Raw genomic sequence first — 52,359 nt, 5'->3', positions numbered from 1 at the left:
CAGGAAGGCCACGGCACAACTTTTTCGCTGTTCATGCCGAGAGACGTTCTTCCAGAGGTCGACGCGGTCATCTGAGACAGAGCAGGTTTGCCCGCAATCAATCAGGCTAGCTGGCTAGGCTGGCCTTTACTTGCCAGTGTAAGAAATACGTTATCACCAATAATTGGCCTACCAAGGCATGAGACAGGTTTTGCAGATCTCGGAAGGAGATGCATAAACAAGGTTCATTATTTACCCGTAGAAAATGAGCACTGTTTGGCTGCGGTTTTGATCCAGAGCCTCGGGGGGTGAACCGTTCCTCCGTGCGGAACGGCAGCTATCGGCCATTAGGTGCCAGTCGCAAATCCTGCGCGTAGGATATCGTCTGAGCACCTCAACCGAGAATGGAGCGAGCGTCCGATGAGTGAGGCAATTCAAACAACAGTGGTTTGCCAGGATCTAGGGGATGGCAGCGGTGACGTCATCATCGATCTCCATCCGGACGTCCTCAAAGCACTGAACATCGGTCTCGGTGACTCGTTGAGGATTGAGTTGGCCGATGGATCGCTGGTCCTAAAGCCAATCCGAGAAGTTCATGCGAAGTCATGAGGCTGGTTTCGGCCAGAAGCGGACGCTCCCGGGGAGAAGTTTTGTTGCTACCACGACAGCAACGTTTGAAAGCTGTTCAGAGGCAAGTATTCCGCTTTTACACCCACGTTGGGCATAGTGTCAGAGCGGGATGAGAGCAAAATGCAGTTAATCGCTTGCCCAGACTGGATTTCCGACCATCTGTCGCTATTGTTTAAAGGAAGAGTAGGACCATTCCGAGCCCGCACGATGGCCATTCTTAGTAAGCGCGCATAAATATCGTTAACTGCAAGGATGATCAGAATGGCGGCGGAGAAGAGAGTACGATCGGTTGGCTCTGTAGCTGACGAGCTTATCAAGAAATCCAGGGAGGCGGCCCTCGCCTCTGTGCAGATATTCAATAACCCTGCGCTCACCTTCAAGTCGGAAATATTTATTGTTTTGATGATGATATCTTGGACTTATCTCCTGCACGCATTTTATCGAAAAAATGGAGTTGAATATCGATACTTCAAGATAGAAGGTGCGCGAAAGCGATTTCACAAAACTGCTAAAGGTGCTGTAAAGCATTGGGAACTCGAGAAATGTTTGAATCAACCTGAATCGCCGGTAGCCTTGAGCGCCGCTAACAATCTTCGATTTCTGATCGGTTTGAGGCATGAAATCGAACACCAAATGACAACGAAGATTGATCAGTTCTTAAGCGCTAGATTTCAGGCCTGCTGCCTAAATTATAACGAACTCATAAAATCTTTATTTGGCGCCAGCCTTGGCATAGATAAACATTTATCTTTTAGCCTTCAGTTCTCTTCTTTGAACAAGGATCAAGTTGACAGGTTATCCCAAGCAGACGGCCTCCCTGAAAATATTCGAGCCTATATAACTTCATTTGACCTGGCTTTAACCGATGAAGAATTCAATGATCCAAAATTTTCTTACCGTGTTTTCTTTGTTCCTAAAACCGCAAATCATAAAGGCCAGGCGGATCAGGTGATTGAATTTATCAAGCCAGGATCTGAAATGGCTCAAGGAATGAATACCAAGTATATTCAAATAAAAGAGACCGAGCGCCCTAAATATCTGCCTTCAAAAATTGTCGAAAAAGTTAAGAGCGCTGGCTATCCAAAATTCAATATGATGCATCATACTCAGATGTGGCAAACCAACGAGGCAAAAAAACAAGGCAAAGGTTTTGGTGTTACCGTCATGAATACATGGTACTGGTATGAGACATGGCTGGAAAAAGTGCTAGCCGAGTGTGAAATCCGAAAAGTTGAATTCCTATAAGTATACGCTGCTGTCTTCGATTAGTAGCAGTTGTTCGAATATCGTCTAGGGCTCATCTTCCGTGAAATTATCTAGATATTGGAGTAAAAATTGTTAAAGCTTCATACTCAGTTGATTTGCGTTCATCACATGAACAATGCAGACGATCTTTCTGAAATTGTGCCAGCACCTGACAGACGTGCAAATAAACCAATTGGCATTCACGAGACATCCACGAACAAAACAGCTTTTTTTCAAAAAATAATCAAACCAAAAATTGGTTCAAATACAATAACATTGGCGCTCCCCAATGAGATTACTTTAGCCATAAGCGTCGCAACCAAGGCTTTGCAGCAAGCCCAAAAAATCAAAGTGGATCTCGATCGGCTATCGGAATTCACCGATTCTATATATGACCGCAATGTAAGCCTCGCCTATGATTATCTTGAGAGTATTCAAGTGGCGACGATATTTGCATACAAGGCAGTGGAGTCGTTTTGCAATGCGGTAATTCCTGATACATACACATACAAAAAAACCACGAGCAGATCTACTGAGCATTATAGTAAAGAGCAGATAGAACGATGGATATCAACTTCTGAAAAGGTGGCGTCCATATTGCCACCAATACTGAAGTGTTCGCCACCTCAATCAGAAAATTTCTGGTCTGACTTCAAGAGTCTTGAGCGCTTAAGAAACGAAATTATACACAGCAAGTCAAGTAATACGGATGCAATACAGGAAGAGCTATTCGCGGAGCACGTATACCGATATATACAGTCCGCCATGGCTTTACTCGAACACTTCATCTCTATAGACCCATCTAATCCAATTTTTCCATTAGGTTTTGGGATGTCCATGGTGCGAGTTTTGAACGTAGAAAAGGCGGAAGATATATTGGGTAAAATCGAGGGATGAACCACCCATGGTTTCGTGGCCATTCCCGACTGACTGCTTATGGCCGTTAGCGGCATTGTAGGGCGTCCGCTTATGGCCGGTTTCTGCCTCTCACCACGAGCAGAAATCGGCCAAAAGGAGACGATCAGCCATGACCTGTAGCGGCTAATTCCAATCTGTTATGGCTTTAAAAATTAAGTAATTTCAAGCATGACTCCGTTGTAGGAATTCTTCGAATGTATATGGCCCATGCTCTGGCTCAAACGAATCTGCAAATTCCAGATGGGTGCAATAGGATTCAGCTAGGCTTTCATTTCCTTCTGATGGCATGAAGTCAACGTCCATTTCTCTCATGATTTCGAAAACGGGCGATTTGTAGGGGTTGGGTATGTACCCCTTAATAAAAGCTTGATAGAGGAATACCCACTGCCGATCTCTTTGATACACATCAAGTTCACTTAGGGTTTCGAATGCTAGTTGTAGGTTCTCTGTCCAGCCTGTTATATGCATCAATATACACATTGACAGGCAGTCTTGAGAGTTGATAACCGCCGCCTCAGCTAACGTGTTAAGAGTCAGCCCATGTTTGCTGATGAAGTATAGAGGCCAGCACATTCCATCCGAGCGCCCATTTTTTGAGTTTTCGATTATGATTTGGTTCAGCCTTTCTTCGTAGTCAGAGTGTTGAACCTCATGTTTTTCGAAGATCATACCCAAATAGGGCAGTAGTAGCGGATAATGCCAACACAAGTTTGTCACATAGTCAGTGGTGACTCTGATCCAATCACCATCAAGCAAGTGGATTAGTTGCTGCATGGCGTATTTTAATACACTGCCATCCGGTGTTTGATTGTTTAATGAAATCGCATACTCTAAAAAGTGTATCGTATCATCCGTGTCGTACTTCTTGCCTTCGCCAACTTTTTGAGGGAGTGCGGCATGAAGTTTTGCTACCCAGTCGGTTTGTATTGCAGCGGGCAATGGTTCGACTTTGGTTTTCGATAGATTTAATGAGAATTTGAACTTTTTCAACTCACTGGCAAGCTTTTGCAAAAAGCGTTCGGCCTCCGATGAATCTTTGCAATAGCACACATAGTCATCAACATATCGGACAAATTCATATTCTTCTTCACGTAGTCTCTCGTCTACTACACCTAGTATGAGTTCGACGATGACTGTCGATGTCGCCGGCCCGATTGTAATGCCCTGAGTTTCAAGGCGTCGTGTATTCCTTTGCCACTTATCCAAATCTTTAGACCAATGCTTGTTGCCGTTGTCCTTAACCCTAAGCTGTCTTTTAGCTTCTTCCTCACCCATTCCCGCCCATTCAATAGCATGCGTATAAACAGAGTTAAAGCAGCTTGCAACATCCGTATTCACCAAGTAACGCTTGCCGAATGATGTCTGGCTTTTCTCCAGAACTTTCTCTCGAAAGCTGTCGTAGTTCATCACTACCAACCGTTTGTCAACATGAAAGTATGGTTTGATTTTGCTACTTTCGTTATCGCAGATTCCCCGCATGTGCTCCCAGTTTTCAGAGATACATTTTGCAAGCCGCCCGTACGCCTGCGGATGGGGAATTCCTAGAAGTCTGGGCACGTTGTTGTACCTAGTGGACGCATATTCAACAAAATCAAAGCCCTTTGAAGGCCTTCCTGTCTTATTGCTCTCTGGGTCCTTTGCACGTTCATCGCATGCGTCTGGCTCCTGAATGATTCGAAGTACCACTTCGGGTGTGAATCGTCTAGAATTGAAGATCGGTGGAATCTCGCCAACGCCCTGCTTTTGATTCGGGAAGTAGTTGAATCGGGTTAGCGCTTCAAACACAAATCGTTCTTCGTCCATTATGTAACCTGTCCTATTAAATGAATTAACTTGTATGGATCCATGCTCGTTTGTGTGCTGAAGGTACCGTGCCCAGGTGGATATCTGGGTTTACCTTTCAGGTGAGTAGGGTAGTCGAAGAAGCTGTTACTCGCAGCGTTGTCGACATTGCACGCCCAGGGTTTGGATCTGCTTGGAAGTAAGCAAGCAGGTGATGTTCTCATCGTGACGAAACTCGGCCGGTTGAAGGTCTGCTTCTGGCCGAAAGCAGTCTGCCCTGTACGGCAGTTTTCGGCCAAAAGCAGTCGTTTAGGACGTGCAGACAGCTGACGTTTTACTCTGGCGAAGAAGAGTGAATGGGATATCTTGTCTAGCTGTCGATCCGTACAACACCAAGGATGCCAATGCTCTGTTCACTCGTATCAAATGGTCAGCCACAAACGCCTGACCGATTAGAACTGACGGCTCCCTGGTGGAGTGTTACGAAAACAGTCTTGGCTTCGACAGCCCTATCGTTAGTGCGTGATGGGCTCATCGGACTGGATGACCCAATTCTTGATCAGCCTTACACGTTACGTCAGTTACTGCGGCATGAGGCAGGTCTGGCCGACTACGGTGAGCTTGCGCAGTATCACGCTGCTGTTACGAACAATGAGCCAGCCTGGTCGGCAGAGGAAATGATCCAACGCCTTGACGGTGCTCGACTTCGATACAACCCCGGAACCGGTTGGCGTTACTCAAATGTTGGCTACCTGCTTATTGGCAGGCTGATTGAACAGCTAACTGATCTGACACTCGATGATGCGGTGACCCAAAGGGTACTTTCTCCTTTGGGCTTGTTGAACGTTCGCTTTGCTAAAACTCGAGCTGATTTAAAAACGACCTACCTTGGAAGCACCTTAAATTATGACCCCGCGTGGGTTTATCACGGACTGTTGATCGGCCCAATTTCGCAAGCAGCGCTATTTCTGGATCGACTCCTCCGTGGAGACCTGCTCTCCACAAGCTTGCTCCAAGAAATGCAGACAGCACGAGCATTAGGCGGCCCGATTCCAGGGCGTCCATGGATTACTCCGGGCTATGGCCTTGGCGTCATGCAGGGTTCAATTGAAGGGGGATATTCCCTATGTGGGCACACAGGCTGTGGGCCAGGCAGCGTCATCGCTGTCTACCATACCTGTGCCGGCGACACATCGGCTTGCTGCGCTGCTTTTGAGGTGGATACTAGTGAAGGTGCCGTCGAAACCATTGTTGTTGGACAGCTGATGCAGTTGCTGGAGCCGTGAGCTGCAACCGGTTAAGTTCTTTTGGTGTCGATCTCATCATTCACCGGATAATTGCTTTGGGTCGATAGCTGCCCGTCGGGGCCGGCCGCTTCCGACCCAATGCTGCCGGTCAGCATCGGCAGAGTTAGGCTACAAGCTGACAGTCGCGGCCGCAATGTGACAACCAAACCTAGTCGAAGCAATGGCCATTCGATGCTTGAGCGCTCTACGACATATCCTATCGGGAGCTACAAAGCCAACAAGATGATCGACAAGCGCGTCTGCATTACAACTGCAGACCTTGCCTAGGGTTTTATGTCCGCAGTGAACATAGGGTGATAGCCGCTGATAGCTAATTCCCGCCTAGGATCTCCGGGTCCTGCGCTTTGAATAATGTCATCCATCTTGCCAGCGAATAGGACAAACGACGATTCAGGGTAATGCCGCAGGAGGCGCTTCGCTTCATTACGAAACTCATCAGGGATGAGGGCGCTCTTTGACAACTCTCGCAAAAACGATTCTGTTTGGATCACACTTCGCGTGCGTTCACTCGGCATAGTCATCTCAGCCTGCACCTCTTTGAGTTTTTGTCCTACCTCGGTGGAATGCAGCCGAAAGAGGTGTTAAAAAATGGCCTGAGCAGTACCTTGAATGCCGCAAGCGATGAAGTATGTGGCATTTTGCATGGATAACCAGATCCGTATAAGCACCGGCAGTCTCCGACCCCCGCATCCCTGCGTATTCACTCGAAGATACCGCTCAACGTGTTTGTGCCTGAGGAGGTATTAGGGCACAAAGCTTCGTGAGGACTTCGGTCGCTTTCCCGATCAGCATCACTTCATTCTGCATGCCGGTGCTGACATCGGCCGTATTGATCTGAATTACTGTTGCACCAGACGACAGCGCAAGCCTAGGGATGTCCGCCGCAGGGGTTACGATCCCAGATGTACCCACAGATATCAGCACGTCACAGCTTTTCACTCGTGCAATCGCCGATTTCCAAACGTTCAACGGCAAGTCTTCGCCATACCAAACAACCCCAGGGCGAAGCTTTCCTTTGCATCTCTCACAGCGCGGTGGTTCGACTAGTGCTCCATCGGCTGGAAAAGTCGATGGTGGCGGAGGTATCTCTGCTGGTCGGTGGCACGCAAAGCATTTTGGCGTACCGAGGTTGCCGTGCAGGTGCAGTACACCCACCGATCCGGCTCGTTCATGTAGGTCGTCAATGTTCTGAGTGATCACGGAGACTTTACGCCCAGAGCCGGCCAGTTGACTCAACGCTAGATGCGCAGCATTGGGACTCGCTTTCGCGGCTTGGTGGCGTCGCCATAAGTACCAACCCCATATAAGAGGAGAGTTTTCGCGAAACGCCCTTGCCGTTTCCAATGTTTGCGGGTCCTGCCGAGCCCAGATCCCCGTCAATGGATCACTGTAAGTGGGAATACCACTTTCAGCTGAGATACCTGCCCCCGTAAATACTACGGCCTCGCGAGCATTCGATAGGGCTTCGACGGCGCGTTCGAAATCGGACATCTAAAAGGTCTCGCGGAATGAGCTATGCGAATGGGAACCTGATTGACGACCTGCGCCTCAGGTAGAGGGGGGCGTACATCTGGGCACTGCCAGACTGGGGAACCGCCTCTGAGATTCTCGGCCGATGGTTTTCTAGACGTTTTTTCGAGAACCAAACCTGAGATGTCTTCTTCTTTCGAAGGTCCAGCTCTCCCATTTTGTAAACCCCTCCCGAGGTACGATACACAACAGCGCTTTCTTGAGTTGCTACGCCTTGGAAGCAAATGATCTGGTCCAGGTCTTCTAAGCTCCATTTGCCAGAGCGGGTTAGATTCGGGGGACACAGCATCTGCACACGGTTGATCTCCACACCAGAAGCGGTAGTCATGTAGAGCTGAAGCTCATACGCGCAGCCAACCATTGCGGCGCGATCGCACATTCCAGTTAGGACAGAGGTAATGGTGATTAGAAAGCTCATACCTTCTAACTCAAATGAGTCTGGGTGAATACTGTCCGTTCTGCAGGGTCAAGTACGTAAATCAATTGTTAAACCATTCCCGATTCAGTCGGTGCCACTCTATATCAGCAGTAGAAAAACATTGGGTATCGGCAGGACGCTTCTAGATTGCGCAAGGACGAACCCGCCAAGGGCGCTCGCCACGACTGAATGGTATACCCCCACGATGTGAGGCGTCAAAGCGTGGCTTTATGCTTTCTTTTGTGAGTACACGGAAGAGAGATGGGTTATCTGGAGGCTTTAGGGCAGGTGATAAGGGAGGTCCGAGTTGCGGCCGGGCTCAGTCGAGAGGGCTGTGCCCATGTCCTTAATCGAGATCATCTTGCCAAGGTCGAGCAAGGGCGCCAGGCCATTTCTGTTCTCAGGTTCAATTGTTTATGCGAGTGCCTCGGTGTCTCTCAAAGCTTGCTGCTTATGGCTGTGGAGGCACGGCTGCTGGGCATCGACTTGAAAGCATATCGGCACCAGCAAGAAAGTGATTTAACCCGATTGGTTGAAGCTGGGCTGCTTAGCAATGTGCCCAATCATCGGGCGATTCGCGGGGTACGCGGAAAAAGGGCGGACGATAATCGTTCGGCAATTCAAGCGCTTCAGGTCGCAGGGTTCGCGAAGATGGAGGTGGTTCGTAAACTAGGCGTCAGTCGCGCCACCGTCGACCGTTATTGGCTAAACCAATGAGCTATTAAACACAGCCCCTCGCCGTTCTCACTGTGAAATTTTTTTCAAAGTACTCGACCTCCAAGCCTGATCTGGCTTTGCGTACTCCATGAACAAACGCTTTCTAAGCATGTGACCTATTCAGTCATTAATTCCAGGGGCTTCAAAAAGCTCACTCAAAGCGCCCGCATTGTTTTTTTAGAATCTGAGCAAACACTGAGCGGTTTGACATAGCAGTGCTCAGCTTCGCGTCGTGTTTTCAGGGGGTTCGGTACGTGTTTCTTCAGCGTGACCGTTTGGAGCTCCTTAACGAGGTGCAACCCTCCCCCTATGGACATATTTCCAAATTCCCCGCGACTTTTTCACGGACGCCTATGGACATCGATGGAGACCCCGCAACCGCCTTAAACATTTGGTCTCCAGGGGTATGTCCATACGTCTTTACTAATCTGTATACGAGCGCTTCGATCTTGCCATCGCCCTCGGCTTGCTCGCCGCCAGCGCGCAGGTGCCGACCCTTGCGCTGGAGGGCATTGAGTGTCTGGGGGAGCTGGCGTTGTCGGGGGCGATTCGGCCCGTCCAAGGCGTGCTCCCGGCGGCGCTTGCTGCGCGGGAAGCGGGCCATACGCTGATCGTGCCTGCGGTGAATGCCGAGGAGGCTTGTCTGGCGTCAGGCCTGAAGGTAATCGCGGTCAGTCATCTGCTGGAGCTGGTGTCGCACCTGAATGGACACACGGTTATCTCGCCCTATAAATCCAATGGCCTGATCCTGCAGACGCAGCCTTATCCCGACTTGAGTGAGGTGCAAGGCCAGATCGCTGCCAAACGCGCGTTGCTGGTGGCCGCGGCTGGCGCGCATAACCTGCTTTTCAGCGGCCCTCCCGGCACCGGTAAAACGCTGCTCGCGAGCCGTTTGCCCGGGCTATTGCCGCCGCTGGATGAGCTCGAAGCGTTGGAAGTGGCGGCGATTCAATCGGTCGCCAGTCACGCGCCGCTGACCAGTTGGCCCCAGCGCCCCTTCCGCCAGCCTCATCACTCGGCGTCGGGTCCTGCGCTGGTCGGCGGTGGCAGTCGCCCGCAACCTGGCGAAATCACCCTCGCGCACCACGGCGTGCTGTTTCTGGACGAGCTTCCGGAATTTGATCGGCGGGTACTGGAGGTCCTGCGCGAACCCCTTGAATCCGGCCACATCGTCATTTCCCGCGCTCGGGACCGGGTGCGCTTTCCGGCGCGCTTTCAGCTGGTGGCGGCGATGAACCCCTGCCCGTGCGGTTATCACGGCGAGCCAACCGGGCGCTGCCGTTGCTCAACCGATCAGATTCAGCGTTACCGCAACAAGCTGTCCGGGCCGCTGCTTGACCGGATTGACCTGCATCTGACGGTCGCCCGTGAAACCACGTCTTTAGCGGCAACGCACGATTGCAAGGGTGAAAGCGCCAGCGCAGCGGAGGTGGTATCCGAAGCCCGACAGCGCCAACAACGACGCCAGGGCTGCGCCAATGCATTCCTTGATCTGCCCGCACTGCGTCAGCACTGCGCGCTGTTGCCGGAAGACGAAGCCTGGCTCGAGAACGCTTGTGAACGTCTGAACCTCTCTCTGCGCGCTGCACACCGATTGCTGAAAGTGGCGCGTACGCTGGCCGATCTGGAGAAGGTGGACGCAATCGCCCGATGCCACATTGCTGAGGCTTTGCAGTATCGGCCTTCGTCGAACTAAAGATCTTCGTTATGCGTATCTCAAATGAGATACATAGTGATCTTTTTCAGGAGTAGCCCTCATGACAACCCAGACTTCAATGCTGCATGTGAGGATTGATTAGGCACTTAAAAACCACGCATCGGAGACCTTGGCCAACTTTGGCCTCACTATTTCCGATGCAGTGCGTATTTTGCTCACTCGGGTAGTCCGCGAAGGCGGCCTACCCGCTGGCCTCGGTGCACACCCGGACGCTTACGATCAGTGGTTCAGGGCCAAGGTGCGTGAAGCCATGGACGACTCGGGGCCGACGCACTCGCACGAGGATGTCATGGCTGCCGCTACCGAATTACTCCAAAGGAAGCGCGGTGCTGACAATTGAATGGAGCAAGTATGCCAAGGCGGGTTTGCTCAAGCGCCTAGGCAGCTCTCCCGCCTCACCGAAACCGATCCACTTCTTTCTGCAAGTCAGACGCGACCGCGTTCAGCTCTTGAGCGGTGATCGCGAGGTTCGACACGACTTCGCGTTGCTCGCTGTTCGCCAGGGCGATGCTTTGCAGGTTGGCGCTGAGCAGCGTTGCGGTGTTGCTCTGCTCTTGGGTAGCCGTGGTGATGGACGTGAATTGTTCACCGGCCGAGCGGCTTTGTTCGTCGATCTGGGCCAGCGCTGCTGCGACTTTGGCGTTGCGCGCGAGACCTTCCTGCATCAGCGCGTTGCCTTGCTGCATAGTGCTGATAGCATTGCTGGTCTCTTGCTGGATGCTGCTGATCATCCCGGAGATTTCATCGGTGGCCTGGCGCGTGCGTGATGCAAGGCTGCGGACCTCATCCGCTACCACTGCAAAACCACGGCCTTGCTCGCCTGCGCGTGCGGCTTCAATCGCGGCGTTGAGGGCCAGAAGGTTGGTCTGCTCGGCGATCGAGGTGATGACGCTGACAATCCCGCCGATCTCCTGGGAGCGCTGGCCCAAGGTATCGATCACCGTCGCGGTGCTGCTCAGCGAGCCTGCAATTTGCTCCAGCGAGGCCGATGCCTCCTCCATGGACGTACGACCGATGCGCGTCTGCTGGGCATTGCCCTGGGCCATGCGTTCGGTGGTGCCCATGTTGTCGGCGATGGTCAGGGCCGTGGCGCTGAACTCCTCCACTGCACCGGCCATGCTGGTGATTTCGCCGGATTGCTGCTCCATTCCGTCATAAGCGCCGCCCGACAAGCCGGACAGTGCGTTGGCACGGGTGCTGACTTCCTGCGCGGCCGTGCGAATGTGGGACACCATGGTTTCCAGCGCCTGGCCCATCGTGTTGAAGCTGCCTGCCAACTGACCAATTTCGTCATGGCTGGAAATGTTCAGACGTGCACTCAGATCACCTGCGCCGAGGGCTTCTGCCTGACTGACCAGCGCCGACAGCGGCCGTAGCTTGCTGCGCAACAGCCAGATCGCGGCGCCGACAGCGATCAACATCGCCAGCAGGCTGCCAATGGCCAATTGCGTGCCGACGCTCCAGGTCACTGCGCTGATTTCATCCTTGGGCATCGTCGCCAGAACCGTCCACGGGCCGCCGGCAAATTTCTCGCCGACGGTGTAGAAATCTTCACCGGCGTCCTGCCAGAAACGCCCAACGCTCGGCGTCTTGGCGAACTCGGCCAGCGTGGTGCTTGCCTGATCCAGGTCCTTCACGCCCGCAGGCGGCACCAGCCATTTGTTCTGCTCATCAAGCAACGCCAGCGAACCGGTGGAACCGATGCGGAAGTTTTTCAGGTTGTCGAACTGCGCCTTCTGCGCGTCGGTGTAATCGAAGCCGACGAACAACACGGCGATGACCTTGCCGCTGGTGTCACGCACCGGGCTGTACTGCGTCATGTACAGACGGTCGAACAACAGCGCGCGACCGACGTATCCCTGCCCGGCCAGCAGCTTTTCGTAGGCCGGATGCTTGTGATCCAGCGAGGTGCCGAGGGCGCGCGAGCCGTCCTGCTTGCTCAGGGACGTGCTGACGCGCACGAAGTCGTCGCCGCTGCGAACGAAGACCGTCGCCACGCCGGCCGTCATGTTTTTAAAGTCGTCGACTTCAGTGAAGTCGTTGTTCAGCGCGTTGCCGTTGAGCAGTAATGCAGGGGTCTGCACGCCCGCGACCGCAATCTGCTGATCACCCTGCAGGCTCAGGCCGGCCGAAAAACGCTTCTCGAACAGACCGCTCAGACGCAGGGTGCTGTCGCGCAACGTGCTGTGGAAGGTGTTCAACTGGTCGGCGAGCAACCGGGCTTCGCTGCTCATGTGCTCCTCACGGATGACCAGGTTTGCCGAGTCCAGTGAGCGCAGGGCAAACAGCGTGCTGCCGCTGATGACGACGGCCAGAATAACGGCCAGGGCAATGCCGAGTTGCGAGGCAATTCGGGCGCGAGGCTGAGGCATGGGTGCTCCTTGCCGAACGACTGGGCCGTCCTGGATCTCAGGAACACCATTCGGACGAATTCTAATAGAGGGAATCGATGAGCCGATTGAGGTGAACCGGCTCTGCAATACACCTTCGGCGGACAAACGAAATACTTGAGTCCTACATCGTTTCAGGACGGAATTAATCCCCTCTTTGGCTGTCCTGCGTCCGCTTTCGATGGCCGAGCGCTTTACGGCTCACTCCAGAATCGTCACGTCCGGCAATTCCATCGCCTGCACCTCGCCCTGCAAAAAGTCACTCAACCGCCGCATACGCTCGCCGCCCGGCCGAGTCTTTGGCCAGACAAGGTAGTAGTTTTCCCCGCTGACCACCGCTGTGCGCCAAGGCAGGCTCAGTCGGTCCTGGGCGACATCCTCCGCCACCATCAGCAGATCGCCCATGGAAACGCCGTAACCCCGGGCCGCCGCAATCATGCCCAGCTCCAGCGTGTCGAAGACCTGCCCTCCCTTGAGCGAGACCCGGTCAGACAAATCCATGCGCTCCAGCCATCGGCGCCAGTCGCGACGGTCGGGCGTGGGATGCAACAGTTCGGCGCCAGCCAGTCGCTCGGCATCCCAAGGCTCATCATCCAGCAGCGTCGGCGCGCCCACGGGAATCAGCAGCTCAGGGAACAGGTAGGTCGCCTCCCACTCCGGCGGGAAGTGCCCATGGCTGAGCAACACCGCGCAATCGAATGGCTCCTGGGTGAAGTCGACGCTGTCGATGTCCATCCAGGCGCTGGTCAGCTGGACTTCGTTGCCCACCTGCAGATGGCGGAAACGACTCAGCCGCGCCAGCAACCAGCGCATGGTCAGGGTCGATGGAGCCTTCATGCGCAAGATGCCCTCCTCCGCCATCAACGCGCTGCAGGCTCGCTCCAAGGCCAAAAAACCTTCCCGTACGCCCGGCAGCAACTCACGCGCGGCCTCGGTAAGCTGCAGATTGCGACCGTTGCGGCGAAACAGACGGCAGGCGAAATGCTCTTCGAGCGTGCGGATATGCCGACTGACCGCGCTTTGGGTGATCGACAGCTCTTCAGCGGCACGCGTGAACGAACTGTGTCGCGCAGCGGCTTCAAACGCGCGCAGGGCATACAGTGGCGGAAGGGTGCGTGACATCGACGGGTATCCCTCAGGCAGTCGGGCAGGTGAGATCACTCTACTAAAGAAATATCAGGATGAGTTTTACTCATGCGAGAGATCGCATTTATCCCTTTGTGCATCCCCGCCTGAATCCCCACAATGACCGGCCTGCCAACACCCGTAACCCGAGCGCAAAGACCATGCACCAGCACGCCTTCAAAGAACTGTGGATCATCCTGCGTCTGGCCGGGCCGCTGATTGCTTCGCAGATGGCGCACATGCTGATGGTGTTCACCGACACCGTAATGATGGGCAAACTGGGCCCGGAATCCCTGGCCGGTGGCGGGCTGGGTGCGGCGAGCTATAACTTCGTGTCGTTCTTCTGCGTGGGTGTCATGGCCGCAGTCGGCACGTTGGTTGCCATCCGCAAGGGCGCGAACGATCACGCAGGCGTCACACGCTTGACCCAGGCCGGTTTGTGGCTGGCATGGGGCATGGCGCTGATTGCCGCGCTGATCCTGTGGAACCTCGAGCCGATTTTGCTGCAGTTTGGTCAAGATGAAGCCAACGTGCACATGGCCAGTGAATTCCTGATCACGCTGCCATTGGCGCTGCCCGGCCTTCTGAGCTTCATGGCCCTGCGCGGATTCACCAGTGCGCTGGGGCGCGCCACACCCGTGATGGTGATCAGCCTGGTGGGCGTGGCGCTCAACTTCGGGCTCAATTACGCCTTTATCCACGGACTGTTCGGCCTGCCGCACTGGGGCCTGATGGGCATTGGCCTGGTCACGGCCATTGTCACCAACGCCATGGCCCTGGCCCTCGCACTTCACATTCGTTATCACAGCGCCTACGCGGCGTACCCCCTTCACAAAGAACTGATGAAACTCTCGCGCAGCTGCCTGAAAGAGCTGTGGCGCCTGGGCCTGCCCATTGGCGGCACGTACGCGGTGGAAGTCGGGCTGTTCACCTTTGCGGCGTTCTGCATGGGGGCCATGGGCAGCACACAGATGGCCGCGCACCAGATCGCCCTTCAATCGGTGTCGATGGCGTTCATGGTTCCAGTCGGGATTTCCTACGCGGTAACCATGCGCATCGGCTTGCACTACGGGGCGGGAAACCTGCTGCTGGCGCGCACTGCCGGACGCATGGGGATTGGTTTTGGCGGGCTGCTGATGCTGTCGTTCGGCATTCTGTTCTGGGTCGCGCCCCACGCCGTCATCGGGTTGTTCGTGGACGTCAACGATCCGAAATACCAGGGAGTGGTCGAGCTGGCGGTGAAGCTGCTGGCCATCGCCGCCTGGTTCGAGATTCTCGACGGCACGCAGACCATTGCCATGGGTGCCATTCGAGGTTTCAAGGACGCAAAAACCACGTTCCTGATCGGGCTGGCGAGCTACTGGGTGGTCGGCGCGCCGTTGGCGTGGGGCCTTGGGTTTTTGGCGAACCAGGGCGCGGTGGGCGTGTGGTGGGGACTGGCGATCGGCCTGCTCTGCTCAGCGGTCGCACTGACCTGGGCATTCGAGCGCAAGACGGCGCGGCTGCTGCGCAAAGAGGCGACGGGCGTTGTGGTGATGGGGTAGGCGAACTCAGACCTGTAGGGCCGTGCGTGGCTCCTCAAGTCCCCTGCAGTCCCTTTCTCTGCACCTGATGCATCGCCAGATACTCCGTCAGCTCTGGCAACGCAAGCGGGTGGCTGATGAGAAACCCTTGGACCTGATCGCAGTTGAAGCTGCGCAGCAAGGCCAGTTGCTCAGGGGTTTCAACACCTTCGGCCACCACTTCGAGGCTGAGGTTGTGGGCCAGGTTGATCATGGCGTGGACCAGCTTGCGGTTTTCCTCGCGCTGCTCCATTTCACCGACAAAGCTCTTGTCGATCTTCAGCAGCGTGATCGGCAGGCTATTGAGGTGCACGAAGGATGAAAACCCGGTGCCGAAATCGTCCAGCGAGAAGCGCACCCCCAGGCGACCCAGCGCGTCCATGGTCTGCCTGACCAGGTCACTGCGGCGCATGACCGCCGTTTCGGTCAGTTCAAATTCCAGCCATTGCGCGTCAATGCCGCGATCGGCAATCAATCGGCTGAGCGTTGCGAGCAACTGGTTGTCCTGGAATTGACGGAATGAAAGGTTGATCGCCATGTGCAGCGGCGGTACGCCTTTCTCGCGCAACGCCTGCATGTCTCGGAGCGCACGGGCGATGACCCAGTATCCTAGCGGCACGATCAGCCCGCTCTGCTCGGCCAATGGCACGAATTCACTCGGCGGCAACAGCCCACGTTCAGCGTGGCGCCAGCGCACCAGTGCCTCAAGCCCCAGAATGTGCCCGGTGTTCAGGCACAGGCGCGGTTGGTAATGCAGCTCCAGCTCGTCGCGACGCAAGGCGCGGCGCAGCTCGCTTTCCAGGTCGGCGAGGCTTCGGGCATTGCGGTTGATGCGTTCGTTGAAGACGTGAAACGTGCAGCCCTGCGTGCCTTTGGCCTGCTGCATGGCGATATGCGCATGCCACATCAAGGGATCGGCGCCGCCATTGATGCGCGCATAGGCGATGCCCAGGCTGCAGCCGATCAACAGGCTTTCGCCATCGACCCAATACGGTTCGGACAAGGCTTCGGTGATGCGCTCGGCAATGGACTCCGCCCGCTCAGGGGCACGTCGAGTGTCGATCAGAAGGGCGAATTCATCGCTGCCCAGTCGTGCCAGTTGATCGCACGCTTCCAGTTGGCCTTTCAGCCGCGCCACCACTTGCAGGATCAGTCGATCGCCTGCCTGGTGACCCAGCGCGTCATTGGCGCGGCGGAAGTTGTCCAGGTCCAGATGCCCAAGGGCCAGACCTCGACCGTCGAACTCGGCCAGCCGGGCGGCCAACAGGGTCTGAAAGCCCTGGCGGTTGGCGATTCCGGTGAGAGGGTCTTGCTCGGCGAGGCGATTGAGCGTGGTTTCCAGCACGCCCCGTTCGCGCACATGACGCAGACAACGGCGCAAAGCCTGCGGAGTGAGCGCATCGCGCACCAGCCAGTCACTGACGCCGACGGGCTCTTCGTCCGGCTCCGTGTCAAAAAGCAATACGGTGGGCCAGTTGCATTGGCCGGCGGCGGGCTGAAGGGCTTCAGTAGTGAAAAGGATTCCAGGGGCTGCGAGGTCTGTTTGATCGCCAACGGCGTCCCAGCTCGACGCGCAATCCAGGACGGCGGCGTCTACGAGCGGCGCCAGGCACTCGCGCAACGATGCCGGCCATTCGGGCGTGTCCGCCAGAAGCAGCAAGCGCAAGGGTTCGACAGGCGTAGACAAGCTAACTCCCCACACAAACGTAAAGACCTTGGCGCACCCCCGAATGAGGGTCGTCAAACGCGATAATCATCCGCAGTAGGCAAATGTAACAAAACGGCGAAATATAGATAGCGCGGCGCATCACAGTGTCGGACGGTGGCTGCGAAATCCGCTGACCCTGTTAAAATGCCCGCCCTTTTCAAAGCGACCCCACTTTTCCCCATGTCCCGACTCAATCCCCGGCAACAGGAAGCCGTGAACTACGTCGGCGGCCCTCTTTTGGTGCTCGCCGGCGCTGGCTCCGGCAAGACCAGCGTGATCACACGCAAGATTGCCCACCTCATCCAGAACTGCGGCATCCGTGCCCAGTACATCGTCGCCATGACCTTTACCAACAAGGCGGCGCGGGAGATGAAGGAGCGCGTCGGGACCCTTCTGCGCAGCGGCGAAGGGCGCGGCCTGACCGTTTCGACGTTTCACAACCTGGGCCTGAACATCATCCGCAAGGAACACGCCCGTCTGGGGTACAAGCCCGGGTTCTCGATCTTCGACGAGACCGACGTCAAGGCGCTGATGACGGACATCATGCAGAAGGAATACTCGGGCGACGACGGCGTCGACGAGATCAAGAACATGATCGGCGCCTGGAAAAACGAACTGATTCTGCCGCCCGAAGCCCTCGCCAATTCGCGCAACCCCAAGGAACAGACCGCCGCCATCGTCTACAGCCACTACCAGCGCACGCTCAAGGCGTACAACGCGGTGGATTTCGACGACCTGATTCTGCTGCCAGTGAAGCTGTTCGAAGAGCACGCCGACATTCTGGAAAAGTGGCAGCACAAGGTGCGCTACCTCCTCGTCGACGAATACCAGGACACCAACGCCAGCCAGTACCTGCTGGTGAAGATGCTCATCGGCACGCGCTGCCAGTTCACCGTTGTGGGTGACGACGACCAGTCGATCTACGCCTGGCGCGGCGCGCGGCCGGAAAACCTTATGCTGCTCAAGGACGATTACCCGTCGTTGAAAGTGGTAATGCTGGAGCAAAACTACCGCTCTACCAGCCGTATTCTGCGCTGCGCCAACGTGCTGATCGCCAACAACCCCCACGCGTTCGAGAAACAGCTCTGGAGCGAGATGGGCCACGGCGATGAAATCCGTGTGATTCGTTGCAAGAACGAAGACGCCGAAGCCGAGCGCGTGGCCATCGAAATTCTCAGCCTGCACCTGCGCACCGACCGGCCGTACAGCGACTTCGCGATCCTCTATCGCGGTAACTATCAGGCCAAGCTGATCGAGCTGAAGCTGCAGCACCATCAGATTCCGTATCGGCTGTCCGGGGGCAACAGCTTCTTCGGACGTCAGGAAGTGAAAGACCTGATGGCCTATTTCCGCCTGCTGGTGAACCCGGATGACGACAACGCCTTCCTGCGCGTGATCAACGTCCCGCGCCGGGAAATCGGCTCGACCACCCTTGAGAAGCTGGGCAACTATTCCACCGAGCGCAAGGTGTCGATGTATGCCGCGACCGACGAGATCGGCCTGGGCGAGCATCTGGACGCCCGCTTCACCGACCGCCTCAGACGCTTCAAACACTGGATGGACGGCGTGCGCCAGCAATGCGCGACGCAGGACCCGATTGCCGTTTTGCGCAGCATGGTCATGGACATTGATTACGAAAACTGGATTCGTCAGAACAGCTCCAGCGACAAGGCCGCCGACTACCGCATGGGCAACGTGTGGTTCCTGATCGAGGCGCTGAAAAACACGCTGGAGAAGGACGAAGAAGGCGGCATGACCATCGAGGAGGCCATCGGCAAGCTGGTCCTGCGCGACATGCTCGAACGTCAGCAGGAAGAGGAAGACGGCGCCGAAGGCGTGCAGATGATGACCCTGCACGCCTCCAAGGGTCTGGAATTTCCGTACGTGTTCATCATGGGCATGGAAGAGGAAATCCTCCCGCACCGCTCCAGCATCGAAGCCGACACCATCGAAGAAGAGCGCCGTCTGGCCTACGTGGGCATCACCCGCGCGCGGCAGACGCTGGCGTTCACCTTTGCGGCCAAGCGCAAGCAGTACGGCGAAATCATCGATTGCCTCCCGAGCCGGTTCCTCGACGAACTGCCGCCGGACGATCTCGCCTGGGAAGGCAACGATGACACGCCCGTCGAAGTCAAAGCCGTACGCGGCAACACAGCCTTGGCGGACATACGCGCCATGCTGAAAAGATAACGTTTATTTCGCGCACATTGCGCTCTGAGGACCACCCACGTGGAAGCACTGCACAAGAAAATTCGCGACGAAGGCATCGTGCTTTCCGACCAGGTATTGAAGGTCGACGCGTTTCTCAACCATCAGATCGACCCGGTGCTGATGCAGCAGATCGGCGACGAATTCGCCGCGCTGTTCGCCGACTCGGGCATCACCAAAATCGTCACCATCGAGGCGTCGGGCATCGCCCCTGCGGTCATGACCGGTTTGAAGATGGGCGTTCCGGTGATTTTCGCGCGCAAGCATCAGTCGCTGACCCTCACTGAAAACATGTTTTCCGCGTCGGTGTACTCGTTCACCAAGCAGACCGAAAGCACCATCGCCATTTCTACCCGTCACCTGAACAGCAGCGATCGTGTGCTGATCATCGACGACTTCCTGGCCAACGGTAAGGCGTCACAGGCGCTGATCTCGATCATCAAGCAAGCGGGCGCGACGGTCGCCGGCCTGGGTATCGTGATCGAGAAGTCGTTCCAGGGCGGCCGCGCCGAACTGGATGGCCAGGGCTATCGTGTAGAGTCACTGGCGCGCGTGCAGTCGTTGAAAGATGGCGTTGTAACGTTCGTTTGATAGCTGCTTCAGCATTCCTGTACCAGCAATAAAGGAGAGCATCATGATCATTGGCGAAAAACTGAGCGTAGAGGCGTTCTTCGATCCGCAGACCTCGACCATCAGTTACCTGGTCATTGACCGCTCTACGCTTCAGGCCGCGCTGATCGACAGCGTGCTGGATTACGACCCTAAATCCGGGCGCACCAGCACGCAATCTGCGGACAAGCTGATCGGCAGGGTCCGCGAGCTGGGCGTGTCGGTGCAGTGGATTCTGGAAACCCACGTCCACGCCGATCACGTCTCGGCGGCGGCCTACCTGAAAGAACAGCTCGGCGGCACGGTTGCCATTGGCAGCCACATCACCCGCGTGCAGAAAGTCTTCGGCACTTTGTTCAACGCCAAAGGCGACTTCGCCCGTGATGGCAGCCAGTTCGACCGGCTGCTGGAAGATGACGCGCATTTTCAGATTGGCACGCTTCAGGCCAGAGCCATGCACACCCCTGGCCACACACCGGCGTGCATGACGTACGTGATCGAAGCTGGAAATGAAGCGGTGGCGTTTGTCGGCGATACCCTGTTCATGCCCGACTACGGCACCGCTCGTTGCGACTTCCCCGGTGCCGATGCGCGCACGCTGTATCGCTCGGTCGGCCGGATCCTCCGCCTGCCGCCGCAGACGCGTCTGTTCATGTGTCACGACTACCTGCCCAACGGCCGAGAGTTGATGTTCATGACCACCGTTGCCGAGCAACGCGCCAGCAATATCCACGTGCGTGAAGGCATCGACGAGGACGCCTTTGTCGAGATGCGCGAGAAGCGCGATGCCACCCTCGACATGCCCGTGCTGATCCTGCCTTCGGTGCAGATCAACATGCGCGGCGGCAATCTGCCGGAAGCGGAGGACAACGGCGTGCGCTACCTGAAAGTCCCGATCAATGCGGTGTAAGTGCTACCAGGCGCGCTGATCCCGCGCGCTCACCGACTGAACACCCACCTCCGGACAGACCCACGGGACTTGCTCACTTAACATGAATGAACACGAACTGATCGGAGCCGGCCTCGGTACGATCATTGGCGCGGTGTTGGGCCTGACAGGCGCGGGTGGCGGCATCCTTGCGGTGCCGCTGCTGGTTTTCGGGCTGGGCCTGACAATGATCGAAGCTGCGCCGGTGGGCCTCCTGGCAGTCGGCCTGGCTTCGGCGGTCGGTGCAGCGCTCGGATTGCGCCAAGGCATCGTCCGTTACCGCGCCGCCATTTTCATCGCAATCATTGGCATCGCGCTGTCGCCGGTAGGCCTGTGGCTGGCGCATCAATTGCCCAATGCGCCGCTGGCGCTGGGGTTTGCACTGATTCTGTTTTATGTGTGCGGGCGGATCTACCGCAAAGCCGCTCACGAACTGCGCCACGGCAAGCCGCCGGATCGGGGCGCGTTCAGGCCCTGCGTGGTCAATCCGCTGGTGGGTCGCTTGCGCTGGACGCTGCCGTGCGCCCGGTCACTGGCGGCAACCGGCGCGCTGGCCGGCCTATTGTCAGGATTGCTCGGCGTGGGCGGCGGCTTTGTCATCGTGCCGGCCTTAACGCGCTACACCGACCTTGAGATGAAAAGCATCGTCGCCACGTCGCTGGCGGTGATCGCACTGGTGTCGACCGGCAGCGTGATCACGGCCAGCGTCAGCGGCGCGATGCACTGGTCAGTGGGCCTGCCGTTCGCCGCCGGGGCTGTCGCTGGACTGATGGCCGGCAGGCAGGTCAGCCGTTACCTCGCCGGCCCGAGGTTGCAGCAGCTGTTCGCTGTTAGCGGCTTCTTCGCCGCCGTGCTGCTGGTGATCAAAACCCTCGGCTGAACGGATGCCACAGTGAAAGTGGGAAACATCAGGCCTAAGCCGTCGCCTGCAACCCCGCCAACACCAACCGCTGATACAGCTCGTCCCGCAACCCCTGTGGATGATCGAGGCCCATGCGCTGCAAGTGCTCCGGATACGCGCTCGCGTCAGGCGCTTCCAGCGTGGCCTTGCCCAGCTCGATGATTTCCGTGAGCTTGAACTTGCTCTTCAGCCAGTTCAGCGCGCGCAGCAGATCGCGCTCTTCAGCCGTGAAGTCGCTACCCAGCGGGTATTCGACGAAGAGCGAAGGGAACTGATGGCGGATGTCCTTCAACCGCTCGGGCGTGTTCTGGCTGAACAACGGATCAAGGCGGAAATCCTTCGGCAGCTTGCCGGCCTTCTGCGCCTGATCGATCAGGCCCGGCTGGAAGCGTGAGTCGCTGATATTAAGCAGTGCCTCGATCACCGCCGAATCGGTCTTGCCGCGCAGATCGGCGATGCCGTACTCCGTGACGACGATGTCACGCAGATGCCTCGGGATTGTCGTGTGCGCATAGTCCCAGACGATATTGGAATTCACCTCCCCGCCCGACTCACGCCAGCTGCGCAGAATCAGCACGGAACGCGCGCCTTCCAGCGCATGGCCCTGAGCGACGAAGTTGTACTGCCCGCCCACACCGCTGACCACGCGGCCATCGGCCAACTGATCCGAAACCGCTGCGCCCAGCAACGTGACAGTGAAACAACTGTTGATGAACCGCGCATCGCGCCGCTGCAGACGCTTGAGCGTCTCGTTGCCGTAGAGCTCGTTGATGTAGCTGATCGCGGTCATGTTGATCTGCGCGATCTGCGCCGGCGTGAATTCCCGTAGCCGCTCGTAGAAACTGCGCGGGCCGAGAAAGAAGCCGCCGTGAATCAACACGCCGTCGCCATAAAGCGACTCGTCCAGAACCCCGTCGTTGGCCATTTGCTGCAGCTCGATGTCGGCGTACACCTTGCGCCGGATGATCCCCGCGTCCAGCAGCACCAGCAGGCCGTTGACGAGCATTTCGCTGCAGCCATAAAGCCCGGTGGCGAAGGGCATCACCCCGCCTTGGGCCTCGATCAACGGCTTCCAGGTGGAGATGCCGTCCAGCTCGGCCAGGCACGCGCGGTAGGTTTCGTTATCGGCCTGGCGCGCAAGCAAGGCGGCGGTCAGGGCGTCACCCATCGAACCGATGCCGATCTGCAATGTGCCGCCGTCGCGCACCAGCGTGCTCGCGTACAAGCCAATGAAATGATCCTGGATACCGACCGGCATGTTCGGTGTCGAGAACAGCGTGCTGCGCTCTTCGTGCTCGATCAGCAGGTCGAAGGTGTCGGCGCTGACCTCGGCATCGCCCTGCATGTAGGGCAGATCCGAGTGGACGTGGCCCAGCATCAGAATCCGCTCGCCCGCCTCACGGCGTTTTTCCACCAAGGGCAGCAGGTCGAGGGTGATGTCGGGGTTGCAGCTCAGGCTGAGCTGATCGGGCCGTTGCGGGTCACGGGCGATCAGTTGCGCGATCAGGTTCAGGCCGTTGGCATTGATGTCCCGCGCAGCGTGGCTGTAATTGCTGCTGACGTAATCCTGCTGCGCTTCGACGCTGCCGAGCAGGCTGCCGGGCTGCATGAAAAACTGCTGGACGTGAACATTGGGCGCAAGGTCATCCCGGCGCAGGTCGGTGAGAAAATCCAGTTCAGGGTAATCGTCGAAGACGCGCTCCAGAAAGGGCTCCAGAAACCGTCCCTGCAAACCGTCGCCACCATCCGGTCGCCCGAGGCACAGGGCGGTGTAGATGGTCAGGTGCCGATCGGGCAGCGATTTGATCCGGGCATACAACGCGTTGGCAAAACGATTGGGCTTACCCAACCCCAGTGGCATACCCATATGAATATGCGCCGGCAACTCGGCCAGCACGTGATCGACAGCTTGCTCGATCGAGCAGGAATGCGGCATCCGGCCTCTCCTGATTTTGTTATTGGATAGCGGTTGGACCGGGCCTTCAGGGAATTTGCTGCATTGCGCCGCTTGCGCCCTCATAAAACGACTGCCATTCGGCGACTCAATCCCGCTTCGTCTCGATCTCTACCAGCTTGTCCTCGATAAACCGCAGGTGTTGTTTTGCACCATTACGAGGACCGTACACCCACAAACTAACCTTCGCAAAACCGAGCCTGGGTACGCCGTTGCTTCGCAGCGCAGGCATTTGATCAACACTGCTGTCTGGCGCCCCACACTTCTGGCGGACCACATCGGCGGTGTCACCCAGACTGATAAGCGCCGTGCCGCAGCGCATGGTCGCGTCAGCCGCATTGGCGAACAGCAAGCCGGCCAGCCCTAGGAAGATCAGTGTTCGGTTAATCATGGCGCTGATCAGAAATTCGCCGGCGTGGCAGCGCTGATGAGCCGCGCAGGAACGTCGTAGGGGTTGCGAAAGCGATGGGGTCGGGAGCTCTCGAAGTAGTAACTGTCGCCCTCTTCCAGCACGTAGGTATCAAGACCGACCACCAGTTCAAGACGGCCCTCAACCAGAATCCCGGTCTCCTCGCCCTCGTGCACGAGCATCTCGATGCCCGTGTCGGCACCCGGCGGGTAGACCTCGGAAAGGAACGCAATGGCGCGACTCGGATGGGATTTGCCGACCAGTTTCATGGTCACGGCACCGTCCGAGATATCGATCAGTTCGCTGGCTTTGTAGACCACTTGGGTCGGGTTTTCGGGTTCGAGCTCTTCGGAAAAGAACTCCACCATGGACATCGGTATGCCGCCCAGCACCTTCCGCAGCGAGCTGATCGAGGGGCTGACGCTGTTCTTCTCGATCATGGAGATGGTGCTGTTGGTCACGCCCGCTCGTTTGGCGAGTTCACGCTGGGACAGGCCTTTGAGTTTACGAATGGATTGCAGTCGTTCACCGACGTCCAATGCGGGAGTCCTCCTGATGATCAAGTTAGGTCAAGTGGTCGCCATCATGGCAACAGCGTTCAGTATTTACAACACTTGAGCCCAAGGCCGGATCAGCAAAGGGACTGGCGGCCATAACGGGCCGCGAAGGGGTGATTTGCAGGGGATCGGCGAGCGGCGATCAGGCCTCGGAATAGAGCCTTGGCACGCGCTTGAGATTGCAGAGAATCTGATAGGGAATCATGTCCGCGCTCGACGCAACATCACTGATCAGGATGTGCTTGCCCCACAGCTCGACGCGGCTGCCCACCCCTGCGCCCGGCACGTCGGTGAGGTCGACGCAGAGCATGTCCATCGACACACGCCCGAGCAACTGACTGCGATGACCGTCGACCATCACGGGGGTACCGGTGGGCGCCTGCCGCGGATAGCCGTCGGCATAGCCCATCGCGACCACACCGATGCGCATATTGCGCTCGGCGACGAATGTACCGCCGTAGCCCACTGGCTCACCGAAGGGCAGGTCACGCACGCAGATCACCCGGGACTCCAGGGTCATGACCGGCTGCAAACGATCGGCGACCGATTGCGACTGATCAAACGGCGTCGCGCCGTAGAGCATGATCCCCGGACGCACCCAGTCACTTGGCACGCTGGGCCAGCCCATGACGGCGGGGGAATTGCGCAGGCTGACTTCAGCGGCCAACCCGGCACGCGCCGATTGAAAAATCGCCACTTGCTCGTCGGTACGGATGCTGTCGAGTTCGTCGGCGCGAGCGAAGTGGGTCATCAGGACAATCTTGGCGGCCTTGCCGCTGTTCAGCAGCCGTTGGTGCGCCGCCTGAAAATCCGCGGGATGGATGCCAACGCGGTGCATGCCCGAATCCATCTTCAGCCACACATTCAGCGGCTTGCCGAGGGCGGTTTGCTCGATGGCATCGAGTTGCCAGAGGGAATGCACCACGCACCAGAAATCATGCTCGACGATCAGCGCCAGTTCGTCGGCCTCGAAAAAGCCTTCCAGCAGCAGAATCGGAGCGTTGATCCCGGCCTGACGAAGCTCCAGCGCTTCTTCAATGCACGCCACGGCAAAACCATCGGCTTCGGATTCCAGCGCCTGCGCAACCCGCACCGCGCCGTGACCGTAGGCATCCGCTTTGATGACAGCGAGCGCCTTGGCGCCAGCGGTGTCGCGCGCCAGCTGGTAGTTGTGGCGCAAGGCCTGAAGGTCGATAAGGGCGCGGGCTGGACGCATGGTGGGGCTTCTTGTGGGTCAATAGATGGATATAGGTGGATGAGCTACGGCAGCGCCGCAATCACCGACAGTTCAACCAGAATCTCCGGCTCGCACAGCTTGGCTTCAACCGTTGCACGCGCAGGGGCCAGGCCTTTCGGCAGCCAGGTGTCCCAGACGCTGTTCATGCCGGCAAAGTGCGCGTCGATGTCTTTCAGGTAGATCGTCACTGACAGAATGCGGGTCTTGTCGGTACCGGCCAGGTCCAGCAGTCGCTCAATGTTGTGAAGCGTTTCGCGGGTCTGTTGCTCGATCCCCGCCGCCATATCGTCGGCCACTTGCCCGGCAAGGTAAACGGTGCCGTTATGGACGACCAACTGGCTCATGCGCTCATTGGTGAGCTGGCGCTGAATGGACATGTTTTGCGATCTCCCTGGAACTGCCATAACGAGAAATATCGAGGCCTTCAGCACTGATTTGTGGCGTCTTGCGAGTGATAAGGTCAGCCAGCAATCTGCCTGAACCGCAGGCCATCGTCCAACCCAATGTGCCATGGCCAGTGTTCAGGAACAGATTGCTGTACGGCGTTGCGCCGACGATCGGCGTGCCGTCCGGCGTGGTCGGGCGCAGACCAGTCCAGAAGCTGGCCTGCTGCAGGTCGCCGCCGTGAGGATAGAGGTCGTTGACGATCATCTCCAGCGTCTCGCGGCGACGGGGATTGAGCGACAGGTCGAAGCCAGCGATCTCGGCCATGCCGCCCACACGAATACGGTTGTCGAAGCGGGTAATCGCCACCTTGTAGGTCTCGTCAAGGATGGTCGACGTCGGCGCCATCGCCGGGTTGGTGATCGGCACCGTCAGCGAGTAGCCCTTGAGCGGATAAACCGGCGCCTTGATGCCAAGGGGCTTGAGCAGTTGCGGCGAGTAGCTGCCGAGCGCCAGTACGTAGCGGTCAGCCGTTTCGAGTTTTCCGTTGATGCGCACGCCGTTGATGGTGTCGCCCGCGAAATCAATGGATTCGATGGACTGGCCGAAGCGGAACTCAACGCCCAGCTTCACACACATCTCGGCCAGACGCGTGGTGAACAGCTGGCAGTCGCCGGTCTGGTCGTTCGGAAGGCGCAGTGCGCCACTGAGGATATTGCTGACACTGGCCAGGGCCGGCTCGACCCGGGCAATGCCTTCACGGTCGAGCACTTCATACGGCACGCCAGCCTGTTCGAGCACCGCGATGTCCTTGGCGGCGTTATCCAGCTGTTCCTGAGTGCGGAACAACTGGGTCGTGCCCAGGCTGCGGCCTTCGTAGGCAATGCCGGTCTCGGCACGTAACTCATCAAGGCAGTCGCGGCTGTATTCGGAGAGGCGAACCATGCGCTCTTTGTTCACGGCGTAGCGGTTCTGGGTGCAGTTGCGCAGCATCTGCGCCATCCACAGGTACTGATCGATATCGGCTGTTGCCTTGATGGCCAGCGGCGCGTGGCGCTGCAGCAACCACTTGAGGGCCTTGAGCGGCACACCCGGCGCGGCCCATGGCGAAGCGTAGCCCGGCGAGACCTGCCCGGCGTTGGCGAAACTGGTTTCCATGGCAGCGGCCGGTCGACGGTCAACGACAGTCACCTCGAAGCCCGCACGCGCCAGGTAATACGCACTGGTGGTACCGATTACGCCACTTCCAAGGACCAGAACGCGCATGTTGATTCCCTCATCGCGGATATCCGCTGACGTTTTCAAGTTTAAGCAAGGATGTGCGCAGTATAAAAAGGCCCGAGCAGTGCTTTTGACTATATAAACGCCTATATTCGGCGTTTCTTCTCGGCAACCGACGCTTTGGCAGAGGGCTTATCGATGCGCACCCAGCACCAGTCCAAACGCGAGCTGGACAAGATCGACCGCAACATCCTGCGCATCCTGCAAAACGATGGCCGGATCTCCTTCACTGAACTGGGCGAACGGGTCGGGCTGTCTACCACGCCATGCACAGAACGGGTTCGGCGCCTGGAGCGTGAAGGCATCATCATGGGCTACAACGCCCGCCTTAATCCGCAGAACCTCAAGGCCAGCTTGTTGGTGTTTGTCGAGATCAGCCTGGACTATAAGTCTGGCGACACCTTTGAGGAATTTCGCCGCGCGGTGCTCAAACTGCCCCATGTGCTGGAATGCCATCTGGTGTCAGGGGATTTCGACTATCTGGTGAAAGCGCGGATTTCCGAGATGGCGTCGTACCGCAAGCTGCTGGGCGACATCCTGCTCAAGCTGCCCCATGTGCGGGAGTCCAAGAGCTACATCGTGATGGAAGAGGTGAAGGAGAGTTTGTGCCTGCCCATTCCGGAGTAAGCATCCGTAAGGGGCTCACCCCAGCTGGCTTCGGCTAAACCAGCACCTGCCGCGTCGAGGCGATGAACTCATGCACCTGCTTCTCGGCGCGGGGGTGAATCAACACATCAGGGCGGCGGCCATTGGGGCATGGCAGGGTTTTCGTGGTGCCAAACAGGCGGCAGATCAGCGGACGCTCGTCGTAGACGGTGCAGCCATTGGGTCCCAGGTGTACGCAATTCAGCTCGTTGAGGGCCGCTTCCTGCTCGGCCGGCGTCTTGCGCGGTAAACGCGACATTTCTTCGGACGACGTGGTCACCGGCCCGCAGCAATCGTGGCATCCCGGGACGCATTCGAACGACGGAATCAGCCGCCGCAGATCGCGGATTTTCTCGCTGTTGCAGGCCATCGCGGCAGTTTCTCCTGTGAAAGGTACTGATTGTGCCCCAGCGCCTCTGCGACTGACACCCGGATGATCATCCACCGGCATTTTCTTGCCCGGGCACCCTGACCCCGCTACCCTCCGTAAAATTTTCCAAACAGTGCTCTCGGGATATTCAACATGAATGCTCGGCCTCCCCAGCCCGGATTGTCTGATCACGCGGCGTCTTACTACGCCGCCACTCGCCATACCCAGCCTGACTCCCCTGCCCTGCACGGCGAGGTCAAAACCGACGTCTGCATCATCGGCGGCGGGTTTTCCGGGCTGAACACGGCGATCGAGCTGGCTGAACGCGGCTTGAAGGTGGTGCTGCTGGAGGCGCACAAGATCGGTTGGGGCGCGAGCGGGCGCAACGGAGGGCAACTGATCCGCGGCGTCGGCCATGATGTGGATCAGTTCAGCAATGTCATCGGCGAGGACGGCGTTCGTCAGCTTAAGCTGATGGGCCTGGAAGCGGTGGAAATCGTCCGCGAGCGTGTCAACAAATACCAGATCGACTGCAATCTGACCTGGGGCTATTGCGACCTGGCGAACAAGCCCAGGGAATTCGAAGGTTTTGCCAAAGACGCCGAAGAGCTGCGCAGCCTGGGTTACCGACATCCGCTTGAATTGATTGAAGCGCGCAACCTCAGCAGCATCATCGGGTCTCCCAACTATGCCGGCGCCCTGCTAGACATGGGCTCGGGCCATCTGCACCCACTGAATCTCGCCCTGGGAGAATCCGCCATCGCCCAGTCGCTGGGCGTGCAGGTATTCGAACACTCGGCAGCGACGCGGCTGGAATACGGGGCAGAAGTCAGCATTCATACAGCCCACGGACGGGTGCGCGCCAGTACGCTGGTGCTGGGCTGTAACGCCTATCTCAATGGGCTCGACGGGGGGTTGAGTGGCAAGGTTTTGCCCGCTGGCAGTTATGTCATTGCCACAGAGCCACTGAGCGAAGCACTCGCCAGCCAACTGATTCCGCGCAATACCGCGATGTGCGATCAGCGTGTGGCGGTGGATTATTTTCGGCTGTCGGCGGATCGGCGCCTGCTGTTCGGCGGCGCTTGCCACTACTCAGGCCGGGACCCGAGCGACATCGCCGCGTACATGCAGCCGAAGATGCTCAAGGTGTTCCCTCAGCTCAAAGACGTGAAGATCGATTTTCAGTGGGGCGGAATGATTGGCATCGGCGCCAACCGCTTGCCGCAGATCGGACGACTGCACACGCATCCAAATGTGTTCTATGCCCAGGCGTATGCGGGGCACGGGCTGAACGCAACGCATCTGGCCGGCAAACTATTGGCTGAAGCCATTAGCGGCCAACACAGTGGCGGGTTCGAGCTCTTTGCCAAAGTGCCACATATCACCTTCCCGGGCGGCAAACATTTGCGCTCGCCGTTACTGGCACTGGGGATGTTGTGGCACCGGTTCAAAGAGCTGGTCTAACCGAACTCGCCGCTGCGAGGCCGACTGCATCACAGGCCTCATTCGCGCCAGAACGGCTTGAGTCCTTCATCCCTCGCCTGCTCGCAGCTCAAGCCAATATCCTTCAGCTGCTCGTCAGTCAGTTTCAACAACGCGCGCCGGGTGGCCCGACGATGCTGAAACAGCCCAAACACTCCCAGCCCGTCCGGCGCGTTGATGCGCGAGCCTGCTTCATGGTCACGGACCAGCTCCCCTGCATACAGCGTTAGCCGAACATCACTTATTCCGCTCATTTCCAGACACCTCATGGTGGGTTTCGAGTGAATTCATGATGTGTCTGTATGGAAAACCATTACAGATCCAAAGAATTATTATTCTTTGCATACAGATCGGTTTAATCCCGCGCTGAATGCTGTATTTTCCCCACATCTGTATTGGTCTGCCGATCGCATCGCCTGTGGGAGTACGCCATGACCCTGTACCTCAACCTCGCCGAACTACTCGGCACGCGCATCGAAAACGGCTTTTATCGCCCCGGCGACCGGCTCCCCTCGGTGCGCGCGTTGAGTCTTGAGCATGGCGTCAGCCTGAGTACGGTGCAGCAGGCGTATCGATTGCTGGAAGACAACGGCCTCGCACTTCCGCGCCCCAAGTCCGGGTATTTCGTACCGGCCGGCCGCAGGACGCCCGCCCTGCCTGCGATTGGCCGCCCCGCGCAGCGCCCGGTGGAAATCTCTCAGTGGGATCAAGTGCTGGAACTGGCGCGAGCCGCACCCAGCCCTGACGTCGTTCAGCTGGGGCGCGGCATGCCCGACGTCACCAGCCCCACCTTGCGCCCACTGACCCAGGCGCTGGGCAGGATCAGCCGTCGTTTGGACATGCCCGGGCTGTATTACGACAACATCCACGGTCGGCGCTGCCTGCGGGAACAAGTCGCCCGGCTGTTGCTGGATTCCGGCACCAACATCGATCCGGATGATCTGGTAATCACCACCGGCGCTCAGGAGGCACTGGCCATCTGCATCCGGTCGGTGTGCCAGCCGGGCGACATCGTCGCAGTCGACTCGCCCAGCTTTCACGGCGCCATGCAGGCGCTCAAGGGGCTGGGCATGAAAGCCCTGGAAATCCCCACCGACCCGCTCACCGGCATCAGCCTCGACGCGCTGGAGCTGGCGCTGGAACAGTGGCCGATCAAAGCCATACAGCTGACCCCGAGCTGCAACAACCCGCTGGGCTACATCATGCCGGAGGACCGCAAACGTGCGCTGTTGACCCTGGCGCAACGCTTCGATGTGGCGATCATCGAAGATGATGTGTATGGCGATCTGGCCTACACCTACCCTCGCCCGCGCACGATCAAATCCTTCGACGAAGACGGCCGCGTTCTGCTCTGCAGCTCGTTTTCCAAGACGCTGGCGCCGGGTTTGCGCGTCGGTTGGGTCGCGCCCGGTCGATACCTTGATCGCGCGCTGCACATGAAATACATCAGCACCGGTTCCACTGCGACCCAGCCACAACTGGCGATTTCCGATTTTCTCAAGGCCGGGCACTACGAGCCGCACATGCGCCGGATGCGCGGCCAGTACCAGCGCAGTCGCGACCTGATGACAGGTTGGGTCACGCGCTACTTCCCGGAAGGCACCCGCGTGAGTCGCCCTCAAGGCGGCTTCATGCTGTGGATAGAACTGCCGGAAGATTTCGACTCCTTGCGCCTGAACCGCGCGTTGCAGGGACAAGGCGTACAGATTGCCGTTGGCAGCATATTTTCGGCGTCCGGCAAATACAGAAATTGCCTGCGCATGAACTTTGCTGCCAAGCCGACCGCGCAAATCGAGGACGCGGTGCGCAAGGTCGGCGCTGCCACGGCGTTGCTCATGCAGCGCGCTGACCCTGCATAACGTTGTGCAGCTTTTAACCTTTTGGAGAAAGCGCGGTCATATCGCCATGACTGATTTTCGAATGACCGCGTTGATGAACTTACGGGCGGTGCCCCTCCTCCTGGCTCTCGCCCTCGGCCTCAGCGGTTGCGCACACACGCCCGCCCCCGACGGTCCGAGTCAGGCACTCCCGGCGGCGCAGTCTTCTTTCGGGCGCTCGATCATGGCCCAGGCGGCGCCTCACGAGGGCCGCTCGGGCTTCCGCCTGCTGCCCAACAGCACCGAAGCCTTCATGGCCCGCGCCGAGCTGATTCGAAACGCCAAGACCAGCCTGGACCTGCAGTACTACATCGTTCACGACGGCCTGAGCACTCGGGCGCTGGTTGACGAACTGCTCAAAGCCGCCGATCGCGGCGTCCGCGTGCGCATCCTGCTGGACGACACTACCAGCGACGGGCTGGATGAAGTCATCGCCACACTTGCCGCGCACCCGAACATTCAGATCCGCCTGTTCAATCCGCTCAATCTGGGCCGCAGCATGGGCGCCACCCGTAATCTGGGTCGGCTCTTCAATCTGTCCCAGCAGCATCGACGCATGCACAACAAGCTGTGGCTGGCCGACGGCGCCGTGGCCATCGTCGGCGGGCGCAATCTGGGCGACGAGTATTTCGACGCCGAACCCAATCTGAATTTCACCGACATCGACATGCTCAGCGTGGGCCCGGTCGCCGAACAGCTGGGTCACAGTTTCGATCAGTACTGGAACAGCACGCTCAGCAAGCCGATCGATGACTTCCTCTACTGGCCGCCCGACCGCAAGGATCTGGCCACCGCGCGCGTGCGTCTGGCCGAGTCGCTGGATCAGGCACACGTGGACAAAAAGGCCTTGTATGAACGGCTGATGGACTATCGGCCTCACCCACGCATGAAGACCTGGCTCAATGAGCTGATATGGGCGCACAACCAGGCCTTGTGGGACGCGCCGACCAAGGTGCTGTCACGCGGCGAGCCTGACCCGCACCTGCTGCTGGCGACCCAACTGAGCCCTGACCTCGGCAACGTGCATAAGGAACTGATGCTGATCTCGGCCTACTTCGTGCCCGGGCAGGAAGGCCTGGTTTACCTGACCGGGCTCTCTGACAAGGGCGTGTCAGTGAACCTGTTGACGAACTCGCTGGAGGCCACCGACGTGCCGGCGGTGCATGGTGGCTATGCGCCGTACCGCCGAGCGCTGCTGGAGCATGGCGTGAAGCTGTTCGAACTGCGCCGCCAGCCTGGCGACCCGAGCAACGCCAAGGGCAGCGGTCCTGCATTTCTGCACACAAACCTGATCAAGGGCGGCTCGGAATCAAGCCTGCACAGCAAGGCGATGATCTTTGATCGGCAGAAAATGTTCGTGGGTTCGTTCAATTTCGACCCACGGTCGGTGCTGTGGAACACCGAAGTCGGCGTGCTGGTCGACAGCCCAGAGCTGACCGAATACCTGCGCGAGCTGGCGCTTCAGGGCATGGCGCCGGCCATCAGTTATCAGGTCAAGCTGGAGAACGACCGACTGGTGTGGGTAACCGAGGACAACGGCAAAATCCATACCCTGTCCAAAGAGCCTGGCGACTGGTGGCGCCGGATGAACGCCTGGTTCAGCACGGCGGTCGGCCTGGAAAAGATGCTCTAAGCCGCCACCGCCTGCGCGCCAAATGCCTTGGGACGCCGGGACAGGATGACCAACCCCAGCGCGCCCGCCGCCATCAATAACGGCAGCGCCTGACCGCTGACCCATTGGCTGCCAGCGCCTGCCGCCAAGGGGCCGAGCAGGCAACCGATCCCCCACAGCTGAGCGACATGGGCATTGGCGCGCACCAGGGCGTCATCGCGGTAACGCTCGCCAATCAGAATCAGCGACAGCGTGAACAGTCCGCCCGCGCTGGCGCCGAACAGCACCCACAGCGGCCAGATGGCGATTGTGTCGACCAGCAGCGGAATCGCCAGGCTCGACACCATCAGCACCAGCGCACACCCGGAGAACAGCCGCCGACGGGACACCCTGTCGGCCAGCGCGCCAATCGGCAGCTGCAGAAGCGCATCACCCACCACCACGGTACTGACCATCGCCAAGGCGATTTCAGGCGTGAAACCCTGCTGCAGGCAATACACCGGCAGCAAGGTCAGAATCATCGCTTCAAACCCGGCGAATAACGCGATGGCCCATGCAATGGCCGGCAAGCTCCGACAGAAGCCGCCGAGATCGCGCAGCGTCACATGGCTGGATTCCGCGCTCGGCGCGCCTGTTCTGCCCAGCAATAGAAACGGCGATACCGCCAGCAAGACGGTGCCCACCCAGAATCCGTAGTCCGCATCAGTGCCAAGGAAGCCGAGCAGCACCGGCCCGCCCAGCTGACTCAGTGCGTAGGAACTGCCGTACAGCGCCACCAGCTTGCCGCGCAGCCTTTCGATGACCAACTGGTTGATCCAGCTTTCGCCGAGCACGAACACAATGGTGAGGATTGTCCCGAGCATCAGGCGCAGGACCAACCAGATCCAGTAGTCAGGCAGTAACGCCAGCAAACCCACTGAAACCGACCCGGCCCACAGGCATAGCCGCATGAGGTTGGCGGTGCCGAGTCTTGAAGCGAGTCGGCTGGCAAGGCTGGCACCCAGTAGCACACCAATGGCCGGCATCGCAGCCATGACGCCGATGGCAAACGCTCCGTAACCCCAGGCTTCCAGACGCAGCGATACCAGCGGCATGCTCACGCCCAGCGCCAGGCCGACGCTCAATACCGACGCCAGCACGGCGAAATAAGTACCCCAACGCATCACCACGCTCCTGTGGCTCAAAAGGACGAAACAAAACAGCCGGGCTTTGAGTAAAGCCCGGCTGCGTTGGTTTTTTACAGCGACTGAGGGTTGATCGCGCGCGACTCTCTACAGCTTGATCCAGGTCGCCTTCAGCTCGGTGTATTTGTCGAACGCATGCAGTGACTTGTCGCGGCCGTTACCAGACTGTTTGAAGCCACCGAACGGCGCGGTCATGTCGCCGCCATCGTACTGATTGACCCACACGCTGCCCGCACGCAACGCCTTCGCGGTCAGATGTGCCTTGGACAAGTCAGCCGTCCACACCGCCGCAGCCAGGCCATAAGGCGTGTCGTTGGCAATCTGAATGGCTTCTTCAGCGGTATCGAAGGTCAGCACAGAAAGCACCGGCCCAAAGATCTCTTCCTGAGCGATCTTCATCGCGTTGGTCACACCGTCGAAAATCGTCGGCTCGACGTAGGTGCCGCCGGTTTCCTGAAGGATGCGCTTGCCACCGACGACCAACTTGGCGCCGTCTGTGTGGCCAGCTTCGATGTACGACAACACTGTATTCATCTGCTGGGTATCGACCAGCGCGCCAACGGTTGTCGACGGGTCGAGGGGATTGCCCGGCTTCCAGGCTTTCAGCGCGTCGATCACCATCGGCAGGAATTTCTCCTTGATCGAGCGCTCGACCAACAGACGTGAGCCGGCCGTGCAGACCTCGCCCTGGTTGAAAGCAATGGCGCTGGCCGCAGATTCGGCCGCAGCCTGCAGATCCGGCGCATCGGCGAAGACGATGTTCGGGCTTTTGCCGCCGGCTTCCAGCCAGACGCGCTTCATGTTCGATTCGCCCGAGTAGATCAGCAACTGCTTGGCGATCTTCGTCGAACCGGTGAATACAGCGGTGTCGACGTCCATGTGCAACGCCAGCGCTTTACCCACCGTGTGGCCGTAACCCGGCAGCACGTTCAGCACGCCGGCCGGAATACCGGCCTCAATGGCGAGTTGAGCGACGCGGATGGCGGTCAGCGGGGATTTTTCCGATGGCTTGAGGATCACCGAATTGCCGCTCGACAGCGCAGGGCCGAGCTTCCAGGACGCCATCAGCAGCGGGAAATTCCACGGCACAATAGCCGCCACTACGCCAATCGGCTCGCGAGTCACCAGGCCCAGTTGATCGTGTGGGGTCGGCGCCACTTCGTCGTACAGCTTGTCGATGGCCTCGCCGCTCCAGCTCAATGCCTGGGCGGAGCCGGGAATGTCGATGCCGTAGGAATCGCTGATGGGCTTGCCCATGTCGAGGGTTTCAAGCAGCGCGAGTTCTTCAACGTTTTCGTTGATCAGCTCTGCCAGACGAAGCATGGCTGCCTTGCGCTTGGCCGGCGCCAATCGCGACCAGACGCCGGAATTGAACGTAGCCCGGGCGTTTTCGACGGCGCGCTGCGCATCGGCGGCGTCACAACTGGCGACATGGGCGAGGAGGCGGCCATCGACCGGACTGATGCAGTCGAACGTCGAGCCGGATGCGGCGTCTGTGTATTCACCGTTGATGAAAGCACGGCCTTCGATTTTCAAATCCTGGGCGCGTTGTTCCCAGTCAGCATGAGTCAGGGTGGTCATGAAACGTCCTCCTCTTATGAAATAGGCGCGTCTTCGCACTCGAATCGGGCTTCAGGACAGTGCCTGACGCGTCATCGGATCGGCCGAAGGCATTCGCCACCCTAAACCAGCATTGGGCGGATTTCCAATATATTGGACATAAGCGGGCGAAATCTGGCCGGATCGTGCATTTTATTCAACAGTCCCCGCACTCGCTTGCGCTTTCCATCCGGCCCTCGGCAAGCAACAATCACGCAGCGCCCACTTTCAGGAATCAGATATGAGCATCGAAAGCATTGTCGACTTCAGCGAAGCCACTACTGCAGCGGAGCGTTTCACGCCTGCGGCTGAAAAGATTCTCAAGGGCGAGCCGAACCAGACGGTTTACAACCATTACAACAGCCCGTGCGGGCAGCTGAATGCAGGCGTCTGGGAAGGGGAAGTCGGTCAGTGGAAAGTGAATTACACCGAGCACGAGTACTGTGAAATCGTGCAGGGCGTCTCGGTCCTTCGTGACGAAGCAGGCAAGTCGAAAACCCTGCGCGCGGGTGACCGTTTTGTGATTCCTGCCGGGTTCAAGGGTACGTGGGAAGTGCTGGAAGCATGCCGCAAGATCTATGTGGTGTTCGAACAGAAGGCCTGAGCCTCAGGTGACCGACTTTATTTCACCCACAAAAAAGCCCGCATCGCTGCGGGCTTTTTCGTAAGACGCAAAAATCAATTACTTGATTTTGGCTTCTTTGTAGATCACGTGCTTACGAACAACCGGATCGAATTTTTTAATTTCGATTTTGTCCGGAGTCGTGCGCTTGTTCTTGTCGGTGGTGTAGAAGTGGCCGGTGTTAGCGGTCGACACCAAACGGATCAATTCACGCATGATTTTCTCCCTTAAACCTTAGCGCCAGCACGGCGGATTTCGGCCAGAACAACCGTGATACCACGCTTGTCGATGATGCGCATGCCTTTGGCAGATACGCGCAGACGTACGAAGCGTTTCTCTTCTTCAACCCAGAAGCGGTGATGCTGCAGGTTTGGCAGGAAACGACGACGGGTTTTGTTGTTTGCGTGGGAAATGTTATTCCCGGTTACCGGACCCTTACCGGTAACTTGACATACTCTCGACATGCCTCAGCCCTCTAAAACCACATGCCCAACCCGGCATGGGTTGGCCGCTTAATCTCTCAGTCATTTGGCGCCAGGCGCCGCGTTTCTTCAGGGGTCTTACCGGCCACACCTGCGGTGAAGGCAGCGGGCCCCTAGAAAAGAGCGCTGCTTTATACCAGAAAGCCCCCGGTGCAACAACACAAACCACGAATTGCCTGCCAGATAACCCGACCTTATACCCGGCAAGACCAGCGGCGTTAGGCGCGGCGGGAAATATACCACTCGTCGCGCCGTGGCGATTGTTCTGCGCCAATCGATGGTCTAGGGTTACTGACTCTCCAGACTGCGCCGGCAGATGGGCTCTCTCTGAAAGGAAAATCGCCATGCGCCTAGCCGTTCTACCCCTGTTGCTCGCGTCCCTGTCTGCGCCATTGCTGGCCCAGGCGGCGACGACGCTGAGCGTCTGCACGGAAGCCAGCCCTGAAGGCTTTGACGTGGTGCAGTACAACTCGCTGACCACCACCAATGCTTCGGCCGACGTGCTGATGAATCGTCTGGTGGATTACGACGCCAAGGACGCCAAGCTGGTTCCGAGCCTGGCGCAGAGCTGGAGCGTGTCGCCTGACGGCCTGACCTATGACTTCAAACTGCGCGCCGGCGTGAAATTCCATCACACCGACTACTTCACCCCGACGCGCGAGCTTAACGCTGACGACGTGGTGTTCAGCTTCAAGCGCATGCTCGATTCGGCCAATCCATGGAATAAGGTCGCCGCGCAGGGCTTCCCCCACGCGCAGTCGATGCAATGGCCATCGCTCATCAAGAAAGTCGAGGCGACCGATGCCACCACAGTGCGCATCACCCTGGACCACCCGGATGCGACCTTTCTGGCGACGCTCAGCATGGGTTTCGCTTCTATCTATTCTGCCGAGTACACCGCGCAGCTATTGAAGGCGGGCACCCCGGAGAAGCTGAACAGTCAGCCGATCGGCACAGGGCCCTTTGTCTTCAAGCGATTCCAGAAAGACTCGGTAGTACGTTACGAGGCCAATCCGGATTATTTCGCCGGCAAGCCAGCCGTTGATGCGCTGATCTACGCGATTACGCCGGACGCCAACGTTCGTCTGCAACGTATTCGCCGCAATGAGTGCCAGGTTGCCCTCTCGCCGAAGCCGATGGATGTTGCTGAAGCTGGCAAGGATTCGAACCTGAAGGTCGAAAAGACAGACGCCTTCATGACCGCTTTCCTGGCGATCAACAGTCAGCATCCCCCGCTCGATAAGCCGGAAGTGCGTCAGGCAATTAACCTGGCATTCGACAAAGACACGTACCTGAAAGCGGTATTCGAGGGCTCGGCGCGCCCGGCCAACGGTCCGTATCCGCCTAATACCTGGGGCTACGCCGGCGACCTGCCGGGCTACAAGCACGACGTGGCGAAAGCCAGGGATCTGCTGGCAAAGGCCGGTCTGAAAGACGGCTTCAAGACGACGATCTGGACTCGGCCGTCGGGTAGCTTGCTCAACCCCAACCCGAACGCAGGTGCGCAGTTGCTGCAGAACGACTTGGCCGCGGTAGGGATCAAGGCGGAAATCAAAGTTATCGAATGGGGCGAGCTGATTCGCCGCGCCAAGACCGGCGAGCACGACCTGCTCTTCATGGGCTGGTCGGGGGATAACGGCGATCCGGATAACTTCCTGACGCCGCAGTTCTCCTGCGCCGCGGTGAAATCCGGCACCAACTTCGCCCGCTACTGCGATGAAGGGCTGGACAAGCTGATCAGCCAGGGTAAGGCGGTGACCGATCAGGCGCAGCGCAGCAAGTTGTATCACCAGGTTCAAGAGCAGATCCAGAAGCAGGCATTGTGGCTGCCGCTTGCGCATCCAACGGCCTATGCGCTGCTGCGCAAGAATGTCGAGGGTTACAGCGTGAGCCCGTTTGGTCGTCAGGATTTCTCCAAGGTGACCGTGAAGTAATTCGCGAGAAACTATTGAAGGGTGTATTGAAGGGGACTGGTGTATTGGAGGGGACTGATTTATTTACAGCGCTTCACCGTAAATTAATCTGTCCCCGCTTTAAGCATCAACGACATGCCGCCTTAGCCTTTGATCTTGATACGCAGACTCCTCACCCCGCTGAACTCGACTTCGGCGTGGGCACACTCCGCTCTCGGGGACAGATTCATTTACGGTGAAGCTTTGTAAATAAATCAGTCCCCTTTCAACAATGCGGTATGGCCCGCCCCCTTCCCGGCTAAAGCCGGTCCCACGAACAGCTTGTCGGCCAGCTTTACAGCCGCTACATCAACCCATACTCAACCATCGACAACGGATCGCCGTCGCCGATGATCAAATGATCCAGCACCACCACGTCCACCAGCGCCAGCGCCTGTTTCAGGTGCCGCGTCAGATCGATATCGGCTTCGCTGGCGTCTTTTACGCCGGAGGGGTGATTGTGACAAAGGATCAATCCCGCCGAGTTGTGGGCCAATGCGCGCTTGACCACCTGCCGCGCGTGAACATGCGCCGTGTTGATCGAGCCGTGAAACAACACTTCGAAGGTCTGAACCCGGTTCTTGCTGTCCAGAAACAGGCAACCAAAGACTTCATGGGGCTCGTGCCGTAACAGCGCCTTGAGGTAGCGACGCACCTGCGTCGGGTTTTCCAGCACAGAATCGCGCTTCAAATCCTCGCCCATGTTGCGCCGGGCCATTTCCATGACCGCCTGCAATTGCGCGAACTTGGCGGGTCCCAGACCCAGCTCGCTGCTGAACGCCGTCAGGTTGGCTTCGAGCAATGCACGCAGGCTGCCGAACTGATTCAAAAGGTGCCGGGCCAGGTCCACGGCACTTCTGCCCGAGACGCCCGTGCGCAAGAAAATCGCCAGCAATTCAGCGTCCGACAGACTCGACGCCCCCCGTTCCAGCAGCTTCTCCCGCGGACGCTCTGCCGCCGGCCAATCGCGAATACTCATAGCAGCTCCCTGTCTGTGGCGCCGCTGTTCCCGTGCGGTCGCTGTGCTATCTTAGCCGCTCTTTTTTGCGCGACAGTCAGGCCTGGGGAGGCTAATGATTGCCGCGTGTTAACCGACCTTAAGGCAGGCCTATGCAGCGGCTGTATCGAAAACGCATCGTTCTCGGCGTCGGCGGTGGCATCGCGGCCTACAAGAGCGCCGAACTGGTCCGCCGTTTGCGCGACCACGGTGCAGAAGTCCGTGTCGTCATGACCAAAGGCGGCGCCGAGTTTATTACCCCGCTGACCATGCAGGCCTTGTCCGGCCATCCGGTTCACCTTGATTTGCTCGACCCCGCAGCCGAAGCCGCCATGGGCCATATCGAGCTGGCCAAGTGGGCCGACATGATCCTCATCGCACCGGGCACCGCCGACCTCATGGCCCGCCTGGCCCAAGGCATTGCCAACGATCTGCTGACCACCGTGGTGCTGGCGACCGATGCCATCGTTGCCGTCGCACCCGCGATGAATCAGGCGATGTGGCGCGACCCCTCCGTGCAGGCCAATCTGCAACTGCTCGAACAGCGCGGTCTGCGCATGTTCGGTCCGGCCAGCGGCAGCCAGGCCTGTGGAGACGTCGGCTACGGGCGCATGCTCGAACCCAATGACCTGGCGCAATCGGCCGCCGATTGCTTCCAGCGCCTAACGCTGACCGGCAAGCACGTGTTGATCACCGCCGGCCCGACTCAGGAAAACATCGATCCGGTTCGCTACATCACCAACCACAGCTCCGGAAAAATGGGCTTCGCCCTGGCCGAAGCCGCTGCCGAAGCGGGCGCGCGGGTCACCCTGATCACTGGCCCGGTGAACCTGCAGACACCTGACCGAGTGTCGCGTGTCGACGTCGTCAGCGCCCGCGACATGCTCGCCGCCTGCGAAGACGCCATGCCTTGCGATCTCTTCATCGCCTCCGCAGCCGTCGCGGACTACCGGCCGGAAGTCGTCGCCACGCAGAAATTGAAGAAAGATCCCACGACCGGAGATGGTCTTCTGTTGCAGATGGTCCGCAACCCGGACATTCTCGCCACCCTCGCCCAGCGCCCGGATCGCCCGTTCAGCGTAGGCTTCGCGGCCGAAACCGAACACCTGCTCGATTACGCCGCACGCAAGCTCAAGGACAAGAACCTTGATCTGATCGTCGCCAATGACGTCGCCAATCCCAGCATTGGCTTCAACAGCGAAGAAAACGCCTGCAGCGTGATCGACCGAGCGTTGCAAGCGACGCTCTTCGCCCAGACCAGCAAAGCCAAGATCGCGCGGCAGCTGGTGACTTTTATCGCCGATCGCATGAACCAGGTTTAATCACGAATGCACGCTCTACAAGCCAAGATCCTCGACCCTCGCATTGGCAGCGAATTTCCGCTTCCCGCTTACGCCACTTCAGGCTCGGCCGGCCTGGACCTGCGCGCCATGCTGAAAGAAGACACGCTGCTCGAACCCGGCCAAACCCTCCTGATTCCTACCGGGCTGTCGATATACATCGCAGACCATGGCCTGGCTGCACTGATCCTGCCGCGCTCGGGCCTGGGGCATAAACACGGCATCGTGCTGGGCAACCTGGTGGGCCTGATCGACTCCGATTATCAAGGCGAGCTGATGGTTTCCTGCTGGAACCGCGGCCAGACCGCTTTTAATATCTCCATCGGCGAGCGTCTGGCTCAGCTTGTACTGGTGCCGGTGGTGCAGGCGCAGTTTGAAATCGTCGAAGAGTTCGATGAAAGTCAGCGCGGCGCTGGCGGCTTCGGTCACTCCGGCAGCCACTGATCCCGCAAAAAACACCCACTTTGGCTAACGCATCGCTTGTGGCCTGACGTGCTGTAAGCGATGCGAACACAACAAGAACGCGTCAGGACGACCCAGCACGGAGAGTTAGTTTGAAAGGCATCAAACGCACAGCCAAAGTGACCCCCGCTCCGGAAACAACCGACGCGCTCAGTAAAGACGCCAATCTGAGTTTGGCGAGTCCCGGCCTCATTCCTGCACTCATCGGCCTGATCGCGGCAATGGTGCTGGTGTGGCTTGCCATTCAAAGCCAGCCGCAGCAACAGGAGCAGCTGGTTCAGGCCTGGGGCAGCGCGCAAGCCGGGGCCGTCAACAAGGCACTGCGTCAGATCAACGCTGACACCCAGGCCGCTGCAATGGACCCCGCGCTGAACCAGGCCTTGTCGAGCAGCAATCCGTCGCTCATCGAAAGCGCGCAAAACCAACTGCGGTACCGCGACGGCGTGGTGGGCGCACGGCTCAACCCTATGGGGTTCAACAGCGTAGACACCCAAAGCGCTCTGCCGATCAGCTTCGCCACGCTGGACATGCTGGCCAAGGCCGGCAAGGGTGAAATGCCGGCGCCCGAAGCGCGCAAGGTTGGCGACACATGGCTGATCTACAGCGCCGCCGCCCTGCGCACGTCACCAGACGCGCCGATCACCGGCACATTGCTGCTGGCGTTCAATCCGCAGCGCCTGATCGCCGCACTCCCCGAGACCCCCACCGATGTGGGTCAGGTGGTACTCGTGCAACAGTTCGGTACCGCCACTGCGCAGACTTTTCTCACCCGTGGCGAAGACGATGGCAGCCGTGCACAGGAATTCTCCACCGGCTACCCCAACTGGAAACTGACCTTTGCCGCCGGCACAGCACTACAAGGCTCCACGCCCTGGCTGATGCTGCTGCTCGCCTTGCTGGTTGCCGCCGGTGCAATGCTGCTAGCGCTCTATCTGAACGAGAGTGCGCTCAAGCGCCGGGTCGCGGCTGACGCGCGGCAGCTTGAGCAACTGCTGCAAGAGCTCTCTGGGGGCAAGGCCGTCAAGGCCTTCAGCATGAGCCTCCCCGCGTTGAACGGGCTCGCCCAGAGCCTCGCGCGATTCTCGCTGCGCAATAGTCCGACGGGCGCTGCGTCGGATCAAGCATCGAAATCCGGCGCACCGCTGCAGGGTCCTGCACCGGGCCTGCCAGTGGTGTCGGAGGAAGACCAGTTGACCGACCCGCTGTTCCAGGACACCGATATTCTTGACCTCGACTTGATCGATGATCCTCAGGATCTCACGCAGCCGGAGCCCTCCCGCGCCATGAGCAGCAGCGTCTCCAGCGCCCCGCCATTTCCCGAAACGATATTTCGCGCCTATGACATCCGCGGCATTGTTGGCGATACGCTGAACGCCGAAACCGCCTACTGGATCGGCCGAGCCGTCGGCGCAGAAAGCCTGGCGCAGGGCGAGCCGCATGTTTCGGTGGGCCGCGACGGGCGACTTTCAGGCCCTGAGCTGGTCGCGAACCTGATCAAGGGCCTGCACGACAGCGGCTGCCACGTCAGCGACCTTGGTCTGGTGCCCACGCCGGCGCTGTACTACGCCACTCACGTGCTGGCGGGCAAAACAGGCGTCATGCTGACGGGCAGTCACAACCCGAAGGATTACAACGGCTTCAAGATCGTCATTGCCGGCGACACCCTAGCAGACGAGCAGATTCAGGCATTGCACGAACGCATCAAGGCCAATGACCTGCCGTCCGCCAAAGGCAGCATCATCAAGGTCAATATCCTCGACCGTTATGCCAGCCAGATCATTGGCGATGTCGTGCTCGCGCGGCGCATGAAAGTGGTGGTGGACTGCGGCAACGGCGTCGGCGGCGTCATCGCCCCGCAATTGATCGAAGCGCTGAATTGCGAAGTCATCCCGCTGTACTGCGAGGTCGACGGCAACTTCCCCAATCATCACCCTGATCCTGGCAAGCCGGAGAACCTTCAGGACCTGATCGCCAAGGTTCGGGAAACCGGTGCCGATCTGGGCCTGGCGTTCGACGGTGATGCCGATCGTGTCGGTGTCGTCACCAACATCGGCACCATCATCTATCCTGACCGTCTGCTAATGCTGTTTGCCCGCGATGTGGTCAAGCGCAACCCCGGGGCCGACGTGATTTTCGACGTCAAATGCACACGCCGCCTGATACCGTTGATCCACGAATACGGAGGCCGCCCGGTCATGTGGAAGACTGGGCATTCGTTGATCAAGAAGAAGATGAAAGAAAACGGCGCGCTGCTGGCAGGCGAGATGAGCGGACACATCTTCTTCAGGGAGCGTTGGTTCGGTTTCGACGACGGCATCTACAGCGCGGCGCGTCTGCTGGAGATCCTCAGTCAGGAAAAACTAAGCGCCGAGGAGCTTTTCCAGACCTTTCCAAACGATCTTTCAACGCCCGAGATCAACATCAAAGTCACCGAGACCCGCAAGTTCAGCATCATGGAAGCGCTGGAGCGCGACGCCCAGTGGGGCAATGCCAACCTCACCAGCATCGATGGTGTGCGGGTTGATTATCCGAAAGGCTGGGGCCTGGTTCGCGCGTCCAACACCACCCCGGTGCTGGTATTGCGCTTCGAGGCCGAAACCGAGCTCGAGCTGCAACGGATCAAGGACGTCTTCCACACCCAGTTGAAACACGTAGCACCGGATCTAGAACTTCCTTTTTGACCCTATTTTGAGTGGAGCCCAAATGACCCTCGAACGTGATGCCGCAGCCAATGCCGCCAAGGTCCTCTCCGAAGCGTTGCCCTACATCCGACGCTTTGTCGGCAAGACGCTTGTTATCAAGTACGGCGGCAACGCCATGGAGAGTGACGAGCTGAAAACCGGCTTCGCCCGCGACATCGTGCTGATGAAGGCGGTGGGCATCAACCCGGTCGTGGTTCACGGCGGCGGCCCTCAGATCGGCGACCTGCTCAAGCGTCTGTCGATCGAAAGCCACTTCGTCGACGGCATGCGCGTGACCGATGCAGAAACCATGGACGTGGTGGAAATGGTGCTCGGCGGCCAGGTCAACAAGGACATCGTCAACCTGATCAATCGCCACGGCGGCAGCGCGATCGGCCTGACCGGTAAAGACGCGCAGCTGATTCGCGCGAAAAAAATGAACGTCACGCGCCAAACCCCGGACATGCTCAAGCCGGAAATCATCGACATCGGCCATGTGGGTGAAGTCGTCGGCATCAACACCGACCTGCTGAACATGCTGGTGAAAGGCGATTTCATTCCGGTGATTGCGCCGATTGGCGTGGGCGCGGATGGCGAGTCGTACAACATCAACGCCGATCTGGTGGCAGGCAAGGTCGCTGAAGCCTTGAAGGCTGAAAAGCTGATGCTGCTGACCAACATTGCCGGCTTGATGGACAAGGAAGGCAAAGTGCTGACCGGCCTGACCACCGAGCAGGTGAATAGCTTGATTGCCGACGGCACCATCTACGGCGGGATGCTGCCGAAGATCCGCTGCGCACTGGAAGCGGTTCAGGGCGGGGTCAACACTTCGCACATCATCGACGGCCGTGTGCCGAATGCCGTGCTGCTGGAGATCTTCACCGATACCGGCGTCGGCACGCTGATCAGCAATCGCAAGCGTCACTGATTGCGGCTGCAAAAAGCCCCACGCGGCTCACTGCCGGGTGGGGCTTTTTTATAGCCACGTTTTAGCGGCGTCCAACAGCGGTGATCACCGACCTAGCAACTTCTGCAGCCGCGCTCGATCTTGCGCAAACTCGGCCTCGGCCTGAGTTCGCGCCGTCTGGTAGCGCAGGATGTCGACTTTCAGGTTCTGCTGCTGATCACGCAGATCATCCATCTGATCCAGCAGCGTCTTCGGCACCGGGTGCCCTGCCCGCTCTTGATCAGCTGCCTGTGTTTGCAGCGTGCCTTGCTGGGTAACGAGATTCTGGATGTTGCCTTGCGCCACAACGATCAGGCCATCGAGTTCGGCGAGTCGACGACTCTTCGCCCGGTCGACGTCCTCAACGCTGCTGTACAGCCGCAGCAGATGCGCATCGGCATCGGATTGCAGCTTGGCGGCCTGGGCATTACGCAACTCATCGGCGGACGGTGCAGGCGGTACGGTCTGCACCACGCGGCCGCGCTGATTGAGCACTTCATAACCCTTGCCGACGTACTCCGGCGGCACGCCTTGACGATCGAGCACGGTTACGCCGCGACTGTCGACGTAGCGATACAGCACGATGCCCGGCGCGTCGTCCGCATGAACGCTCGCGATGCAACCCAAACCCAGCGACAGACAAAAACCCAACGTGCCCAGCTTGAGCATAACCGCATCCTTTTGAAGGCTCAGATTCCGTATTGAGCCCGGTACGCTTCGACGGCAGGCAAATGCTGCTTGAGCTGCGGATCGTCGGCCAGAAACTCCAGCACTTGATTCAACGACACGATGCTCACCACCGGAATGCCGAAATCACGCTCGACTTCCTGAATGGCAGACAGTTCGCCGTTGCCGCGCTCCTGGCGGTTCAACGCGATCAGCACGCCTGCAGCGTTCGCGCTCTGGGCCTTAATGATCTGCATGACTTCGCGAATGGCGGTGCCTGCGGTGATCACGTCGTCGATGATCAGCACATTGCCGGTCAACGGCGCACCTACCAGGCTGCCGCCTTCGCCATGGGCCTTGGCCTCTTTGCGGTTGAAGCACCAAGGGAGATCGAGGCTGTGATGCTCGGCAAGGGCCACGGCCGTCGCCGCTGCAAGGGGAATACCCTTGTAGGCCGGGCCGAACAGAACATCGAAGGAGATACCGCTTTCAACGACAGCGGCGGCGTAGAACTTGCCCAGCTGAGCAAGAGCGGAACCGCTGTTGAAAAGACCGGCATTGAAGAAGTAAGGACTGGTGCGTCCAGACTTCAAAGTGAACTCACCGAAGCGCAAAACTCCGCGATCGATGGCAAAACGAATGAAATCGCGTTGATACGCCTGCATGAAAAAAGCCCCGAATACCACGGATTTAGCTAATTAGGTAGAGCTCGGGTATCATACACGCACGTGATTTTTGGGGCCATTTATGCGGATCATCAGTGTGAACGTTAATGGTATTCAGGCTGCAGTCGAGCGTGGTTTGCTCAGTTGGCTGCAAGCCCAGAATGCCGACGTCATCTGCCTTCAGGACACCCGCGCCTCCGCCTTTGAACTGGACGACCCAGCCTTCCAACTGGACGGCTACTTCCTATATGCCTGCGAAGCCGAAGTGCCAGCCCAGGGTGGCGTGGCGCTTTACTCGCGGCTGCAACCGAAGGCGGTCATCAACGGTCTTGGTTTCGAGACGGCTGACCGTTACGGGCGTTACCTGCAGGCAGATTTCGACAAAGTCAGTATCGCGACCTTGCTGCTCCCTTCCGGGATGAACGGCGATGAAGACTTGAATCAGAAATTCAAGCTCATGGACGATTTCGGCAAGTACCTCGACAAGCAGCGGCGCAAACGTCGCGAGTACATTTACTGTGGCTCGCTGTACGTGGCGCAACAGAAGCTGGACATCAAAAACTGGCGCGACAGCCAGCAATCTCCAGGCTTCCTGGCACCAGAGCGTGCGTGGATGGACGAGATCGTTGGCAACATGGGTTATGTCGATGCCCTACGCGAAGTCAGCCGCGAAGGCGATCAGTACAGCTGGTGGCCGGATAACGAACAGGCCGAGATGCTCAATCTGGGCTGGCGCTTCGATTATCAGTTGCTGACCCCGGGCCTGCGCCGTTTCGTACGCAGTGCACGCCTTCCACGCCAGCCGCGCTTCTCGCAACATGCGCCACTGATCGTGGACTACGACTGGACGCTCACTATCTGACGTTCAGTTGCTCAAAAAAGCCGACGTGAAGTCGGCTTTTGTTTGTCCGCAGCTCAGGCAAGCGCCCGATCCTTGATCCCGCTTACTTGATTAACCGCCAGGTGAACGGATAGCGGTAGGCGACGCCGTCATTGACCTTCACGCCCGCGATGATCGTCAGCACCAGCGCGCCGACGCCCACCAGCATCAACAGCGGAAAGCCGATGATCACCACCATCAGCAAAAAACAGATCATCGCGGCAATGGCGACGGTGATCTGAAAATTGAGGGCTTCCTTGCCTTGAGCATCGATGTACGGATCAACTTCTTTCTTGAGCTGCCAGACGATCAGCGGCCCCAGCAAATTGCCGAACGGAAAGATCAGGCCGAAAAACGCCGCGAAGTGGCACAGCATTGCCCACTGACGGACTTCTTTACTCGGCGTTGGCAACGGCGACTGACTCTCGATCATCATGCTTTCCCTGTTTTGATGTAGTGCTCTGACGCAATGGAAATCGATCAGTCGGCCAGTGCCGACTGCTGCAGTTCGAAGATTTCGTTCATGCCTTTTTGAGCCAGTGCCAGCATCGCGTTCAGGTCTTCAGGCTGAAACGGCGCCCCCTCGGCTGTGCCTTGCACTTCGATGAAACCGCCCGCGCTGGTCATGACCACGTTGAGGTCAGTCTCGGCCGCGGAGTCTTCAAGGTAATCCAGGTCCAGCACCGGCTCGCCCTGATACATGCCCACTGACACTGCCGCGATCATCTGTTTCAGCGGATCGCCGCCCTTGAGGCCGCCACGCTTTTTGATGGACTTCAGCGCGTCGATCAGCGCGACCATGGAGCCGGTGATCGACGCAGTGCGCGTCCCGCCGTCCGCCTGGATGACATCGCAGTCGACGTACAAGGTGATTTCACCCAGCTTGGACATGTCCAGTGCCGCGCGCAGCGAGCGACCGATCAGGCGCTGGATCTCGAGGGTACGGCCGCCTTGCTTGCCACGACTGGCTTCGCGCTGGTTACGCTCGCCGGTGGCGCGAGGCAGCATGCCGTATTCAGCTGTCAACCAGCCCTGGCCCTGCCCCTTGAGAAAGCGCGGAACGCCGTTTTCAACGCTGACGGTGCAGATCACCTTGGTATCACCGAACTCGACCAGCACAGAACCCTCGGCGTGCTTGGTGTAGTTGCGGGTGATGCGGATCGGGCGAAGCTGATCGGCAGCGCGACCACTTGGACGTTTCATCTGGGATACCTGTACTGGGAGACGGAAAACGGTCTGCATTATAGAGGTGCAGGCACGGCTTGGGACATCTAATGACGTATTGCTCACGACGGGCGCTGCAGGTTTGCGCTGCCAGGCAGCACGATCACAACGCCGCGCATCGCTTGCGACAATGCCACATTTGGGCGCACACCCTGCACTGAGCTACAATCCTGCGCCTTTATAGCCAGTCGTTTCCCGACGATACTTTGCCGGGGATTCATCCCGGACCGGCTGTCCGCAAACGCCTGAATTTATAGAGGTACTTCCCATGGTGCACAGCATGACGGCTTTTGCCCGCGCTGAACGAGCCGGCCCACAAGGCACGCTGAGCTGGGAAATGCGCTCGGTCAATCACCGTTACCTCGAACCTCACCTGCGCCTGCCGGAATCATTTCGTGACCTCGAAGGCGCTGTGCGCGAGGCGCTGCGCCAGGGCCTTTCCCGAGGCAAGGTCGAATGCACCCTGCGCTTCACCGAAGAGACCGCAGGCAAACCGCTGCAGGTTGACCGCGAACGCGCCGGGCAACTGGTCGCGGTAGCGGAGATCGTCGCCAGCCTGATCAGTCAGCCCGCCGCGCTGAATCCGCTCGAAGTGCTGGCCTGGCCCGGTGTTCTGGTGGCCGATGCTGCCGACCCGCAAGCGCTGAACAACGACGCCCTGGCCCTGTTTAACGAGGCGCTCGATGAGCTCAAGGCTGGTCGCGCCCGCGAAGGCGCCGATCTGGCCAGGCTTCTCGACGAACGGCTCACCGCGATCAAGACTGAAGTCGCGACCTTGCGTACGCTCGTGCCGCAAATGCTCGCCGCCCAGCGCCAAAAGGTGCTCGATCGCTTTGCCGACATGAAGGCCGAGCTCGATCCGCAGCGCCTGGAACAGGAAATGGTCCTGCTGGCGCAAAAAAGTGACGTCGCCGAAGAACTCGACCGCCTGAGCACGCACGTCACTGAAGTGCGCCGCGTACTCAAGGCCGGCGGGCAAGCCGGGCGCCGGCTGGATTTCCTGATGCAGGAGCTCAACCGCGAAGCCAACACACTGGGCTCCAAAGCCTTTGACCCTCGAAGCACGCAAGCCGCCGTCAACCTCAAAGTGTTGATCGAGCAGATGCGCGAACAAGTGCAGAACATTGAGTAAGGCCACCTCCGACATGACCCACAGCACCGGCACCCTGTACATCATTTCCGCCCCATCGGGCGCGGGCAAGACCAGTCTGGTCAACGCCCTGATCAACGCTCAGCCGCAGATCCGCGTGTCGGTGTCCCACACCACCCGGGCCATGCGTCCGGGCGAAGTGGACGGCGTGAACTACCACTTCGTCGATCGCGCCGAATTCGTGCGCATGATCGAGCACGGCGATTTTCTCGAACAGGCTGAAGTCTTCGGCAATATGTACGGGACCTCGCAGAGCCGTTTGCAGCAGACGCTGGACGAAGGTCATGACCTGATTCTGGAGATCGACTGGCAAGGCGCCGAGCAGGTTCGCAAACTGATGCCCCGCGCGCGCTCGATCTTCATTCTGCCGCCAACGCAGCAAGCGCTGCGCCAGCGCCTGACCAATCGGGGTCAGGACAGCGACGAGATTATCGAAGGCCGCATGCGCGAAGCCGTCAGCGAGATGAGTCACTACGCCGAATACGATTACATTGTGATCAACGACGATTTCGCCACGGCGCTCGAAGACCTGAAAGCGATCTTCCGCGCCAACTTGCTGAGCCAGGAACACCAACAGCAGCGCCACACCGAGCTGTTGGCTCAACTGCTGGCCTGACCGGTTCTTAGGCAGCAAAACCGATCCATTCAAAATCAGCGCTTCCCTTAACGCTGGTGATTTTTTAGACTGTCGAGTCCGCTCGCCCATTCGGGCACCGCGCATATCGCATTTGCTACGAGGAATACCCATGGCCCGCGTGACCGTTGAAGACTGCCTGGAACATGTAGATAACCGTTTTGAGCTGGTCATGCTCGCCACCAAGCGCTCGCGTCAACTGGCGACCGGTGGCAAAGAGCCAAAGCTGGCATGGGAAAACGACAAGCCTACCGTAGTGGCCCTGCGTGAAATCGCTGCAGGCCTGATGGATTACGCTGTTATCGCAGAAGCCGAAATCGTTGAAGATGAACCACTGTTCGCTGCATTCGAGGACGAGTCCAGCGAGGCCGTCTAAGCCTATGCCTGGTCGACGTAGCAAGGCGCAGGGTCACAGCCTTCGGCAAGGAGATTTATCTTGCCGAGCATAGACGCCCTCGCCGATCGCCTCTCGACCTACCTCGGCGCAGACCAGGTCAATCTGGTCCGCCGGGCGTACTTCTACGCCGAACAAGCCCACGACGGCCAACGCCGTCGCAGCGGCGAAGCCTACGTCACGCATCCGCTGGCGGTGGCCAATATTCTTGCCGACATGCACATGGACCATCAGAGCCTGATGGCCGCCATGCTGCATGACGTGATCGAAGACACCGGCATCGCCAAAGAAGCGCTTTGTGCACAGTTTGGCGAAACGGTGGCCGAACTGGTCGACGGGGTCAGCAAACTGACCCAGATGAACTTCGAGACCAAAGCCGAAGCTCAGGCCGAGAACTTCCAGAAAATGGCGATGGCCATGGCGCGGGACATTCGCGTCATTCTGGTCAAGCTTGCCGACCGCCTGCATAACATGCGCACGCTGGAAGTCCTCTCCGGAGAGAAGCGCCGTCGCATCGCCAAAGAAACCCTCGAAATCTACGCCCCTATCGCCAATCGCCTTGGCATGCACAGCGTGCGTATCGAATTCGAGGACCTGGGCTTCAAGGCGATGTACCCGATGCGCTCCTCGCGCATCGGCCAGGCGGTCAAGCGCGCGCGCGGCAACCGCAAGGAACTGGTCAACAAGATCGAAGAGTCGCTGAGCCATTGCCTTGCCGTTGATGGCATCGAAGGGGAAGTCAGCGGCCGTCAGAAGCACCTGTATGGCATCTACAAGAAGATGCGCGGCAAGCGTCGCGCCTTCAACGAGATCATGGACGTCTACGCGTTCAGGATCATCGTCGACAAGGTCGACACCTGCTATCGCGTGCTCGGCGCTGTGCACAATTTGTACAAACCGCTGCCGGGGCGCTTCAAGGATTACATCGCGATTCCGAAAGCCAACGGCTATCAATCGCTGCACACCACCCTGTTCGGTATGCATGGCGTGCCCATCGAG

Annotated in this window: 48 protein-coding genes and 3 pseudogenes (1 of these 51 only partly in view); 27 read left to right on the top strand and 24 right to left on the bottom strand. The window is 58.6% G+C overall.

The window, feature by feature from the left end; all coding sequences use genetic code 11:
- The first annotated feature begins 399 nt into the window (after positions 1-399).
- The 3 genes from BBI10_RS09470 to BBI10_RS09460 all read left to right on the top strand — a co-directional run bounded on the left by BBI10_RS09470 (position 400) and on the right by BBI10_RS09460 (position 2,751).
- On the top strand, positions 400-588 hold the full coding sequence (locus BBI10_RS09470; protein ID WP_065988268.1) for an AbrB family transcriptional regulator: 189 nt from the start codon (positions 400-402) through the stop codon (positions 586-588).
- A 282-nt stretch (positions 589-870) separates the two neighbouring features.
- Positions 871-1,854, top strand: coding sequence for a DUF3644 domain-containing protein (locus BBI10_RS09465; protein ID WP_244160328.1), 984 nt, complete (start codon positions 871-873; stop codon positions 1,852-1,854).
- Between the two features lie 129 nt (positions 1,855-1,983).
- Positions 1,984-2,751, top strand: coding sequence for a hypothetical protein (locus BBI10_RS09460; protein WP_141695146.1), 768 nt, complete (start codon positions 1,984-1,986; stop codon positions 2,749-2,751).
- 183 nt (positions 2,752-2,934) lie between these two features.
- On the opposite strand, the gene drt4 is transcribed toward BBI10_RS09460, so the two are convergent.
- Complete coding sequence (drt4, locus tag BBI10_RS09455; protein ID WP_065988265.1) at positions 2,935-4,575, bottom strand: antiviral reverse transcriptase Drt4; 1,641 nt, start codon at positions 4,573-4,575, stop codon at positions 2,935-2,937.
- A gap of 383 nt (positions 4,576-4,958) precedes the next feature.
- On the opposite strand from drt4, the gene BBI10_RS09450 reads away from it, so the two are divergent.
- Positions 4,959-5,840, top strand: a complete 882-nt coding sequence (locus tag BBI10_RS09450; RefSeq protein ID WP_065988264.1) for a serine hydrolase domain-containing protein — start codon at positions 4,959-4,961, stop codon at positions 5,838-5,840.
- Between the two features lie 284 nt (positions 5,841-6,124).
- On the opposite strand, the gene BBI10_RS28340 is transcribed toward BBI10_RS09450, so the two are convergent.
- Together BBI10_RS28340 and BBI10_RS26545 are read right to left on the bottom strand one after the other, a co-directional pair.
- A complete protein-coding gene (locus tag BBI10_RS28340; RefSeq protein ID WP_347876463.1) occupies positions 6,125-6,376 on the bottom strand; it encodes a BPSL0761 family protein in 252 nt (83 codons plus the stop codon).
- 202 nt (positions 6,377-6,578) lie between these two features.
- A complete protein-coding gene (locus BBI10_RS26545) occupies positions 6,579-7,352 on the bottom strand; it encodes an SIR2 family NAD-dependent protein deacylase (protein WP_083233066.1) in 774 nt (257 codons plus the stop codon).
- A gap of 718 nt (positions 7,353-8,070) precedes the next feature.
- Here BBI10_RS26545 and BBI10_RS09435 point away from each other — a divergent pair.
- The 3 genes and pseudogenes from BBI10_RS09435 to BBI10_RS28215 form a co-directional block, all read left to right on the top strand.
- Positions 8,071-8,526 (top strand): helix-turn-helix domain-containing protein, encoded by a 456-nt coding sequence (locus BBI10_RS09435; protein ID WP_065988261.1) that lies wholly within the window; start codon positions 8,071-8,073, stop codon positions 8,524-8,526.
- A gap of 439 nt (positions 8,527-8,965) precedes the next feature.
- Positions 8,966-10,222: pseudogene (locus BBI10_RS09430) on the top strand (YifB family Mg chelatase-like AAA ATPase); the annotation flags it as partial.
- 118 nt (positions 10,223-10,340) lie between these two features.
- Positions 10,341-10,583 (top strand): annotated as a pseudogene (locus tag BBI10_RS28215) (type II toxin-antitoxin system RelB/DinJ family antitoxin); the annotation flags it as partial.
- 55 nt (positions 10,584-10,638) lie between these two features.
- Here BBI10_RS28215 and BBI10_RS28565 read toward each other — a convergent pair.
- From BBI10_RS28565 to BBI10_RS09415, 3 genes and pseudogenes are all read right to left on the bottom strand, one after another.
- On the bottom strand, positions 10,639-11,361 hold the full coding sequence (locus BBI10_RS28565; RefSeq protein WP_432213745.1) for a methyl-accepting chemotaxis protein: 723 nt from the start codon (positions 11,359-11,361) through the stop codon (positions 10,639-10,641).
- 132 nt (positions 11,362-11,493) lie between these two features.
- Positions 11,494-12,615, bottom strand: a pseudogene (locus tag BBI10_RS28560) (Cache 3/Cache 2 fusion domain-containing protein); the annotation flags it as partial.
- A gap of 219 nt (positions 12,616-12,834) precedes the next feature.
- Entirely contained in the window at positions 12,835-13,755 is a 921-nt protein-coding gene (locus tag BBI10_RS09415; protein ID WP_065988258.1) for a LysR substrate-binding domain-containing protein, read from the bottom strand.
- 164 nt (positions 13,756-13,919) lie between these two features.
- On the opposite strand from BBI10_RS09415, the gene BBI10_RS09410 reads away from it, so the two are divergent.
- Positions 13,920-15,302 (top strand): NorM family multidrug efflux MATE transporter, encoded by a 1,383-nt coding sequence (locus BBI10_RS09410; protein ID WP_065988257.1) that lies wholly within the window; start codon positions 13,920-13,922, stop codon positions 15,300-15,302.
- Positions 15,303-15,336: 34 nt separating this feature from the next.
- Here BBI10_RS09410 and BBI10_RS09405 read toward each other — a convergent pair whose 3' ends face one another.
- Positions 15,337-17,007 (bottom strand): putative bifunctional diguanylate cyclase/phosphodiesterase, encoded by a 1,671-nt coding sequence (locus BBI10_RS09405; RefSeq protein WP_065988256.1) that lies wholly within the window; start codon positions 17,005-17,007, stop codon positions 15,337-15,339.
- Positions 17,008-17,208: 201 nt separating this feature from the next.
- Between BBI10_RS09405 and rep the strand changes: the two genes are divergently transcribed.
- The 4 genes from rep to BBI10_RS09385 all read left to right on the top strand — a co-directional run bounded on the left by rep (position 17,209) and on the right by BBI10_RS09385 (position 21,653).
- A complete protein-coding gene (rep, locus tag BBI10_RS09400; RefSeq protein ID WP_065988255.1) occupies positions 17,209-19,218 on the top strand; it encodes a DNA helicase Rep in 2,010 nt (669 codons plus the stop codon).
- Positions 19,219-19,257: 39 nt separating this feature from the next.
- Positions 19,258-19,827 carry a xanthine phosphoribosyltransferase gene (locus BBI10_RS09395; RefSeq protein WP_065988254.1) on the top strand — a complete coding sequence of 190 codons (570 nt, stop codon included), beginning with the start codon at positions 19,258-19,260 and terminating at the stop codon, positions 19,825-19,827.
- Between the two features lie 43 nt (positions 19,828-19,870).
- Positions 19,871-20,755: an MBL fold metallo-hydrolase gene (locus BBI10_RS09390; RefSeq protein WP_065988253.1), complete on the top strand. Its 885-nt coding sequence runs from the start codon at positions 19,871-19,873 to the stop codon at positions 20,753-20,755.
- Positions 20,756-20,837: 82 nt separating this feature from the next.
- On the top strand, positions 20,838-21,653 hold the full coding sequence (locus BBI10_RS09385; protein WP_065988252.1) for a sulfite exporter TauE/SafE family protein: 816 nt from the start codon (positions 20,838-20,840) through the stop codon (positions 21,651-21,653).
- 34 nt (positions 21,654-21,687) lie between these two features.
- Here the strand turns inward: BBI10_RS09385 and BBI10_RS09380 are convergent, their stop codons facing one another.
- From BBI10_RS09380 to dadA, 6 genes are all read right to left on the bottom strand, one after another.
- Positions 21,688-23,610, bottom strand: a complete 1,923-nt coding sequence (locus tag BBI10_RS09380) for an acetyl-CoA hydrolase/transferase C-terminal domain-containing protein (protein WP_065988251.1) — start codon at positions 23,608-23,610, stop codon at positions 21,688-21,690.
- Between the two features lie 106 nt (positions 23,611-23,716).
- Complete coding sequence (locus tag BBI10_RS09375) at positions 23,717-24,019, bottom strand: DUF2845 domain-containing protein (protein ID WP_065988250.1); 303 nt, start codon at positions 24,017-24,019, stop codon at positions 23,717-23,719.
- Positions 24,020-24,027: 8 nt separating this feature from the next.
- Complete coding sequence (locus tag BBI10_RS09370) at positions 24,028-24,576, bottom strand: cupin domain-containing protein (protein WP_065988249.1); 549 nt, start codon at positions 24,574-24,576, stop codon at positions 24,028-24,030.
- 160 nt (positions 24,577-24,736) lie between these two features.
- Positions 24,737-25,810, bottom strand: coding sequence for an alanine racemase (gene alr, locus BBI10_RS09365; protein ID WP_065988248.1), 1,074 nt, complete (start codon positions 25,808-25,810; stop codon positions 24,737-24,739).
- Positions 25,811-25,854: 44 nt separating this feature from the next.
- The gene (locus BBI10_RS09360) at positions 25,855-26,208 is read right to left on the bottom strand and encodes a RidA family protein (RefSeq protein WP_065988247.1); all 354 of its coding nucleotides are present in this window, start codon (positions 26,206-26,208) and stop codon (positions 25,855-25,857) included.
- Positions 26,180-27,481, bottom strand: a complete 1,302-nt coding sequence (gene dadA / locus BBI10_RS09355; RefSeq protein ID WP_065988246.1) for a D-amino acid dehydrogenase — start codon at positions 27,479-27,481, stop codon at positions 26,180-26,182. The genes BBI10_RS09360 and dadA overlap by 29 nt, the downstream gene beginning before the upstream one ends.
- 153 nt (positions 27,482-27,634) lie before the next feature.
- On the opposite strand from dadA, the gene dadR reads away from it, so the two are divergent.
- On the top strand, positions 27,635-28,123 hold the full coding sequence (dadR, locus tag BBI10_RS09350; protein ID WP_065988245.1) for a transcriptional regulator DadR: 489 nt from the start codon (positions 27,635-27,637) through the stop codon (positions 28,121-28,123).
- 34 nt (positions 28,124-28,157) lie between these two features.
- Here dadR and BBI10_RS09345 read toward each other — a convergent pair whose 3' ends face one another.
- Positions 28,158-28,511, bottom strand: a complete 354-nt coding sequence (locus tag BBI10_RS09345) for a YkgJ family cysteine cluster protein (RefSeq protein ID WP_065988244.1) — start codon at positions 28,509-28,511, stop codon at positions 28,158-28,160.
- 153 nt (positions 28,512-28,664) lie between these two features.
- Between BBI10_RS09345 and BBI10_RS09340 the strand changes: the two genes are divergently transcribed.
- Positions 28,665-29,975, top strand: a complete 1,311-nt coding sequence (locus BBI10_RS09340; protein ID WP_065988243.1) for an NAD(P)/FAD-dependent oxidoreductase — start codon at positions 28,665-28,667, stop codon at positions 29,973-29,975.
- 38 nt (positions 29,976-30,013) lie between these two features.
- Here the strand turns inward: BBI10_RS09340 and BBI10_RS09335 are convergent, their stop codons facing one another.
- Complete coding sequence (locus BBI10_RS09335; RefSeq protein ID WP_065988242.1) at positions 30,014-30,247, bottom strand: DUF1127 domain-containing protein; 234 nt, start codon at positions 30,245-30,247, stop codon at positions 30,014-30,016.
- A 177-nt stretch (positions 30,248-30,424) separates the two neighbouring features.
- On the opposite strand from BBI10_RS09335, the gene BBI10_RS09330 reads away from it, so the two are divergent.
- Together BBI10_RS09330 and BBI10_RS09325 are read left to right on the top strand one after the other, a co-directional pair.
- A complete protein-coding gene (locus BBI10_RS09330; protein WP_065988241.1) occupies positions 30,425-31,852 on the top strand; it encodes a PLP-dependent aminotransferase family protein in 1,428 nt (475 codons plus the stop codon).
- 46 nt (positions 31,853-31,898) lie between these two features.
- Positions 31,899-33,503, top strand: a complete 1,605-nt coding sequence (locus BBI10_RS09325; protein ID WP_410928291.1) for a phospholipase D family protein — start codon at positions 31,899-31,901, stop codon at positions 33,501-33,503.
- Here BBI10_RS09325 and BBI10_RS09320 read toward each other — a convergent pair.
- Both BBI10_RS09320 and BBI10_RS09315 read right to left on the bottom strand, forming a co-directional pair.
- Positions 33,500-34,645, bottom strand: a complete 1,146-nt coding sequence (locus BBI10_RS09320) for an MFS transporter (protein ID WP_065988240.1) — start codon at positions 34,643-34,645, stop codon at positions 33,500-33,502. The genes BBI10_RS09325 and BBI10_RS09320 overlap by 4 nt on opposite strands.
- A gap of 108 nt (positions 34,646-34,753) precedes the next feature.
- Positions 34,754-36,247 (bottom strand): aldehyde dehydrogenase, encoded by a 1,494-nt coding sequence (locus BBI10_RS09315; protein WP_065988239.1) that lies wholly within the window; start codon positions 36,245-36,247, stop codon positions 34,754-34,756.
- Between the two features lie 259 nt (positions 36,248-36,506).
- Between BBI10_RS09315 and BBI10_RS09310 the strand changes: the two genes are divergently transcribed.
- Positions 36,507-36,869, top strand: a complete 363-nt coding sequence (locus BBI10_RS09310) for a cupin domain-containing protein (protein ID WP_065988238.1) — start codon at positions 36,507-36,509, stop codon at positions 36,867-36,869.
- A gap of 78 nt (positions 36,870-36,947) precedes the next feature.
- Here the strand turns inward: BBI10_RS09310 and rpmG are convergent, their stop codons facing one another.
- Entirely contained in the window at positions 36,948-37,103 is a 156-nt protein-coding gene (rpmG, locus tag BBI10_RS09305; protein ID WP_010225867.1) for a 50S ribosomal protein L33, read from the bottom strand.
- 11 nt (positions 37,104-37,114) lie between these two features.
- Positions 37,115-37,351: a 50S ribosomal protein L28 gene (gene rpmB / locus BBI10_RS09300; protein ID WP_037016669.1), complete on the bottom strand. Its 237-nt coding sequence runs from the start codon at positions 37,349-37,351 to the stop codon at positions 37,115-37,117.
- Positions 37,352-37,713: 362 nt separating this feature from the next.
- On the opposite strand from rpmB, the gene BBI10_RS09295 reads away from it, so the two are divergent.
- A complete protein-coding gene (locus BBI10_RS09295) occupies positions 37,714-39,303 on the top strand; it encodes an ABC transporter substrate-binding protein (protein WP_065988237.1) in 1,590 nt (529 codons plus the stop codon).
- A gap of 322 nt (positions 39,304-39,625) precedes the next feature.
- Here BBI10_RS09295 and radC read toward each other — a convergent pair whose 3' ends face one another.
- Entirely contained in the window at positions 39,626-40,300 is a 675-nt protein-coding gene (gene radC, locus BBI10_RS09290; protein ID WP_065988236.1) for a RadC family protein, read from the bottom strand.
- A 131-nt stretch (positions 40,301-40,431) separates the two neighbouring features.
- On the opposite strand from radC, the gene coaBC reads away from it, so the two are divergent.
- The 4 genes from coaBC to argB all read left to right on the top strand — a co-directional run bounded on the left by coaBC (position 40,432) and on the right by argB (position 45,729).
- Positions 40,432-41,640, top strand: coding sequence for a bifunctional phosphopantothenoylcysteine decarboxylase/phosphopantothenate--cysteine ligase CoaBC (coaBC, locus tag BBI10_RS09285; RefSeq protein WP_065988235.1), 1,209 nt, complete (start codon positions 40,432-40,434; stop codon positions 41,638-41,640).
- 6 nt (positions 41,641-41,646) lie between these two features.
- Positions 41,647-42,102 carry a dUTP diphosphatase gene (gene dut / locus BBI10_RS09280; RefSeq protein ID WP_065988234.1) on the top strand — a complete coding sequence of 152 codons (456 nt, stop codon included), beginning with the start codon at positions 41,647-41,649 and terminating at the stop codon, positions 42,100-42,102.
- A gap of 1,301 nt (positions 42,103-43,403) precedes the next feature.
- Entirely contained in the window at positions 43,404-44,801 is a 1,398-nt protein-coding gene (locus BBI10_RS27925; RefSeq protein ID WP_244160333.1) for a phosphomannomutase/phosphoglucomutase, read from the top strand.
- Between the two features lie 22 nt (positions 44,802-44,823).
- Positions 44,824-45,729 carry an acetylglutamate kinase gene (argB, locus tag BBI10_RS09270; RefSeq protein WP_065988232.1) on the top strand — a complete coding sequence of 302 codons (906 nt, stop codon included), beginning with the start codon at positions 44,824-44,826 and terminating at the stop codon, positions 45,727-45,729.
- Positions 45,730-45,813: 84 nt separating this feature from the next.
- On the opposite strand, the gene BBI10_RS09265 is transcribed toward argB, so the two are convergent.
- Both BBI10_RS09265 and pyrE read right to left on the bottom strand, forming a co-directional pair.
- The gene (locus BBI10_RS09265) at positions 45,814-46,416 is read right to left on the bottom strand and encodes a DUF4124 domain-containing protein (protein ID WP_065988231.1); all 603 of its coding nucleotides are present in this window, start codon (positions 46,414-46,416) and stop codon (positions 45,814-45,816) included.
- Positions 46,417-46,436: 20 nt separating this feature from the next.
- Positions 46,437-47,078: an orotate phosphoribosyltransferase gene (pyrE, locus tag BBI10_RS09260; protein WP_065988230.1), complete on the bottom strand. Its 642-nt coding sequence runs from the start codon at positions 47,076-47,078 to the stop codon at positions 46,437-46,439.
- An 82-nt stretch (positions 47,079-47,160) separates the two neighbouring features.
- Here pyrE and BBI10_RS09255 point away from each other — a divergent pair, with 82 nt between their 5' ends.
- Positions 47,161-47,940, top strand: a complete 780-nt coding sequence (locus tag BBI10_RS09255) for an exodeoxyribonuclease III (RefSeq protein ID WP_065988229.1) — start codon at positions 47,161-47,163, stop codon at positions 47,938-47,940.
- A gap of 82 nt (positions 47,941-48,022) precedes the next feature.
- Here BBI10_RS09255 and BBI10_RS09250 read toward each other — a convergent pair whose 3' ends face one another.
- Both BBI10_RS09250 and rph read right to left on the bottom strand, forming a co-directional pair.
- On the bottom strand, positions 48,023-48,391 hold the full coding sequence (locus tag BBI10_RS09250; protein ID WP_065988228.1) for a DUF4870 domain-containing protein: 369 nt from the start codon (positions 48,389-48,391) through the stop codon (positions 48,023-48,025).
- A gap of 47 nt (positions 48,392-48,438) precedes the next feature.
- Complete coding sequence (rph, locus tag BBI10_RS09245; RefSeq protein ID WP_065988227.1) at positions 48,439-49,161, bottom strand: ribonuclease PH; 723 nt, start codon at positions 49,159-49,161, stop codon at positions 48,439-48,441.
- A 289-nt stretch (positions 49,162-49,450) separates the two neighbouring features.
- Here rph and BBI10_RS09240 point away from each other — a divergent pair, with 289 nt between their 5' ends.
- From BBI10_RS09240 to spoT, 4 genes are all read left to right on the top strand, one after another.
- Complete coding sequence (locus tag BBI10_RS09240; protein WP_065988226.1) at positions 49,451-50,314, top strand: YicC/YloC family endoribonuclease; 864 nt, start codon at positions 49,451-49,453, stop codon at positions 50,312-50,314.
- A gap of 13 nt (positions 50,315-50,327) precedes the next feature.
- A complete protein-coding gene (gene gmk, locus BBI10_RS09235; protein WP_065988225.1) occupies positions 50,328-50,948 on the top strand; it encodes a guanylate kinase in 621 nt (206 codons plus the stop codon).
- 130 nt (positions 50,949-51,078) lie between these two features.
- Positions 51,079-51,342, top strand: a complete 264-nt coding sequence (rpoZ, locus tag BBI10_RS09230; protein ID WP_025257879.1) for a DNA-directed RNA polymerase subunit omega — start codon at positions 51,079-51,081, stop codon at positions 51,340-51,342.
- 60 nt (positions 51,343-51,402) lie between these two features.
- Positions 51,403-52,359, top strand: the 5' portion of a protein-coding gene (gene spoT / locus BBI10_RS09225; RefSeq protein WP_065988224.1) for a bifunctional GTP diphosphokinase/guanosine-3',5'-bis pyrophosphate 3'-pyrophosphohydrolase. It continues 1,152 nt past the right edge of the window; the window shows 957 of its 2,109 coding nt (coding positions 1-957); the start codon lies at positions 51,403-51,405; its stop codon lies off the right edge, out of view.

This window comes from Pseudomonas graminis (genome assembly GCF_001705435.1).
GTDB classification, from domain to species: Bacteria; Pseudomonadota; Gammaproteobacteria; order Pseudomonadales; family Pseudomonadaceae; genus Aquipseudomonas; species Aquipseudomonas graminis_B.
This window is presented reverse-complemented; position numbering and strand designations above follow the sequence as displayed.

Bases quoted from the DNA above. Each gene is read 5' to 3' on its own strand.
- BBI10_RS09470 (WP_065988268.1), top strand. From the start codon at position 400: ATGAGTGAGGCAATTCAAACAACAGTGGTTTGCCAGGATCTAGGGGAT.
- BBI10_RS09465 (WP_244160328.1), top strand. From the start codon at position 871: ATGGCGGCGGAGAAGAGAGTACGATCGGTTGGCTCTGTAGCTGACGAG.
- BBI10_RS09460 (WP_141695146.1), top strand. From the start codon at position 1,984: ATGAACAATGCAGACGATCTTTCTGAAATTGTGCCAGCACCTGACAGA.
- drt4 (WP_065988265.1), bottom strand. From the start codon at position 4,575: ATGGACGAAGAACGATTTGTGTTTGAAGCGCTAACCCGATTCAACTAC.
- BBI10_RS09450 (WP_065988264.1), top strand. From the start codon at position 4,959: ATGCTCTGTTCACTCGTATCAAATGGTCAGCCACAAACGCCTGACCGA.
- BBI10_RS28340 (WP_347876463.1), bottom strand. From the start codon at position 6,376: ATGCCGAGTGAACGCACGCGAAGTGTGATCCAAACAGAATCGTTTTTG.
- BBI10_RS26545 (WP_083233066.1), bottom strand. From the start codon at position 7,352: ATGTCCGATTTCGAACGCGCCGTCGAAGCCCTATCGAATGCTCGCGAG.
- BBI10_RS09435 (WP_065988261.1), top strand. From the start codon at position 8,071: ATGGGTTATCTGGAGGCTTTAGGGCAGGTGATAAGGGAGGTCCGAGTT.
- BBI10_RS28565 (WP_432213745.1), bottom strand. From the start codon at position 11,361: ATGGCCGGTGCAGTGGAGGAGTTCAGCGCCACGGCCCTGACCATCGCC.
- BBI10_RS09415 (WP_065988258.1), bottom strand. From the start codon at position 13,755: ATGTCACGCACCCTTCCGCCACTGTATGCCCTGCGCGCGTTTGAAGCC.
- BBI10_RS09410 (WP_065988257.1), top strand. From the start codon at position 13,920: ATGCACCAGCACGCCTTCAAAGAACTGTGGATCATCCTGCGTCTGGCC.
- rep (WP_065988255.1), top strand. From the start codon at position 17,209: ATGTCCCGACTCAATCCCCGGCAACAGGAAGCCGTGAACTACGTCGGC.
- BBI10_RS09390 (WP_065988253.1), top strand. From the start codon at position 19,871: ATGATCATTGGCGAAAAACTGAGCGTAGAGGCGTTCTTCGATCCGCAG.
- BBI10_RS09385 (WP_065988252.1), top strand. From the start codon at position 20,838: ATGAATGAACACGAACTGATCGGAGCCGGCCTCGGTACGATCATTGGC.
- BBI10_RS09380 (WP_065988251.1), bottom strand. From the start codon at position 23,610: ATGCCGCATTCCTGCTCGATCGAGCAAGCTGTCGATCACGTGCTGGCC.
- BBI10_RS09375 (WP_065988250.1), bottom strand. From the start codon at position 24,019: ATGATTAACCGAACACTGATCTTCCTAGGGCTGGCCGGCTTGCTGTTC.
- alr (WP_065988248.1), bottom strand. From the start codon at position 25,810: ATGCGTCCAGCCCGCGCCCTTATCGACCTTCAGGCCTTGCGCCACAAC.
- BBI10_RS09360 (WP_065988247.1), bottom strand. From the start codon at position 26,208: ATGTCCATTCAGCGCCAGCTCACCAATGAGCGCATGAGCCAGTTGGTC.
- dadA (WP_065988246.1), bottom strand. From the start codon at position 27,481: ATGCGCGTTCTGGTCCTTGGAAGTGGCGTAATCGGTACCACCAGTGCG.
- dadR (WP_065988245.1), top strand. From the start codon at position 27,635: ATGCGCACCCAGCACCAGTCCAAACGCGAGCTGGACAAGATCGACCGC.
- BBI10_RS09345 (WP_065988244.1), bottom strand. From the start codon at position 28,511: ATGGCCTGCAACAGCGAGAAAATCCGCGATCTGCGGCGGCTGATTCCG.
- BBI10_RS09340 (WP_065988243.1), top strand. From the start codon at position 28,665: ATGAATGCTCGGCCTCCCCAGCCCGGATTGTCTGATCACGCGGCGTCT.
- BBI10_RS09335 (WP_065988242.1), bottom strand. From the start codon at position 30,247: ATGAGCGGAATAAGTGATGTTCGGCTAACGCTGTATGCAGGGGAGCTG.
- BBI10_RS09330 (WP_065988241.1), top strand. From the start codon at position 30,425: ATGACCCTGTACCTCAACCTCGCCGAACTACTCGGCACGCGCATCGAA.
- BBI10_RS09325 (WP_410928291.1), top strand. From the start codon at position 31,899: ATGACTGATTTTCGAATGACCGCGTTGATGAACTTACGGGCGGTGCCC.
- BBI10_RS09320 (WP_065988240.1), bottom strand. From the start codon at position 34,645: ATGCGTTGGGGTACTTATTTCGCCGTGCTGGCGTCGGTATTGAGCGTC.
- BBI10_RS09315 (WP_065988239.1), bottom strand. From the start codon at position 36,247: ATGACCACCCTGACTCATGCTGACTGGGAACAACGCGCCCAGGATTTG.
- BBI10_RS09310 (WP_065988238.1), top strand. From the start codon at position 36,507: ATGAGCATCGAAAGCATTGTCGACTTCAGCGAAGCCACTACTGCAGCG.
- rpmG (WP_010225867.1), bottom strand. From the start codon at position 37,103: ATGCGTGAATTGATCCGTTTGGTGTCGACCGCTAACACCGGCCACTTC.
- rpmB (WP_037016669.1), bottom strand. From the start codon at position 37,351: ATGTCGAGAGTATGTCAAGTTACCGGTAAGGGTCCGGTAACCGGGAAT.
- BBI10_RS09295 (WP_065988237.1), top strand. From the start codon at position 37,714: ATGCGCCTAGCCGTTCTACCCCTGTTGCTCGCGTCCCTGTCTGCGCCA.
- radC (WP_065988236.1), bottom strand. From the start codon at position 40,300: ATGAGTATTCGCGATTGGCCGGCGGCAGAGCGTCCGCGGGAGAAGCTG.
- coaBC (WP_065988235.1), top strand. From the start codon at position 40,432: ATGCAGCGGCTGTATCGAAAACGCATCGTTCTCGGCGTCGGCGGTGGC.
- dut (WP_065988234.1), top strand. From the start codon at position 41,647: ATGCACGCTCTACAAGCCAAGATCCTCGACCCTCGCATTGGCAGCGAA.
- BBI10_RS27925 (WP_244160333.1), top strand. From the start codon at position 43,404: ATGAGCAGCAGCGTCTCCAGCGCCCCGCCATTTCCCGAAACGATATTT.
- argB (WP_065988232.1), top strand. From the start codon at position 44,824: ATGACCCTCGAACGTGATGCCGCAGCCAATGCCGCCAAGGTCCTCTCC.
- BBI10_RS09265 (WP_065988231.1), bottom strand. From the start codon at position 46,416: ATGCTCAAGCTGGGCACGTTGGGTTTTTGTCTGTCGCTGGGTTTGGGT.
- pyrE (WP_065988230.1), bottom strand. From the start codon at position 47,078: ATGCAGGCGTATCAACGCGATTTCATTCGTTTTGCCATCGATCGCGGA.
- BBI10_RS09255 (WP_065988229.1), top strand. From the start codon at position 47,161: ATGCGGATCATCAGTGTGAACGTTAATGGTATTCAGGCTGCAGTCGAG.
- BBI10_RS09250 (WP_065988228.1), bottom strand. From the start codon at position 48,391: ATGATCGAGAGTCAGTCGCCGTTGCCAACGCCGAGTAAAGAAGTCCGT.
- rph (WP_065988227.1), bottom strand. From the start codon at position 49,161: ATGAAACGTCCAAGTGGTCGCGCTGCCGATCAGCTTCGCCCGATCCGC.
- BBI10_RS09240 (WP_065988226.1), top strand. From the start codon at position 49,451: ATGGTGCACAGCATGACGGCTTTTGCCCGCGCTGAACGAGCCGGCCCA.
- gmk (WP_065988225.1), top strand. From the start codon at position 50,328: ATGACCCACAGCACCGGCACCCTGTACATCATTTCCGCCCCATCGGGC.
- rpoZ (WP_025257879.1), top strand. From the start codon at position 51,079: ATGGCCCGCGTGACCGTTGAAGACTGCCTGGAACATGTAGATAACCGT.